The organism is Paraburkholderia sp. SOS3, from assembly GCF_001922345.1.
Lineage (GTDB): Bacteria > Pseudomonadota > Gammaproteobacteria > Burkholderiales > Burkholderiaceae > Paraburkholderia.
The window spans coordinates 2,121,100-2,178,231 of sequence record NZ_CP018812.1; the positions used below are offsets into that span (position 1 = coordinate 2,121,100).

The 57,132-nt window shown below is 63.7% G+C and carries 52 protein-coding genes (2 of these 52 cut by a window edge); 24 read left to right on the forward strand and 28 right to left on the reverse strand.

Translation table 11 applies throughout. The features are described 5' to 3' along the window. Window positions 1–125, forward strand: the final stretch of a protein-coding gene (locus BTO02_RS29585) for a UDP-glucuronic acid decarboxylase family protein (protein ID WP_075160600.1). The gene continues 859 nt to the left of window position 1, outside the view; 125 of the gene's 984 nt are visible here — the last part of the coding sequence; its start codon lies off the left edge, out of view; it ends in the stop codon at window positions 123–125. 6 nt (window positions 126–131) lie between these two features. Here BTO02_RS29585 and BTO02_RS29590 read toward each other — a convergent pair whose 3' ends face one another. The 5 genes from BTO02_RS29590 to BTO02_RS29610 form a co-directional block, all read right to left on the reverse strand. Next, on the reverse strand, window positions 132–629 hold the full coding sequence (locus tag BTO02_RS29590; protein ID WP_075160601.1) for a TPM domain-containing protein: 498 nt from the start codon (window positions 627–629) through the stop codon (window positions 132–134). 2 nt (window positions 630–631) lie between these two features. Further along, the gene (locus BTO02_RS29595; protein ID WP_075160602.1) at window positions 632–1,489 is read right to left on the reverse strand and encodes a TPM domain-containing protein; all 858 of its coding nucleotides are present in this window, start codon (window positions 1,487–1,489) and stop codon (window positions 632–634) included. Next, the gene (locus BTO02_RS29600) at window positions 1,486–2,106 is read right to left on the reverse strand and encodes a LemA family protein (RefSeq protein ID WP_075161503.1); all 621 of its coding nucleotides are present in this window, start codon (window positions 2,104–2,106) and stop codon (window positions 1,486–1,488) included. The genes BTO02_RS29595 and BTO02_RS29600 overlap by 4 nt, the downstream gene beginning before the upstream one ends. A 185-nt stretch (window positions 2,107–2,291) precedes the next feature. Next, entirely contained in the window at window positions 2,292–3,089 is a 798-nt protein-coding gene (locus BTO02_RS29605) for an alpha/beta hydrolase (RefSeq protein WP_075160603.1), read from the reverse strand. Between the two features lie 131 nt (window positions 3,090–3,220). After that, window positions 3,221–3,550 (reverse strand): hypothetical protein, encoded by a 330-nt coding sequence (locus BTO02_RS29610; RefSeq protein WP_156884024.1) that lies wholly within the window; start codon window positions 3,548–3,550, stop codon window positions 3,221–3,223. A 213-nt stretch (window positions 3,551–3,763) separates the two neighbouring features. On the opposite strand from BTO02_RS29610, the gene BTO02_RS29615 reads away from it, so the two are divergent. Continuing rightward, window positions 3,764–4,315, forward strand: a complete 552-nt coding sequence (locus BTO02_RS29615; RefSeq protein WP_075160604.1) for a TIGR00645 family protein — start codon at window positions 3,764–3,766, stop codon at window positions 4,313–4,315. Between the two features lie 87 nt (window positions 4,316–4,402). On the opposite strand, the gene BTO02_RS29620 is transcribed toward BTO02_RS29615, so the two are convergent. Then, entirely contained in the window at window positions 4,403–4,912 is a 510-nt protein-coding gene (locus tag BTO02_RS29620) for a DUF1697 domain-containing protein (protein WP_075160605.1), read from the reverse strand. Between the two features lie 110 nt (window positions 4,913–5,022). Next, window positions 5,023–7,416, reverse strand: a complete 2,394-nt coding sequence (locus BTO02_RS29625; RefSeq protein ID WP_075160606.1) for a DNA polymerase II — start codon at window positions 7,414–7,416, stop codon at window positions 5,023–5,025. A 377-nt stretch (window positions 7,417–7,793) separates the two neighbouring features. On the opposite strand from BTO02_RS29625, the gene BTO02_RS29630 reads away from it, so the two are divergent. From BTO02_RS29630 to BTO02_RS29645, 4 genes are read left to right on the forward strand one after another with little or no spacing between them, the layout of a single operon-like run. Beyond that, complete coding sequence (locus BTO02_RS29630) at window positions 7,794–8,921, forward strand: sugar ABC transporter substrate-binding protein (RefSeq protein WP_075160607.1); 1,128 nt, start codon at window positions 7,794–7,796, stop codon at window positions 8,919–8,921. Window positions 8,922–8,959: 38 nt separating this feature from the next. Next, entirely contained in the window at window positions 8,960–10,534 is a 1,575-nt protein-coding gene (locus tag BTO02_RS29635; protein ID WP_075161505.1) for a sugar ABC transporter ATP-binding protein, read from the forward strand. After that, the gene (locus tag BTO02_RS29640) at window positions 10,531–11,511 is read left to right on the forward strand and encodes an ABC transporter permease (protein WP_075160608.1); all 981 of its coding nucleotides are present in this window, start codon (window positions 10,531–10,533) and stop codon (window positions 11,509–11,511) included. The genes BTO02_RS29635 and BTO02_RS29640 overlap by 4 nt, the downstream gene beginning before the upstream one ends. Beyond that, on the forward strand, window positions 11,508–12,494 hold the full coding sequence (locus BTO02_RS29645; RefSeq protein ID WP_075160609.1) for an ABC transporter permease: 987 nt from the start codon (window positions 11,508–11,510) through the stop codon (window positions 12,492–12,494). The genes BTO02_RS29640 and BTO02_RS29645 overlap by 4 nt, the downstream gene beginning before the upstream one ends. 93 nt (window positions 12,495–12,587) lie before the next feature. Here BTO02_RS29645 and BTO02_RS29650 read toward each other — a convergent pair whose 3' ends face one another. Genes BTO02_RS29650 through BTO02_RS29660 form a run of 3 tightly spaced genes read right to left on the reverse strand, consistent with a single transcriptional unit; the run spans window position 12,588 to window position 14,178 of the window. Then, on the reverse strand, window positions 12,588–13,076 hold the full coding sequence (locus BTO02_RS29650) for an NUDIX domain-containing protein (protein WP_075160610.1): 489 nt from the start codon (window positions 13,074–13,076) through the stop codon (window positions 12,588–12,590). Between the two features lie 12 nt (window positions 13,077–13,088). After that, complete coding sequence (locus tag BTO02_RS29655) at window positions 13,089–13,415, reverse strand: H-NS family nucleoid-associated regulatory protein (protein ID WP_075160611.1); 327 nt, start codon at window positions 13,413–13,415, stop codon at window positions 13,089–13,091. A gap of 25 nt (window positions 13,416–13,440) precedes the next feature. Next, window positions 13,441–14,178, reverse strand: coding sequence for a GntR family transcriptional regulator (locus BTO02_RS29660; RefSeq protein ID WP_075160612.1), 738 nt, complete (start codon window positions 14,176–14,178; stop codon window positions 13,441–13,443). Between the two features lie 311 nt (window positions 14,179–14,489). Here BTO02_RS29660 and BTO02_RS29665 point away from each other — a divergent pair, with 311 nt between their 5' ends. The 3 genes from BTO02_RS29665 to BTO02_RS29675 all read left to right on the forward strand — a co-directional run bounded on the left by BTO02_RS29665 (window position 14,490) and on the right by BTO02_RS29675 (window position 17,909). Further along, complete coding sequence (locus BTO02_RS29665) at window positions 14,490–14,921, forward strand: VOC family protein (protein WP_075160613.1); 432 nt, start codon at window positions 14,490–14,492, stop codon at window positions 14,919–14,921. A 231-nt stretch (window positions 14,922–15,152) separates the two neighbouring features. Continuing rightward, window positions 15,153–16,469: an MFS transporter gene (locus BTO02_RS29670; protein ID WP_075160614.1), complete on the forward strand. Its 1,317-nt coding sequence runs from the start codon at window positions 15,153–15,155 to the stop codon at window positions 16,467–16,469. 3 nt (window positions 16,470–16,472) lie between these two features. Continuing rightward, window positions 16,473–17,909 (forward strand): MmgE/PrpD family protein, encoded by a 1,437-nt coding sequence (locus BTO02_RS29675; RefSeq protein ID WP_075160615.1) that lies wholly within the window; start codon window positions 16,473–16,475, stop codon window positions 17,907–17,909. An 85-nt stretch (window positions 17,910–17,994) separates the two neighbouring features. Here the strand turns inward: BTO02_RS29675 and BTO02_RS29680 are convergent, their stop codons facing one another. Together BTO02_RS29680 and BTO02_RS29685 are read right to left on the reverse strand one after the other, a co-directional pair. Further along, on the reverse strand, window positions 17,995–19,377 hold the full coding sequence (locus tag BTO02_RS29680; RefSeq protein ID WP_075160616.1) for an FAD-binding oxidoreductase: 1,383 nt from the start codon (window positions 19,375–19,377) through the stop codon (window positions 17,995–17,997). Between the two features lie 283 nt (window positions 19,378–19,660). Further along, on the reverse strand, window positions 19,661–20,575 hold the full coding sequence (locus BTO02_RS29685) for a LysR substrate-binding domain-containing protein (RefSeq protein ID WP_075160617.1): 915 nt from the start codon (window positions 20,573–20,575) through the stop codon (window positions 19,661–19,663). A gap of 283 nt (window positions 20,576–20,858) precedes the next feature. On the opposite strand from BTO02_RS29685, the gene BTO02_RS29690 reads away from it, so the two are divergent. The 4 genes from BTO02_RS29690 (at window position 20,859) to BTO02_RS29705 (ending at window position 24,870) form a co-directional block, all read left to right on the forward strand. Beyond that, window positions 20,859–21,473, forward strand: coding sequence for an isochorismatase family protein (locus BTO02_RS29690; RefSeq protein ID WP_198039283.1), 615 nt, complete (start codon window positions 20,859–20,861; stop codon window positions 21,471–21,473). Between the two features lie 104 nt (window positions 21,474–21,577). Further along, on the forward strand, window positions 21,578–22,498 hold the full coding sequence (locus BTO02_RS29695; RefSeq protein WP_075161506.1) for an alpha/beta hydrolase fold domain-containing protein: 921 nt from the start codon (window positions 21,578–21,580) through the stop codon (window positions 22,496–22,498). Window positions 22,499–22,505: 7 nt separating this feature from the next. Next, the gene (locus BTO02_RS29700) at window positions 22,506–23,414 is read left to right on the forward strand and encodes a LysR family transcriptional regulator (RefSeq protein WP_075160619.1); all 909 of its coding nucleotides are present in this window, start codon (window positions 22,506–22,508) and stop codon (window positions 23,412–23,414) included. Between the two features lie 688 nt (window positions 23,415–24,102). After that, window positions 24,103–24,870 (forward strand): response regulator transcription factor, encoded by a 768-nt coding sequence (locus BTO02_RS29705; protein ID WP_075160620.1) that lies wholly within the window; start codon window positions 24,103–24,105, stop codon window positions 24,868–24,870. Window positions 24,871–24,975: 105 nt separating this feature from the next. Here the strand turns inward: BTO02_RS29705 and BTO02_RS29710 are convergent, their stop codons facing one another. Further along, window positions 24,976–25,731: an aldolase gene (locus tag BTO02_RS29710; RefSeq protein WP_075160621.1), complete on the reverse strand. Its 756-nt coding sequence runs from the start codon at window positions 25,729–25,731 to the stop codon at window positions 24,976–24,978. Between the two features lie 459 nt (window positions 25,732–26,190). On the opposite strand from BTO02_RS29710, the gene hpxZ reads away from it, so the two are divergent. Continuing rightward, complete coding sequence (gene hpxZ / locus BTO02_RS29720; RefSeq protein ID WP_075160623.1) at window positions 26,191–26,601, forward strand: oxalurate catabolism protein HpxZ; 411 nt, start codon at window positions 26,191–26,193, stop codon at window positions 26,599–26,601. Window positions 26,602–26,626: 25 nt separating this feature from the next. On the opposite strand, the gene BTO02_RS29725 is transcribed toward hpxZ, so the two are convergent. Beyond that, window positions 26,627–27,409, reverse strand: a complete 783-nt coding sequence (locus tag BTO02_RS29725) for an SDR family oxidoreductase (RefSeq protein ID WP_075160624.1) — start codon at window positions 27,407–27,409, stop codon at window positions 26,627–26,629. Window positions 27,410–27,512: 103 nt separating this feature from the next. On the opposite strand from BTO02_RS29725, the gene BTO02_RS29730 reads away from it, so the two are divergent. The 5 genes from BTO02_RS29730 to BTO02_RS29755 all read left to right on the forward strand — a co-directional run bounded on the left by BTO02_RS29730 (window position 27,513) and on the right by BTO02_RS29755 (window position 32,424). Further along, window positions 27,513–28,433, forward strand: a complete 921-nt coding sequence (locus BTO02_RS29730; RefSeq protein WP_075160625.1) for a LysR family transcriptional regulator — start codon at window positions 27,513–27,515, stop codon at window positions 28,431–28,433. Between the two features lie 268 nt (window positions 28,434–28,701). Further along, window positions 28,702–29,025 (forward strand): DUF4148 domain-containing protein, encoded by a 324-nt coding sequence (locus BTO02_RS29735; protein WP_075161507.1) that lies wholly within the window; start codon window positions 28,702–28,704, stop codon window positions 29,023–29,025. 533 nt (window positions 29,026–29,558) lie between these two features. After that, entirely contained in the window at window positions 29,559–30,497 is a 939-nt protein-coding gene (locus BTO02_RS29745; RefSeq protein ID WP_083615441.1) for a pirin family protein, read from the forward strand. A gap of 75 nt (window positions 30,498–30,572) precedes the next feature. After that, window positions 30,573–31,274, forward strand: a complete 702-nt coding sequence (locus tag BTO02_RS29750) for an HAD-IA family hydrolase (RefSeq protein ID WP_075160627.1) — start codon at window positions 30,573–30,575, stop codon at window positions 31,272–31,274. Between the two features lie 214 nt (window positions 31,275–31,488). Continuing rightward, window positions 31,489–32,424: a LysR family transcriptional regulator gene (locus tag BTO02_RS29755; protein WP_075160628.1), complete on the forward strand. Its 936-nt coding sequence runs from the start codon at window positions 31,489–31,491 to the stop codon at window positions 32,422–32,424. Between the two features lie 108 nt (window positions 32,425–32,532). Here the strand turns inward: BTO02_RS29755 and BTO02_RS29760 are convergent, their stop codons facing one another. From BTO02_RS29760 to BTO02_RS29770, 3 genes are read right to left on the reverse strand one after another with little or no spacing between them, the layout of a single operon-like run. Beyond that, on the reverse strand, window positions 32,533–34,764 hold the full coding sequence (locus BTO02_RS29760) for a xanthine dehydrogenase family protein molybdopterin-binding subunit (protein WP_075160629.1): 2,232 nt from the start codon (window positions 34,762–34,764) through the stop codon (window positions 32,533–32,535). 33 nt (window positions 34,765–34,797) lie between these two features. Next, window positions 34,798–35,781, reverse strand: a complete 984-nt coding sequence (locus BTO02_RS29765; protein ID WP_075161509.1) for an FAD binding domain-containing protein — start codon at window positions 35,779–35,781, stop codon at window positions 34,798–34,800. Continuing rightward, window positions 35,781–36,494, reverse strand: a complete 714-nt coding sequence (locus tag BTO02_RS29770; protein WP_083615442.1) for a (2Fe-2S)-binding protein — start codon at window positions 36,492–36,494, stop codon at window positions 35,781–35,783. Before BTO02_RS29770 ends, BTO02_RS29765 begins: the two co-directional genes overlap by 1 nt. A 182-nt stretch (window positions 36,495–36,676) precedes the next feature. Between BTO02_RS29770 and BTO02_RS29775 the strand changes: the two genes are divergently transcribed. Then, a complete protein-coding gene (locus tag BTO02_RS29775; protein ID WP_075160630.1) occupies window positions 36,677–37,384 on the forward strand; it encodes a glutathione S-transferase family protein in 708 nt (235 codons plus the stop codon). Window positions 37,385–37,387: 3 nt separating this feature from the next. On the opposite strand, the gene BTO02_RS35305 is transcribed toward BTO02_RS29775, so the two are convergent. The 9 genes from BTO02_RS35305 to BTO02_RS29820 all read right to left on the reverse strand — a co-directional run bounded on the left by BTO02_RS35305 (window position 37,388) and on the right by BTO02_RS29820 (window position 47,186). Beyond that, the gene (locus tag BTO02_RS35305) at window positions 37,388–38,458 is read right to left on the reverse strand and encodes a PTS sugar transporter subunit IIA (RefSeq protein ID WP_232243577.1); all 1,071 of its coding nucleotides are present in this window, start codon (window positions 38,456–38,458) and stop codon (window positions 37,388–37,390) included. 155 nt (window positions 38,459–38,613) lie between these two features. Next, a complete protein-coding gene (locus BTO02_RS29785; RefSeq protein ID WP_075160631.1) occupies window positions 38,614–39,030 on the reverse strand; it encodes a universal stress protein in 417 nt (138 codons plus the stop codon). A gap of 127 nt (window positions 39,031–39,157) precedes the next feature. Continuing rightward, window positions 39,158–40,009, reverse strand: a complete 852-nt coding sequence (locus BTO02_RS29790; RefSeq protein WP_075160632.1) for an oxidoreductase — start codon at window positions 40,007–40,009, stop codon at window positions 39,158–39,160. A 266-nt stretch (window positions 40,010–40,275) separates the two neighbouring features. Further along, complete coding sequence (locus tag BTO02_RS29795) at window positions 40,276–41,322, reverse strand: hypothetical protein (protein ID WP_075160633.1); 1,047 nt, start codon at window positions 41,320–41,322, stop codon at window positions 40,276–40,278. 28 nt (window positions 41,323–41,350) lie between these two features. Next, window positions 41,351–41,608: an RNA recognition motif domain-containing protein gene (locus tag BTO02_RS29800; protein WP_075160634.1), complete on the reverse strand. Its 258-nt coding sequence runs from the start codon at window positions 41,606–41,608 to the stop codon at window positions 41,351–41,353. 64 nt (window positions 41,609–41,672) lie between these two features. After that, complete coding sequence (fabI, locus tag BTO02_RS29805; protein ID WP_075160635.1) at window positions 41,673–42,461, reverse strand: enoyl-ACP reductase FabI; 789 nt, start codon at window positions 42,459–42,461, stop codon at window positions 41,673–41,675. A gap of 69 nt (window positions 42,462–42,530) precedes the next feature. After that, window positions 42,531–43,715: an acetate/propionate family kinase gene (locus BTO02_RS29810; RefSeq protein ID WP_075160636.1), complete on the reverse strand. Its 1,185-nt coding sequence runs from the start codon at window positions 43,713–43,715 to the stop codon at window positions 42,531–42,533. A 4-nt stretch (window positions 43,716–43,719) separates the two neighbouring features. Beyond that, window positions 43,720–44,688 carry a phosphate acetyltransferase gene (locus BTO02_RS29815; protein ID WP_269668048.1) on the reverse strand — a complete coding sequence of 323 codons (969 nt, stop codon included), beginning with the start codon at window positions 44,686–44,688 and terminating at the stop codon, window positions 43,720–43,722. A 23-nt stretch (window positions 44,689–44,711) separates the two neighbouring features. Then, window positions 44,712–47,186, reverse strand: coding sequence for a DUF3141 domain-containing protein (locus BTO02_RS29820; RefSeq protein WP_232243578.1), 2,475 nt, complete (start codon window positions 47,184–47,186; stop codon window positions 44,712–44,714). 625 nt (window positions 47,187–47,811) lie between these two features. Here BTO02_RS29820 and aspT point away from each other — a divergent pair. From aspT to BTO02_RS29845, 4 genes are all read left to right on the forward strand, one after another. After that, complete coding sequence (gene aspT / locus BTO02_RS29830; RefSeq protein WP_075160639.1) at window positions 47,812–49,503, forward strand: aspartate-alanine antiporter; 1,692 nt, start codon at window positions 47,812–47,814, stop codon at window positions 49,501–49,503. A 131-nt stretch (window positions 49,504–49,634) separates the two neighbouring features. Next, window positions 49,635–51,014 carry a glutamate decarboxylase gene (locus tag BTO02_RS29835; RefSeq protein ID WP_075160640.1) on the forward strand — a complete coding sequence of 460 codons (1,380 nt, stop codon included), beginning with the start codon at window positions 49,635–49,637 and terminating at the stop codon, window positions 51,012–51,014. Window positions 51,015–51,189: 175 nt separating this feature from the next. Further along, window positions 51,190–52,113, forward strand: coding sequence for a polyphosphate kinase 2 (gene ppk2 / locus BTO02_RS29840; RefSeq protein WP_083615443.1), 924 nt, complete (start codon window positions 51,190–51,192; stop codon window positions 52,111–52,113). A 28-nt stretch (window positions 52,114–52,141) separates the two neighbouring features. Further along, window positions 52,142–53,992: a SulP family inorganic anion transporter gene (locus tag BTO02_RS29845; RefSeq protein WP_232243579.1), complete on the forward strand. Its 1,851-nt coding sequence runs from the start codon at window positions 52,142–52,144 to the stop codon at window positions 53,990–53,992. A 7-nt stretch (window positions 53,993–53,999) separates the two neighbouring features. On the opposite strand, the gene BTO02_RS34890 is transcribed toward BTO02_RS29845, so the two are convergent. Both BTO02_RS34890 and BTO02_RS29855 read right to left on the reverse strand, forming a co-directional pair. Beyond that, window positions 54,000–54,914 (reverse strand): NUDIX domain-containing protein, encoded by a 915-nt coding sequence (locus BTO02_RS34890; RefSeq protein ID WP_198039284.1) that lies wholly within the window; start codon window positions 54,912–54,914, stop codon window positions 54,000–54,002. 38 nt (window positions 54,915–54,952) lie between these two features. Then, window positions 54,953–57,132: the 3' portion of a putative bifunctional diguanylate cyclase/phosphodiesterase gene (locus tag BTO02_RS29855; RefSeq protein WP_083615544.1), read on the reverse strand. 181 nt of this gene lie beyond the right edge of the window; the window shows 2,180 of its 2,361 coding nt (coding positions 182–2,361); the start codon falls outside the window, past its right edge; the stop codon is at window positions 54,953–54,955.

Genomic DNA, 57,132 nt, shown 5'->3' on the forward strand with positions numbered 1-57,132 from the left:
TCGCTACGCGCCTTTTCGGCTGGACGCCGCACACGCCGCTCGAGCAGGGCCTGGGCAAAACGGCCGCTTATTTCGCATCGGTCATCGGCAGCGCGCGCACAGCCACAGCCGAGACGCCCATGTAGTACGAGTTACATCACGACGGGAAAACTTGGCAGATCTTCTCGCGGCGGCGTGCGCGTCGGAAAATGCGTATTGAGAAGTGCCGAGACCTGTTCGATGCCTCGCAATGCTCCCCGTTCATACTGTGCGCGCCGGAAATCGGCTTCCATCATTCGACAGATTGCTTCCCACTCCTCGCCGGACACGCGCGCATCGATTCCGCGGTCCGCGACGATTTCCACATCGCGGTCAGCCAGCATCAAATAGATAAGGATTCCGTTGTTATGTTCGGTGTCCCAAACCCTGAGCTGCGAGAAAACGTCTATCGACCGCTCGCGAGCGGTCAATCCATCGAAGAGATCGGCACTGTCCAACGCACCTTCGACGACGAAGCGGACCTGACCCGCATGGGTCCGGTGGCTTTCCCGGATCGCGCTTTCGATAGCGGACAGCACGCGCGCCGAGAACGCTCTTCTGACCCGCCAGCGCGTCATCAACAGATGTCGAAAGATACGCTTGAGATCCACGGTTACCACCTGCCCGAGGCGCCGCCGCCGCCGAACCCGCCTCCACCGCCGCGAAAGATATCGCGATTCGAACGGCCGCCGAGGCCCCCTGGACCGCCGCCGAGGTATCGGCCGCCGGCGAACGCGCCGATGCCGCTGCCTGCCAGCGTAAACACCAGCGCTATCGCGCCCGCAATGACGGCAAGGACGAGCGCGCCGGAGAACAGCCATGCAATCGCACCGACCACGCCACCGGTCACTATCGCGCCAGGCAGGCGCCCGAACAGCGCGCGTAGCACCCCGCCCGCAACGATCGCTATCACGAGCAATGCCGGCAGCAGGCCCGTAACGCCATCGGCTCCGCCGGGTCGGCGAGACGGCGGCGGCAGCGCTTCGCCGCTTATGACGCTCATCATGCTATCGAGCCCGGCCTTTACGCCGCCATAGAAGTCGCCTTGCTTGAACCGGGGCACGATCGTCTCCTCGATGATGCGGTTGCTGGTCGCGTCATTGAGCGCCCCTTCGAGGCCATATCCGACTTCGATTCGAAGGGTACGGTCATTTTTCGCCACGATCAGCATGGCGCCGTCGTCGACTTTTTTACGCCCGAGCTTCCATTGCTCGACCACGCGTATCGAATACTGCTCGATCGTTTCCGGTTGCGTGGTAGGCACGATCAACACCGCGATCTGGGCGCCCTTGCGTGACTCGAAGTCTTTCAGGGTGGCGTCGATCGACGACCGCTGTTCGGGCGAAAGCGTGCCCGTCTCATCGACGACCCGCGCCGTCAGGGGCGGTATCGATGCGTCGGCGTAGGCGTCAATGGCAATAAACGCCAGGACCAGACAAACGAGCGCGAACAGTATGCGAAAAACCTTCAATTATTCCCTCCAACCGAGGAGGCTGGCGTCCCGCCAAAATCGACGCGCGGCGGTCTTGCGATCTCCGTTTCGTTGGCAACCGAAAAATTCGGCTTCTCCGTGTAGCCGAACATCTTTGCTGTCAGGTTATTCGGAAATGACCGTACCGTTGAGTTGTATTGCTGGACGGCCTGGATGTAACGCGTGCGGGCCACCGTAATCCGGTTTTCTGTGCCTTCGAGCTGCGCCTGCAAATCCCTGAAATTCGCATCCGATTTCAGTTGCGGGTAGTTCTCCGACACGATCAGCAGACGGGAGAGAGACGAGGTGAGCTGGCCTTGCGCAGCCTCGAATCGCGAGAATGCCTGCGGATCGGACGGCGTGTCCGGGCTCACACGAAGGGAGCCGACCTGCGCTCTGGCCTCGGTCACACGAGTCAGGACTTCTTTCTCTTGATTGGCATAACCCTTGACCGTATTCACGAGATTGGGCACGAGGTCCGCACGGCGCTGATATTGGTTAAGCACTTCAGACCAACTTGCCTTGACCTGTTCGTCCTCGCGCTGGATCGTGTTGTAGCCGCACCCGGCGACGGCCAGCGCAGCGATCAGCATGGCAAACCTTCCCGCTGCTCGCATGGGGGCTTCGACAGCGATGATCGACAAGCCGCGCATCGGTTTGCTCCTTCGCATGGGCTGCATCGAGGCAATGGGCGGTGCAAGTTGCCAATATGAACGGGCAGCGTCCAGTAATGGCATTGACCAGATAATGTAATCAAGGTTCTATCCAACGCCACCTGGCGGACTCCGGCATGTCCGCGCAATCAGGCCGGTCGATCGAGCAGGAAGGCGATCACCTCGCGCCACCACGATTCGTCGACGTAGCCGATCCAGTCGTTGTGCCCGGCGTCTTTCACGACAATCAGCCGCTTCGGGCCGGACAGCGCCTCGTAGAGCGCTTCGCCGAAGCGCACGGGGACGATGCTGTCGCGCTGCGCAGTGACGACGACAACGGGACGGTCGAACGAACCCAGTTGCCTCGCGCTGTCGTATCGGTCGCGCAGCAGCCACTTCACAGGCAGCCATGGATAGTGATATGCGGCGACGTGCTCGAGGCAATCCCATGGCGTGACGAGAAGCAGACCCGCGATCCTCTCACGCTCGCGGGATGCAACCGAAGCCGCGACGGCGGCCCCGAGCGACTCGCCGACAATCAGCAGCGGCGCACCGTACAGATCATGCGCAAGCGCGATCGTCTGTTCGGCATCGGCAGCGAGGCGTCGTTCGCCGGGGTCGCCGTCGCGTGGCCCGTAGCCCGGGTATTCGGCAAGAATCACGCGCAGCCCCAGCCGCGTGAGCGCCGCGGCGTACTGCGCACGGTGGCCTGCGTGTCCCGCGTTACCGTGAAAGACGATGGCCGTGCCGCGCGCCGCGCCTCGCGGCTCGGCCACGAGCCCGCGGAACGCCGCGGGTGTCGGCCACGCCCGAAATTCCCCCGAAACGACATCGGGAACGGCAGCTTTCTCGGGAAAGTACAGCAGACGATCCTGCAGCATGGCGCCCCCTGCAAGCGGGGCGAGACACGCGACGATAACGAGCAGTATCCACCCGGAGAATTTCATTGCTGCGAACCCAGGCCATCGAGCCTCTGGCCCGCCCGGCCGGCATACGATCGACGACGCCGCGCATCGGATTCGTTGTGTCGCGCGACAGGTTTTTTGCGAAGCCGCGGCGCCATTTCAATGGGCTCTTCTCAACGGCGATACCTGTAATGATGCCAGCCACGATAGCCGCCGTAGCCATACCCGTAGCCTCGCCAGTACGGTCGCCCCCACCAGGGTCGATAGCCGTACGGGTAACCATAGTAATAACCGGGAGCGCGCCAGTAAACGGCAGGCGGCGAGCGGTACAGGACCGGCGGCGGCCCGTAAATCGCAGGCGGATACGGTCGATAGATAACCGGTGGCGGCCCGACATACACAGGACCACCGACGTAAACGCCGACGCTCCCATGCGCGAACGCGGCATCGCATAGACACGCCAGCGCGACTGCCGCGGCCAGCGAAATGAATGCGCGCTTCATGATGCCTTCCGTTGCCGTTGCAATACGGCGCGATATGCCATTTAAAGCATAGAGCTCGGATTCACGGACTGCCAGCATCGCGGCGGTTCGTTCGGGCACGCATCGTGTTACTCCCCGTCAAGGCCCGCGTGCGCCTCCAAACCGCACGACCGCGCCCGGGCCGAACGGAGTGTTCCGCTACCAGCCAGGCTGGATTTTCCTGAGGAATTCTGAATGAAGCCGACAGATCAAACTAGCGGGCGTGCCCCCGGCATTGGCGAACGCACGCTGGAACAGGGTATTTTCGCAGGCCGCTGGATTCTCGCGCCGATCTATGCAGGTCTCACGCTCAGTCTGCTGATGCTGCTCGTAAAGTTCGGACAAGAGTTCTGGCATATGGCATCGAGCCTCATTTCAAGCGATTCCGACGATGTGATCCTCGGCGTTCTTTCGCTTATCGATCTTTCGCTCATGGCGAATCTGTTGTTGATGATTATCTTCGGCGGTTACCAGAACTTCGTTTCGAAGCTCGATCTGGACGGGCATAAGGACACGCCCGACTGGATCGGCAATGTCGGATTTAGCGACATCAAGCTGAAGCTGATGGCGTCCATCGTGGCGATTTCGGCAATCGAGGTGTTGCAGGGATTCCTGACAATCGAACAGGTCGGCACGCGAACTGTCGCGTGGGGAATGGCGGTGCATATCACGTTTGTCGTTTCGGCATTGTTGCTCGCTGCCATGGATTGGCTCATCGCAAAGTCACGTCGAAGCCGGTCGGTGTGAACCGCGTCATACATCAGGTCATCGGTCCGGCCGAACGAACATTGCCGGACATCTTTGTTGTAGGCGCTAAGCAGTCGGGAATCAAAGCTATCCGGCCGCCCACTCCGCGAGTTTTTCCACTGTGTTCATATTGCGTGAGGTTCCCGTGATCGCAGCCGGAATCTTCAATCGGGAGTGCGCCATTCCGCTGCCGTAGTGCACGAAAATCTCGCGCAACCCGAGCGCGATCTCTTCGTCCTGCTGGCCCCGCACATCAGACAGCGCGTCCGCGGCCGGCGGCGCGTCGAGAAATATGGCAACCGTCCGGTTCGACGGAGCGGTTCTAAAGGGATTTCCGGCAAGAACCGCGGCCATTTCCGCGCCCGTTCGGACCACAACGCCGACCGGCTTGCCGGCATAAATCTCCAGACAATGTTCGAGCCGCGCCTTCACCGCAGTCTCGCCGAGCCTGCTTTCGAACACCACGTTGCCGCTCGCGATATAGGTGCGTACACCGGCAAAGCCAAGCGACTCGCACATGGCCCGCAGTTCGGACATCGGGAGTTTGCCGGTGCCGCCTACATTCACGGCGCGCAGGAGCGCCACGTATCGGGTCATCAGTCCTCCTGTTGCGAGTTGATCTGCATGGCTTCATATTATGAAACCATCCGCGCCGTTTCGCGTGACCCCCTACGAGGCGTGTGCGGCAGCCAGCATCGATTCCCGAGCTAGAAAAGCGTCTGTTGCCCACTGGTCAGCGTCTCGAAGTCATCGCCCAGCAATGGCAATATTGCATCGGCCACCGGCTGCAACTGATTGCTCAGATAGTGTCCGTAATCGAGCCCCGATCGCCACGTTTCGAGCGGCTCCGGGCCGCTGCCCGTCATCACATAGCTGATCCATCCGCCGCTCTGATATTGCAGCGGCCGTCCTTGCCGCATATTGAACTCGTCCGCCATCCGTGCTGCGCGGACGTGCGGCGGCACATTGCGCTCATACGCAGCGAGCGGACGACGCAGCCGCTTGCGGTACACGAGCAGTTCATCGAACTCCCCGCTCAACGTCCGGCGCACGTAATCCCGTACATAATCGCGATACGGCTCCTGCCTGAACACGCGTAGATAAAGCTCCTGCTGGAACCGCTGCGCAAGCGGCGTCCAGTCTGTGCGAACCGTCTCGAGCCCCTTGTAGACCACTTCCTCGCTGCCATCCTCCCGCAGCGTAAGACCCGCATAGCGCTTTTTGCTGCCCTCTTCCGTGCCCCGGATAGTCGGCATGAAAAAGCGCCGGTAGTGGCGCTCGAACTGCAGCTCCAGTGCGCTCTGCAGCCCGAAGCGCTCGCGCAGGTCGCGCTGCCACCAGGCGTTGATATGCGCGACGAGCGTGCGCCCAATGTGCGCCGCTTCCTCTTCCGTGCGCGCGCGATTGAGCCAGACGAAGGTCGAATCCGTATCTCCGTAAATCACCTCGTAGCCCTGCTCCTCGATCAGCTCGCGTGTCTTGCGCATGATCTCGTGACCGCGCATCGTGATCGACGACGCAAGCCGCGGATCGAAAAACCGGCATCCCGTCGAACCGAGCACGCCGTAAAACGAATTCATGATGATCTTCAACGCCTGCGACAACGGCTTGTCGTGATCGCGTTTGGCTGCCTCGCGCGCTTCCCAGATCTGCGCGACGACAGACGGCAGCCCATGCCGCGTACGCGAAAAGCGCGCGCCCAGAAAACCGGCAACCGAGTTCGCATCGTCGGGATTGCGCATGCCTTCCACGAGCCCGACCGGATCGATCAGGAAACTGCGGATAATCGACGGATACAGGCTTTTGTAGTCGAGCACGAGCACCGAGTCGTACAGACCCGGCCGCGAGTTCATCACGAAGCCGCCCGGGCTCGGCGCACCCACGACATCGCCGAGATTCGGTGCGACATAGCCGAGCCGGTGCATGAGCGGCATATAACGATGCGTGAACGCCGCGACCGAGCCTCCGCTGCGGTCCGCCGGCAGGCCCGTCACGGTTGCGCGCTCGAGCAGAAACGCGAGCAGCTCGGTTTTCGCAAAGATGCGCGTCACGAGCTCGCAGTCCTTGAGGTTGTAGCGCGCGAGCGCAGGCTTGTCTTCGTCGAAGCGGCGCTGGATTTCGTCCATGCGCTGGTAGGCGTTATCGATCGCCTTGCCCTCGCCCAGCACCGTCTGCGAAACGGACTCGAGGCTGAACGACGGAAAGCTCCAGGTCGCCGAGCGCAGCGCTTCGATGCCGTCGATGATCAGCCGTCCGGCGGCGCCTGCGAAGAAATGCCCTTGTGTCAGCCCGTGTTCCCGCCATTCCATCGCGCTGCCGTCACGGCCCAGCCGCAACGCAACGCCGTACTGCTGCGCGTGCTGATGAAGAATGCGCAGATCGAACTGCACCACATTCCAGCCGATGATCGCATCGGGGTCGTGCCGGGCCATCCATTGGTTCAGCCGTTCGAGCAGCATCGGCCTGCTCTCGCAGTATTCGAGCGCGAAATCGACTGAACTGCCGTCGCCGATCGCCGGGCCGAGCATATAAACCTGACGCTGCCCGCAGCCTTCGAGTGCGATCGAATACAGCTCTCCTTGGGCACTGGTCTCGATGTCGAGCGATACCACGCGCAGCCGCGGCCGATAGCCGGGTGCGGGCTTCATGTCGCCGTCCAGCAACGCAGGCGTCGCACCGCTTGCATCATTGCCGTCTGACCGCCCGCTGAACCAGACGGGCGCCGTGACGAAGCGCTCCATCATGTACCGGTCGGGCGGAAAGACGTCTGCCTCGTAGACGTCGACGCCGCCCTGCTTCAGACGCTTCTCGAGCCGGGTCAGTTGCCGGTACTGCTCGCTGTACAGCCCCAGCACCGGGCGATGATGGAAGTCGCACAGTTCGAGCGGACGCAATTCGATGCCCGCGAATGACGCTTCGCGATGCAGGATCGATTCGACGCGCTCGCGCTGCGCGGCGGGAACAAACGCAACCGATTCCTGCGGACGCAGGCGAAGCTGGCGCGGCCCGTCGTCCGTCGCCAGCCAGAACACCACCTCCGTGCCAGCCGGCGAGTCTCGCCAGTGACGGGTCAAAATGAAGCCCTGCTTCAGCTCTGTCAAACATCGACTCCAATGCAACGGTATGTTCCGTGAATTTTACCGTCCGCACCGCGTACGCGGCGCTTGCCGATCGCCACGAACGGCGCGGCTTTGCACCCGATCGAGCCGCGCCCGGGCGCACTGGTAAACCACTATCGCGCGCGCATTGGTATGCCAGTGACAATCCGTTTTGTCAGAGGGGAGGTGTTCGCGCATGCGCTCCGTTTCGCTTCGAGGGGCGCCTTTGAAAAGACCGTTTCATTGATCCGGCGAGCCCGATCCCAATCCGCTGCAACCTGTCCGCAAGAATCCCTGCATTACGCACACCGCGTCGGCTATTCGCGACAAGCTGTGTGCGCCGCCAGTCAGTAAGTTCAATCCAACAAAACGGAGACAACATGCTTTCAGGAATCCAGGTGCTTCGAGCGGCGGCGACCGCGGCATTGGCGCTAGGCGCGAGCGCAGCTTTCGCTCAGGCATCGATCGTTCCGGGCCCGGCCAGCGATCCCGCGTGCATGGTGCCGTGGAAGAGCGACACGAAGTTCGTCAAGTATCCGAAGAAGAACGGACCGTACCGGATCGCGCTCGTGAACGGCTATATCGCGAACACCTGGCGTATCCAGATGATCAAGACGGCGAAGGCCTATACGGCGCAGCCCGCCGTTGCTGCGAAGCTCAAGGAATTCAAGGTCGTCTCGACCGGCGAGGACGTGCCGGCGCAAATCTCGGCCGTCAACAATTTCATCGATGCCGGCTACGACGCGATCATCGTCGACGCACAGAATCCCTCCTCGTTCGGACCGGCGATCCGTCGCGCGAAAAAAGCCGGCGTCGTGCTGGTCGCGTTCGACAATACGCTCGACAGCGAAGACGCGATCAACGTGGACGTCGACCAGTACGGGCTCGGCGTGCTGTGGGCCAAGTGGCTCGCAACACACGTGCCGAACGGCGGCAAGGTGCTCGAGGTTCGCGGGGTGGCCGGCACGTCGGTCGACACCGACCGTCACAACGGCTTCCAGAAAACCCTCGACGAGACCGGCAAGAAGTGGAACATCGTCCAGGTTTACGGCAAGTGGGACGACGGCGTCGCACAGAAGGCCGCCGCCGACGCGTTTGCGGTGCAGGGCCATTTCGACGGCATCTCGGCACAAGGCGGCGACACCGGCGTGGTGCGCGCGATGATCGATGCCAGGCATCCATTCGTGCCGTTCGGCGGCGAAACGGAGAACGGCTTTCGCAAGTTCTGCGCACAGTATGGGAGCAAGGGCCTGAAATGCACGTCGGCCGGCAGCGGTCCCGCGCAGGTGGCCGTAGCGATCAAGACGGCGCTCGCCGCGCTCGACGGCCAGACGATTCCCGTGGCCATCAAGCTGCCGCTCGATATCACCGACGATTCGAAGCTGAAAGCGGGCGTCAACTACTTCCCCAACGAATCGGACAACTTCTTCGTCGGCAACTCGTTTCCGACTTGCGGCATCAATTTCTCCGCGCAGGAAATCATGAAGCAGAACCAGGGTAACCAGTAACCGCGCGAGTGGCCCGCGCCGCGACCGGAGACGAAAACATGCCGCAGGACGTGGAACAGCCGATCTTTCAGATGTCGGGCGTGTCGAAAAGCTACGGCGGCGCGGTGGCGCTCGATCACGCGAACCTCGAGGTGCGCGAGGGGCGCATCCACGCGATCCTCGGCGAAAACGGCGCGGGCAAGTCCACGCTGCTGAAGGTGATGTCCGGCGTCGTGCAGCCGGACGAGGGAACCATGCACCTCGACGGCCGCCCGGTTTCGTTCGCGTCGCCTGCCGAAGCGAACGCGTCCGGCATCGTCTGCGTCTATCAGGAGCTGTCGCTGATCCCCGACCTCTGCGTGGCCGACAACATCTTCGCCGCGAACCCGCCGCGCCGCTTCGGCATGATCGACCGCCGCGCGCAGCGCCGCCAGGCCGAGGCGGCGCTGGCCCGCGCCGGTGCGGCCGACATCAATCCGCTCGCGAAAGTCCGCGACCTGCCGTTGTCGCGCCAGCAGATGGTCGAACTCGCGAAGGGACTCGCGCACGAGCCGCGCATCCTGATTCTCGACGAGGCGACCTCGGCCCTGACCGCGGCCGACGTGGCGCGCGTCATCGACGTGCTCAAGCGCCTGCGCGACGAAGGGCTCGCGCTGCTGTTCATCTCGCACCGGATGCACGAGGTCAAGGCGCTCGCCGACGAATGCACGGTTTATCGGAACGGTCGACATGTGATGAGCTTCGAGGCCGGCACGCGCACCGACAACGAGGTTGTCGAAATGATGATCGGCCGGAAATACCAGCATGTATTCCCCGATAAACCGGCCCGCCAACCCGCCGGCGAAGCCGGGCAACCCAGCGCCGCCGCGCCGGTTCTCGCGTGCCGCGATCTCGCGTGGGGCGACACGCTGCAGGGCATCGGCTTTTCGTTGAAGCGCGGCGAAATCCTCGGCCTCGGCGGCCTCGACGGGCAAGGCCAGCGCGAACTGCTGCTCGCGCTGTTCGGCGTGTTGCGCGGTTGCTCCGGCAAGATCGAAATCGACGGCAAGGCCGTGTCGATATCGAGCCCCGTGGCGGCGCGCGCCAACGGCGTCGGCATGGCGCTGATTCCGGAGGACCGCAAGACCGAAGGTCTGATGCTGCCGATGTCGGTGCGCGAAAACCTGTCGTTTGCGGCGCTCGACCGCATGTCCCGCGCGGGCGTGATCGATCGCGACCGCCAGCAGTCGCTGGTCGCCCGCATGATGGAGCTGCTCGCGATCAAGTCGTTCGGCGTCGACGCGGCCGTCGGTTCGCTCTCGGGCGGCAATCAGCAGAAGGTGGTCATCGCGAAATGGCTGATCCGGCAGCCTCGCATCCTGTTGCTCAGCGACCCGACGCGCGGCATCGACGTCGGCACCAAGCAGGAGCTTTACCAGCTGCTCAGGCGTCTGGCCGACGAAGGCGCCGCGATCCTTTTCTACTCGACCGACTACGACGAGCTGATCGGCTGCTGCGACCGCGTGCTCGTGCTGTACGAAGGCAGGATCAAGAAGGAACTGGCCGGGCCGGGGATCACCGAGCAGAACCTGATCGCGAGCGCACTGGACCTGCCCGTCGGTCAGGTTTCGCCTTCCACGGGAGTCGCGCGATGAGCGGGCTGCGTTACTGGTATGCGGAAAATCGCGGAACGATGTTCGCGTTCGCCCTGTTCGTGCTGATGTTCGCGATTTATCTGTTCAACTATCCGTCGACGTTGTCGGCAAACGTGTTTCAGACGGCCGCGAACAAGGCGGTGCTGCTCGCGCTGGTGTCGATGGGCCAGGCGCTCGTCGTGCTGACCTCCGGCATCGACCTGTCGATCGGCATGATGCTCGTGCTGACGAATTGCATCGGATCGTGGATCGTCACGGGCGATGCGCTGCACAGCGCGCTCGGCATCGTCGGCGTGCTCGCGGCCGGTGCGCTATGCGGCGCGCTCAACGGCGTCATCATCATCTACGGCCGCCTGCAGCCGATCGTAACGACGATCGCGACCGGCGCCGTCTATTACGGGCTGGCGCTGCTGCTGCGTCCGGTGCCCGGCGGGTCGATCAACGAAGACCTTGCCGACGCGCTGACCGGCAAGGTCGCCGGCCTCGTGCCGGCGAGTCTGCTGATTCTGCTCGCGGCGGTCGTGTTCGTCTGGGTGCCTTTCAAACGGTCGACGGTCGGGCGTGCGGCGTATGCGACCGGCTCGTCCGAGTCCGCGGCCTTTCTATCGGGCATGCCGATCCGGCGCGCGAAGTTCGCGAGCTATACGTTAGCCGGCCTGCTCGCCGCGATCGGCGGCCTCTTTCTGACATTTTTCACCGACACCGGAGAAGCAAGCCTCGGCAGCGCCAACTCCTATACGCTGTTTTCGATCGCCGCCGTGGTGATCGGCGGCGTCTCGCTGCTCGGTGGCCGGGGCAGCGCGATCGGGGCGATCTTCGGCGCCTTCGCGTTCCGCTCGATCGGCGACCTGCTGTTCGTGTTCAACGTCGATGCACTATGGCAGCCGCTGTTCCAGGGCGTGATTCTCCTGCTCGCTGTCGCGATCGGCGCATGCGGGCTGTTCAGGGTGCGTAACCGGCTGGAGTGGTTCCAATGAGCGGCGTTTCCGCGGGCAGGCCCAACACGTTCGTATCCCGGCTCTCGCGCAGGATCGACCGGCCGATCGTCATTTCGTTCGCGTGCATCGTCGCGCTGCTGCTCGTCGGCGGCATGTTCTCGCGAAACTTCACGTCGCCCGAATACATCCTGCTGCAGCTGAAGGTCGGCGCATTCCTCGGCATTATCGCGACCGGCCTCATGATGGTGATTCTGCTCGGCCATATCGACCTGTCGCTGCCATGGACGATCACGGTCGGCGCGATGATGGCGTGCGCCGTCGCCGGGCACGGCGAAACCGGGCGCATTCTCGCGATTCCGGCCGGCATCGCTTGCGGCATGCTGATCGGCATCGTCAATGGCGTGCTCGTCGCGCTGCTGCGCATTCCGTCGATGATCGCGACGCTCGCGACCAATGCGGTCGCGCAGGGCATCATGATCGTCTACACGGGCGGGTCGTCGCCGCAGGATTCCGCGCCGCACGCGATGCGATGGCTCGCGGCCGGCTGGCTCGTGCCCGGCGTGCCCAATGCGGTCGCGCTGTGGGTGCTGATCGGCGCCGCCACGATGTTCCTGCTGTCGCGCACGACCTTCGGCCGCACGCTGTACGCGATCGGCAACACCGAGCGCGCGGCTTACCTTTCCGGCATCAATACGCGGCTCGTCACCGTGGCCGCGTTTGCCGTGTGCAGCGCGTTCGCGGCGTTCGGCGGCGTGCTGCTCGCGGGTTATGCCTCGAAGGCCGCGCAGTCGATGGGCGATGCCTACCTGTTGCCGGCGATCGCGGCGGTCGTGCTCGGCGGAACGTCGATTCTCGGCGGCCGCGGTTCGTACCTCGGCACCGTGGCCGGCGCGATCCTCATCACGCTGCTGCAATCGATTCTCTCGGTGACCCAGATGCCGGAAGCGGGACGCCAGATCATCTACGGCGTCGTGATCGCGGCAATGCTGCTGCTGTACGGCCGCAGCAAACGGGAAACGTAGCGCCCGCAGACGACGCGGGAATCGACGCTGAATTCAGCCTGGAAGTCAGCCTGGAAGTCAGCCCCGAAGTCAGCCGAGGAGTCAGCCGACGAGTCAGCGCGGCAGTCCGCCGAGATAAGCCGCCACCGCCTCGGTCAACGCCATACCGGGCAACTCGTCCGGCGGCACGAGACGCGCGGCGACAATCTCGCGATTATCGAGCCGCAGTTCGGGCATGCGCTCGAGGTGCAGTTCGAAGAAATGCACCCGGTCCCTGCGCCCGTCCCACACGCCGCTCGCGGTGCCCGCAGGAAGCAGCGCGGTGCCCGAAGACAGTCCGATCTCCTCCTCCATTTCGCGCCGCGCCGCCGCCTCGGGCGTTTCGTCGCGGTGCAGACTGCCGCCGGGAAAATTCCACTCGGCCCGATACGAGGACTTCACGAGCAACACGTCGCGCCCGACGTAGATCGCGACCAGCGCGCCTTCATGGCGAGGCCGCCGGATGTGCCACCAGACGCGAGCGCAACGGAATCCGACGCGCAACACGAGGCGCCAGGCCCAGTCGATAAACGTGGACGACGGCACGCGCTCAAGGCTCGGCATGCGCTCTCCGTGTCACGCGAACAGATCGAGCTGGCGCGCATCGTCGGCGCCCGGTTTCGGCTCGGCGCCGATGACCGGTGCCGGCGCGGCCGGCTTCGCTTCGATGCGGAAGAACGCCGGATCGACGCCCGCGTTTTGCGCTGCGCGCAACCAGCTCGGCATCTCCCCCTGGCCGTTCCATTCGTTGCCGCGTGCATCGCGGTAAAGCGGCGGATAACGGCGATCTTCAGCGATCGAAGCCGCCAGTGCCTCCGTGGTGATGCCGAATTCTTCCATCCGGCGACGCAGCCAGCGGATCAGGCGATCGCGAGCCTCGTCGTCAACAATCCTTGTTTTCATATCTCTCTTGTCTGTATCGATCGCCCTAGTCCTGCAACCCGCGCACATTGCGATACGAAATTTCACTCGAGACAACCCGCACGCGATACTCCACCGGCTTGTCCTTGAACGTAAAGGCGGTGCGCTCGATGCGCAGCACCGGTGCCCCCACGTCGATATTCAATACATCGGCGATTCTCTCGTCAGCGACCGCGCCGCGCAAATCCTCGACCACGCGCACGACCGAGATGCCAAAGTGATCCTGATAGAAGCCATAAATCGACCCACGCCGTGCCACGAACGTCTGTGCATCGAGATTCGGAAAGACATCGAGCGGAAACCACAAATGATCGAGCATCAGCGGCGTATCGTCGCGCAGCCGCAGATTTTCGACGCTCGCGAGCCGTGAGCCGCGTTCGACCTTCAGCCGCTCGGCAAGTTCGGCCGTCGCGCGCTCCTTGCCGAAGCGCAACAGGCGCGCCGACACCGTCACCGCGTTGCCGTTTTCGTCAACAAAGTTGAAGTAGTGGTCGAACTGATGGTTCTCGCCGAAACGCGCGACGATCGTGCCGCGCCCCGCGCGCCGGATCAATAGCCGCTCGGCGACCAGTTCCTCGACCGCGCGCCGGATCGTGCCGATGCCGACGCCGAAGGACTCGGCTAGTTGCGGCTCGGTCGGGATTTTATCGCCCGCTGCCCATTCGCCCGTGCGCAGCCGCTCGAGAATTCCCGCCCGAACGATTTCATAAAGTGGCTGTTCGCCCGCGTTGCGTATGACTGGCATCGGTTGAGAATGAAAGCGGCTGAAAATGGCTGAATGCGACGTTGGGGTCCAGTTTATCGACGCGCTCGGCGCAAAGGCCGGTTGGATCCGTCCGCCGGCGACTTCGGCGCCTTGCCTGCGAATCTGCGAATCTGCGAAGGATACAGGAACGCGCCCTTTTACCACGCAGCCGGCATCCCGTCCAGGTGTTTTCCCGCAAAACGCCGTTATCAATCGAATCATTCGAATGATTCGATTGACGCATCATGACGTGCGTCCTAGACTGCCTCACATCGCGCGCTTCCTGCGCGCCAATTACGAGGAGCGGACCCATGCCCAACTTCATCAAACACATTGCTTTCAAAGTCGAGGACGTCGAGAAGGAACGCGCGTTCTATGAGAACGTATTCGGATACCGGCATGTGAACACGGTGTTGCGCAAGGGCAAAAACGGCGACCACGTCTCGCACCACCTGACCGACGGCTATATGGACCTCACGCTGATCCATTACGAATCGTCGAATGCGGACGAAGCAGACTTCGCGGGTCCCGCACCATGCATCCATCACATCGGCATGGAAGTGGAAGACCTCGACGCCTTTATCGAACAGATCAAGGCGAACGGCGGCGAGATCCTTACCGCGCCCGGTCATTTGCCGGTCAAGTTCCGCTCGCCGAATGGCCCGGTGGCCGAAGTCGTGCCGATGAAGCGCTGGGAAAAAGAAACGCTCGCGGCGGGCGTGCACGGCGCCGTGCTCGAATAAGCGAGGCGCGCCGGCCCGCGCATTTACAACGCGCTCACAGCGCACACACAAGAACGATACGACACAGCCGGCGCCCCTTCGGCCCGCAAAAAATGCGCGGGCACCCAGCGTTGCAGCAACCGATGTCGCGCCGCGGCGTACGCTGCCATGTCAATGGCGCACGCCCGCGAGCGACGGCACAGGCAGTCGCAACCGCGCCGGCTTCGCACGGCGCGCGCATGGAGAGAGACAATGGCATCGGCTCAGCCGCGCAGACGGTTTTCCGCCACCACTGGCGTCCTGATCGTGTTGTGCATCATGTCGTATCTGATGTACGTCGATCGCACGAATATATCCACGGCGGCGCTCGCGATCCGCCACGATCTTCGCCTCAACAATTCGCAGCTCGGCATCGTGTTCGCCGCCTTCGCGCTGACTTACGCAGTCGCGATGATTCCGGGCGGCGTGATCGCCGACCGCCTCGGCTCGCGCAAGATGCTCGCGATCTGCGGCCTGCTGTGGGGCTTCGGCACCTTGCTGACCGGTCTCGCGAGCAGTTTCGCGATGGTGCTGCTCGCGCGCTTTATCGTCGGGCTCGGCGAAAGCCCGATCGTTCCCACGTCCGCGCGCGCCATGACCGCATGGATGAAACCCGAGCAGCGCGGCTTCGCGCAAGGCATCACGCACGCGTGCGCGCGCCTTGGCAATGCATCGACGCCGATCGTGGTCGCCGCGCTGATCACCGCCTTCTCATGGCATATCGCGTTCGTCGTTCTCGGCGTCGCGAGCCTCGCGTGGGTCGTGCTGTGGGTCGGGTACTACCGCGACAATCCGGTCGACCATCCGGACATCACACCGGAAGAACTCGCGCGTCTTCCCGTCAGGACGAGCAAGGTACGCGTGCCGATGCGCTGGGGCCCGCTGTTGCGCGCGCTGTGGCCGGCCACACTCGTGAGCTTCTGCCATGGGTGGATTCTGTGGTTCTTCCTGAACTGGATGCCGTCGTTTTTCGCACAGAACTATCACCTGAACATCAAGCACTCGGCGATGTTCAGCTCGGGCATCTTTCTGAGCGGCGTGGTCGGCACGACGCTCGGCGGCTCGCTCAGCGATCTGCTGCTCAAGCGCACCGGCAATATCCGCCGCGCACGCCAGACGATGATCACGATCGGCTTTCTCGGCCCGATCGTGTTCTTCATTCCGATGTTTCTGCATCCGTCGCCGAATATCGCGGCGCTGTCTCTCGCGGCCGCGCTGTTCCTCTCCGAACTCGTGACAGCGCCGCTCTGGGCCGTGGCGATGGACCTTGCGCCGAATCATGCGGCCACCTCGAGCAGCATCATGAATACGGGCCTCGGCATCGCGGCGTCGGTTTCGCCGCCGATCGTCGGCTGGCTCGTCGATGCGACGCATTCATGGCAACCAGTGTTCGCGCTATCGATCGCGTGTCTGCTGCTCGGCCCGATCGCCGCGAACTGGATAAGGCCGGACCGGCCCTACCTCGGAGAACCGCTCGACGAACGACAGGGTTCGCCTGCCGGGTCGTTCGCCGCGCAAAGGAGCGCATAGCCCATGTCGGAAAGCACTGCACATTCAGACGCCGCTGCACCCGCGGCAGCGACGTATGACGTCACGGCCGAGGCCGCCAGCTTCGTCGCAAGCGTCGCATACGAAGACCTGCCGCCTGAACTGGTGGAACTCGGCAAGATGCACATTCTCGATGCGCTCGGTCTCGCGGTCGCCGGGCAGCGCGCCGAAACCGGCCCCGTGGTTCGGCAGTATCTGGACGAGCTCGGCGTACTGAAGGGAGCGTCGAGCGTGCTCGGCACTCACCTCAAAGCGCCGCCGCGCTTTGCCGCATTCGCGAACGGCGTCGCGATCCACGCCGACGATTTCGACGACACGCAGCTGGCCGTGGCAAAAGACCGCGTCTACGGACTGCTCACGCATCCCACGGTATCAGCCGTGCCGTCGGCGCTCGCGATGGCCGAAGCGCTAGGCCGGTCCGGCCGCGACTTCATGCTCGCGTATCACGTCGGTCTCGAAGTCGAGACCAAGATTTGCGAAGCGATTGCGCCCCGTTCGTACGAGAGCGGCTTTCACTCGACTGGCTTCTGCGGCGTCTTCGCCTCGGCGGCCGCAGCCGGCAAGATGCGCGGGTTCGACGCGCGCACGCTGCGCCATGTGTTCGGCATTGCCGGCGCTCAGGCTTGCGGCCTGCGCGAGAACTTCGGCACGATGACGAAGCCTTTCCAGGCCGGCCACGCGGCCGAATGCGGCGTGACGGCGGCCGACCTCGCCGCATTGGGATGGACAGCCGCGGAGAACATTCTGGAAGCGAAACGCGGCTTTTTTAGCGCATACGGCGGCGGCTGGAATCCTCAGGCAACCGAAGGAAAGTTCGGCAAGCCGTGGTCCCTGCTGACGCCTGGCATATCGATCAAGCCATTTCCGACGGGATCGCTGACGCATCCGGCAATGGATGCGATGCTCACGCTCATCGAAACGCATCGGATCGAGGCCACCGACGTCGCCCAGGTTCGCGTCGGCACGAACCGGCAGATGCTCAACACGCTGATTCATCACCGTCCGAAGACCGGATTACAGGGCAAATTCAGCATGGAGTACTGCATGGCGGTGCTTCTTGTCAGGCGCCGCGCGGGACTCGGCGAATTCACGGACGACGTCGTCAACCACCCCGATCTGCAGCAGATGCTTGGCCGCGTGGACTTCTATAACAACCCGCAAGCCGACGCGGCCGGCGCCGACAGGATGCGCTCATACGTCGAGGTCAAGCTGAAGGATGGACGCCTCTTCTCGGCGCAAAACGATTTTGCCAGGGGCAGCCCGCAAAAGCCGATGTCGTTCGACGATGCCGTGCGAAAGTTTCGCGGCTGCACGGACTTTGCGGGTCTATCCGAAAGCAAGGCCGACCGCATTATTTCTGCCGTTCAGGGCCTCGCGAAAGTGGACAGCATGAGCACGGTTTTCAAAGGGCTATTCGACTGATCCGCGAGCGGGTTGCCGCCCAACGCGCCGTTGGCGGGCGTCGTGGACGCATACCCGTGCATACCCGCAGATACCCGCGCCGCGTTCACGCCTGCGGCTCGATGTTCGGATTGAGCCTGAAGAAGTTCGCCGGATCGTATTTCGCTTTTATCCGGGCCAGCCGCGTATGATTGCTGCCGAATGCCGCTCGAACCTCGGCCGCGCTTTCATCGCTTAGAAAATTCACAAGAAACGTGTTCGCCGAGTGCGGCCGCAGCGCGTTCGCAAAGTCGCGTGCCCAGCCGATATTGCGCTCCGTGTCTCGCTGTTCGATCCATTTCGCTTCGATCGCAACGTTGAAGCCCGCGTCGCGCTGCGAGTATGCGGTGTCCGCGACGCCGATATTGCGCACCGCACCGTCGAATATCTGCAGCAGAACCATACTCAACGGCGACGCGGCCAGATTGCTTTGCTCGACGATCAGCTCGATCGCTGCGTCGCTCAGTTCCTTGATGAACGTCGAACGCCAGTAGTTGTGGATGCCGTCGGGGTTGCCTTGATCGGCAAGTCTCTGCATGTCGGGAAACGGCATCGACTGCACCGCTGCAAAGAGCGGCGTGCCCATTTCGAGCAGCGGCCGCGTGACGCGCTCGCCGTCGCTTTCGGTTCCGCAGTAGCACATCATCAACGCGACCGCGGGTGTCCCGTCCGGCGTCGACATCAGGCCCGCGTAGACGGTCAGTTCGTCGGGCGCGTGCGCCATGAAGTCGCGGTACGAGCGCAGCACTTTCACGGCTTCGTTGCGCGGATACGCGACGAAGCCGCCGTACACCTTTGAAACCGGATGTGCGCGAAAAGTCAGCGACGAGACGATCCCGAAGTTACCGGCGCCGCCCCGAATCGCCCAGAACAGATCCGCATGCTCCGACTGATGTGCGGTCAGCGTCTCCCCTTGCGCCGTAACGATTTCGCACGACAACAAGCTGTCGCACGTCAAACCGTAGCGGCGCGACAGCCAGCCGCATCCGCCGCCGAGCATGAGTCCCGCGACGCCAACCTTCGATACGACGCCCGTCGGCACCGCGAGCCCGAACCGATGCGTGGCGCGATCGAGATCTTCGAGCAAGGCGCCCCCCTGTACCGTCACGGTCGGCGTGTCTTCATCGACGATGACCTGCTTCATCGGCGACAGGTCGATCACGAGTCCGTCGTCGCACAGCGCATGGCCGGCCACATTGTGTCCTCCACCCTTCACCGCCACGACCAGATCGTTTTCTCGCGCGAAATTCACCGCTTGAGCAATCTCGTGAGTCGATGAACACTGCACGATCAGGCCCGGCGATCTGGATATTCTCCTGTTCCAGATGGCGCGTGCCGCTTCATAAGCAGGCGTATCGGGATAAAAGGCCTTTCCACTGAAGCTCTCAATAAATCGACTCAGAATTTCGGAAGTAACGCTCGATCCATCGCGCTTTTTAAGACTTGCCATATGCGTCCTCTCTTTTGCTGAAAGTTGAATGGAAAAAGCATCGCCCGGCAATGCGATAGCCTTGAAAACCTTCGACGATCGTAATTCACGGATTGCATCGGCCCGACACGCAGGGCGAATGCAGCATCGACCAGGCGAAACCGATAAGCCATTCGACTTCCTGTTTCGAACGCGCGAAAAAAGCGTTATTTATATATATGGCAATGCAAATTGGCGACACCTAGTTCTTAGGAACTAGAGAAGCAAAACGTTAAATCTATATTTATTGTCTCTTTAAAGCGGTTTAGCGAACCTGGCCGCCGACAATACGCGGAATTTCCGCAACCAGATAGTCGAGCAGCGCTCGCACCGAAGGTAACTGGTTCTGTCCGTACGGCACCAGCGCCGTCAGGCTCGCGTCGCCCGCCGTCCAGTCGGGCAGCACCCGCACAAGCTGACCTTGCTCGAGTTCGGCGCGGCAGACATATCCGGGCAACGCAACGATGCCGAGGCCGCCGACCGCCGCGTCCTTCAGCGTCAACATGCAGTCGGTCATCAGGACGGGCTCGATGCGCAGCGTCTGAATGTCGCCGTCGCGATGCCGAAGCGACCATTGGAACGGCACGCCCTCGCGAATCATGAACAGGGCCGGCCGGTGCAGCAGATCGTCGGGCCGCTGGATCGGTTCCGCGCTCTCGATGTATTGCGGGCTGCAAAACAGCATCCACGGTGTTGGCGCAAGCGGCCGTTGAATCAGGTTCGAGTCCTGCAACGGCACCGAGTGCGCGCGGACCGCGACGTCGAAGCCCTCGGCCACGATATCGACTTCCGCATCGCATGTACGCTGAAGCAGCCGGATTTGCGGAAACTGCCGGCCGAATTCCGGCAACAGCTTGCTCATGACAAATTGGGACGTGGCAACCGCCACCGAAATGCGCACGAGCCCGCTCGGCACGGTCATGCGCTGGCGCACCGCGCATTCGGCCGCCTGCGCCTGCTGCAGCATCAGGCGCGCGCGGCGGTAAAACTCGGCGCCGATATCCGTCACCGCGAACTGCCGCGAGGTGCGGTTGATCAACCGGGCGCCGAGTTGACCTTCGAGCTGGTTGATCCGATAGCTGATGGTCGATTTGGGCAGCGCGAGCGCGCGAGCGGCCGCGGTAATGCTCTTATGGTCGACAACCTGCACGAAGTAGTACACGTCGTTCAGATCCAACATTGATCGCTTTCCTTAGTGGGCGTCGAGGGAAGCGTCCATCGGGCTGGATGGCGCGTATTTACGATGCATATCTTACATTCCCTTCGATGCTAAATCGTTGTACATACAATTGGACGCTGCGTGCGACAGCTATGCCACAAACGGCCTGCCTCGTTGAAACCGCGCGAAACCGGCGCGATGCCGATCGTCCAGAATCTTGCACGCACCTTCCGGCGCCACAGCCTTGCTTAATGCAGACGGCGCGCCAACCATCCGTGGTTCCACGCAAACAAAGGTGACGACGATGGCTCAATCCCGTACCCGCATGACCCGCGACAATACTGCCGTTCTGCTGATCGACCATCAGGTCGGACTTTTCACGGGCGTGCGCGACATCGGCGTGGGCGAGCTCAAGCACAACGTCGTCGGCCTGGCCAAGGCCGCACGGGCGCTCGATCTACCCGTGATCGCGGTCACGACCGCACGCGACAGCATGTGGGGACCCACCATCCCGGAGCTGCGCGCGGTGCTCGGCGACGATCCGATTCTCGACCGCTCGACCGTCAATGCATGGGACGAGCCGCGTTTCGTCGAAAAGGTAAAGGCCACGGGCCGCGACCATCTGATCATCGCAGGCCTCAGTTTCGAGGTCTGCGCGTCGCTTCCTGCGATTTCGGCGCGCGACGAAGGCTTCCAGCCCGTGGTGGCGCTCGATGCCTGCGGCACCTTCAGCAGCTACAAGCACGAGGCCGGGTTGGCGCGCCTCGTCGCACTGGGCATCGAAGTGTCCGACTACGCGACGACCATGGTCGAGATCATGGGCGACAACGCCGATCCGCAGGCCGCCGCGGTCTACGAGGCGCTCGACATGCCGTTCGCCACGCTCATGGGCCAGGTCGCGCACGGATACGCAAGATAGGCGCTGCATTCGGCATGGTCGGCGCGCCGGTTCGCCGAACCCATCGCCCGTCGAGTATCCGCCGTACCCGCTGTTCCGAGCATCTGCTGCACCGCGAGGCTTCCATGCTACAGACCGACACGGTTCTTCCGATCGAAGTTTTTCCGCTGTCGCAACCGGACAGCGAGGCCAGGCCCGAACTCCATCGCGCGTTCAAGCGAGCGTGGTCTCGTGTGCTGACCGGCATTTCGCCGCGCGTGGTCTACGATGCCTTCTTCGCGATGACGCCGCCGGCACCCGGCGTATCGCTGCATCCGTCCACCGACGCAGCCGTGCCCGGCTGGGTTTGCGTGCCCGAGGACCGCGTCGAGGATCAGGCCCTGCTGTATCTGCACGGCGGCGCGTACACGATGGGCACGGCGCCCGCGTATCGCGGGCTCGTCAGCCAGATCGCCGCCCGTGCGCGACGGACCGCCTTTATCCTCGAATATCCGCTGGCGCCCGAGACCGCCTTGCCCGCGGCCCTCGACCTCGCGAGCGCCGCCGTCGAGCGCCTGTCGTTCTTTTATCGCAAAGTCGGCCTGGTGGGCGACTCGGCCGGCGGCGGGCTCACGCTCGCTACGCTCGCGCAAACCACGAAGCCGTCAGCCGCGGTGGTGTTCTCTCCATGGACGGACCTCAGCCTGAGCGGTCCCAGCATCCGCGACCGCGCGGCCAGGGATCTGCTTCTCGAAGAAAACGCCCTGCGTGCAGCGGCAACCGGATATCTACGGTTCGCCGCCGCAGACGATCCGCGTGCTTCACCGTTGTTCGGCATTCCAGATCGCCTCCCGCCGCTGCTGATTCAGGTCGGTTCCGACGAAATTCTGTACGACGATGCCCTGCGCTACGCGAGACAAGCGCGCGACCGGGGCCATGACGTGACGCTCGAGGAATGGTCGGGCATGCAACATGTCTTTCAGCAAAGCGTCGAGGAACTCGAAGCGGCCCGGCACGCGCTCGATCACGCGGCCGCGTTTCTCGGCAAGCACATGGACAATCGTTGATCGAGCCATGTCCTCCTTGCGCAATCTGACTTTCGAACATCTGCTCGTCTACATTGCCGTGATCGAAACCGGTTCGCTCACGCGAGCGGCAAGGCGTATGTCCGTGTGCAAGTCGGTGGTCAGCAAAAGCATTCAACGACTCGAACTCGAGCTCGGCGTAAGTCTGATCGTCAGAACCACGCGGCGCATCAGTGTCACGGAAGCTGGTGCGTCGTTCTTCGAAGCCTGTCGCGAGATGGCGCGCCTCGCGGACGAAGCCGTGTCCCTCGTCAGTCCTTCGGCTCACGCACTGCACGGCACATTGCGCGTGGCGTCTTCTGTCGAATACAGCGCAGCCGTGCTCGCCCCGGTGCTTGCCCGCCTGCGCAGCGAGCATCCGGACCTGTGCATCGAAATGATGTCGGGCGACCGCTATATCGATCTCGTTGTCGAAGGGGTCGACGTGGCGGTCCGCGTAGGCGAATTGACCGACTCGAGCCATCGCGCGCTGCGTATCGGCGAGGTGTCGAAATGGCTCGTCGCAAGCCCCGATTTCCTGCTGCGCAACACGCTGCCGGTCGAGATTGCCGATGCGGGGAAGGTGCCGTTCGTGGCCCTGTCGGTGCTTGCGCATCAGTCGCGTTGCCACCTCGTTCGCACTGCCGGGCGGGATTCGCTCGAGATCAACTTCGACGCCTGCCTCGTCGCGGACACCATGTACGCATGCCGGGCGGCGGCTGCAAACGGCGCCGGCCTCACGCTGCTGTCCGATTTCACCGTGCATGCGGATATCGACGCAGGGCGGCTCGTGCGCGTCTACGACGACTGGTCGAGCCCCGCCCTGCCCATTCATGTGCTGTTTCCGCCCGGCAAGCACACACCGCTGAAAGTGCGGACCTTCGTGGATACGCTCAAAGCCCACATCGGCGCCTGTTGAGGTCGCTCGCCGGCGTGCAATCGAGGTGTCTTCCGTCGTCGCGCAAAACACCTTCTCCTCTGCTGGGTCTCGACGCCGCAAGCAAATGGCCGTTGCGCAACAGAATGACCGTGGGCATGTGGGCGAACGGCTCGTGCCGCGCACCCGGATGCAAACGCAACCAGCTGCCGGCACAATATCGTTCAACCGCGCTGCGCGTCGACTTCGAGATTGCCACGCAGCACATACAGGTCGTGACGCCAGCCCGCTTCGAGCGTGCAGATTTGCGCTGGCCCGATCTCGACGATGCCGGCCCAACGCGCGTCGGTCGGGCTCGTAAGATGGGGGAATCGCGCCGGCCTTCGGCAGCAATGCGTTCATGTCGGTCCAGCCGCGTTCAATCAGATCGTCTTGCACGATGCCTCCTTCAATCGGGAGCGATTATGCACAAGACAACCCTTCACCGTAAGCGCATGCGGCGGCTATTCACAATCCGCGATTCGCGGACAATCGTTTCGATATGCAGGATTTACACGCTCTCCTCGACGTAAGGAACGCTGAGCGAGTGCCGCCCCGTCTTCCAGATTCGTGTACGCAGCTTCCCGATTCATAGCCTTGCTTTGTCCAATGCCCGGACTAACCATGCGGTCGTCACGGAAGTGACTTCGAAACATCGCTTTGAAACGCGTGGATGCAAGGAGTAGCAAAGATGGACACATGGCTGACAAACGGAAAAGACGAGGGTGCCGACGGCGGATCGCCGACGGTCTTTATCGTGGACGACGACTGCTCGGTGCGCACCGCGCTCGATTGCCTGCTTCGCTCGGTCGGCGTTCAGGTGCGGTCGTTTGGTTCGCCTGATGAATTCCTCAAGTCGAAGATACCGGATGAAGTACCGGGCTGCATCGTTCTCGACGTGCGCTTTCCGGGACAAAGCGGCTTTCACCTGCAAAACGAAATCAACCGGATGGAATTCCCGATTCCTATCGTCTTCCTGACCGGCTACGCCGATACCAGGATGACGGTCAAGGCGATGAAGGCAGGTGCAATCGACTTCCTGAACAAGCCGTTTCGCGAAGAAGACATGCTCGACGCAATCGCGCAAGCGATCAATTGTCATCGCGCACGCCTGAGCACCGCGAAGAACGTCAAACGGGTACGCGCGCGCTACGATCTGTTGACGCCGCGCGAGCGCGAAGTCTTCGCGTATGTGGCGACGGGCATGTTGAACAAGCAGATCGCGGGAGAACTCGACATCAGCGAATACACGGTGAAGATTCACCGCAAGAACGCGATGGAAAAGATGGAGGCCGCGAACATCGTCGATCTGATCCGTCAAGCGACGACGCTTGGACTTGCGGTCCGTGCCGCGCAGCCTGAAGGAACGGCTAAGGGAACCGCTAATGGAGCGTCAAACCGCGACAAGCCGTCGTCCGCGGTCAGCAACGGAACCGAATACGACTGCGCTTTCGAATAGCCACATGCGCCGCCGGCAGCGGGCCGGGCGCCGATCCCCGTCGCACTACGATGAGATTCGATGGGCCGCACGCAACGAGGCGGCGCACCGCTCCCCTTCTCGCGATCACATCCGGTCGGCCTGACGACACCAGTAGTCGAACGTGCCCTTCACGATCGACGGCTTGAGCAGATAGTCGTGCGCCTGCGCCGCGAGGTCATCCGGCACGGACGCGATCGGACCGAACGCGCGCGCGCGCACCTGCATGCGGGCCGCGCGCTCGAGATACACGGCCAGATAAGCGGCTTCCTCGATATAGGCACCCGTCGTCAACTGTCCATGATGCGCGAGCAGAATCGTCCGCTTGTCGCCGAGCGCCTCCGAGATGACCACGCCTTCCTGGTCCGCGATCGGCACGCCGGGCCAATCGGCAAGAAACGCGCAGTCGTTGTGAAGCGGCGTCATATCCATGTGCGCGATCACGAGCGGTTGGCGCGCCGCAACGAGTGCCGATACATACGGCGAATGCGTATGGATGATCGCGTTGGTCCGCGCACGCGCGTCGTACACCCACAGATGAAAACGCGTGGCCGGGTTCGCCATGCCGTTGCCGCCGATCGTATTCAGATCGGCGTCGACTTCGATAAAGTCGTCGGGCGTCGCTTCGTCGAAGCCGACACCGAATCGCAACGTCCAGTAACAGCGCGGATTGTCCGAGCGCGCCGTGATCTGTCCCGCGAGGCCGGCTTCCTGTCCTGTCATCGCGAGAATGCGGCATGCGCACGCCAGCGTTTCCTGGAGCGTGCGCGCCTTCGGCTTCAGGTGGTCGTTCATCTCCTGCGTCGCGCGTTCATCGAAATACTTCTTTTCTCTCAATTGCATCGAACCCCTCCATCTGCGAAAAACAGCAAACCACGCATCGGGCCGCACGCACCGGTAGCCGACGCGACGCCGGCACGCGGCGCCTCACGCGGGAATCGTTGCAGTATTCGCAAAACGGCGCGAGGAAGCCAGCACGCGCCGTTCATACCAGCTATGCATGCGCATCGCACAGTGCTTCCGAGCGCAAACGGATGTGCATGCGGGGAGCGTTGGCGCGAATGCAGATCGCTTCGACACGAAAGACGGGCTTCGGAAATCGGCAAGCAGCTTCGCGTCGCACTGCGGCGTCGGACTGTTCACGCGGCCCGCGATCTGGCCGGCACGATGCCGCGCTGCGCCGCCGATCGGAATAAAGCGTCATCGCCAACTGTCTTCACGAACATCAGCCTGCGCATTGCGCCGGATATGCGGGGCGCAGCCCTACGCGCCCTTTTACACCCGTCTACAGGGACTTTCGTGATGCAACTCAATCTTCCTCATATCGTAGCTGAAGTGTCCGCCGCTTTCGCGGCCTACGAGCGCGCGCTTGCCGACCACGACAACATGACGATCAACATGCTTTTCTGGCAGAGCCCGCACACCGTGCGCTATGGAATCGCCGAGATCCAGCACGGCAGCGACCAGATCCGCGCGTACCGCAAGATCAGCACGCCGGTTCCGAAATCACGGCGGCTGCATCGCACGGTCGTCACGACATTCGGCACCGATTACGCGACGGTCAGCACGGAATTCATCAGCACGGAGACCGATCAGATCGGCCGTCAGATGCAAACATGGGCAAAGGTCGGCCCCGACTCGCAGCCGGAGGCCGGCCTGTATGGCGGATGGCGCATCGTTGCCGCTCATGTGAGCCTGATCGATAAGCCTTGAGGCCGACACCCGCGCGACCTGACGGCTACCCTTGCGTTGCGCGAAGTGCATCGCCGCGCTGCAACGATTCGCGATACAGCCGTGCCATTTCCGCGCGCACACTCGCCGCATCGCGATTGAGCGTTTCGCGCAGGGCGCGGCTGATGTCGTCGCCAAACACCTCGTCGCAGCCCGCCTCGATGCCTGCAAGCGTGCGCGACGCGACTTCCTGCGGCGTCACCTTCGTGTCGCTCACGTGCGCGGCCATATCCGTGTCGATAAATCCGGCGAACACGCCGACAACCTGCGTGCCGCGCGGCGCAAGCTCGGTGCGCAGTCCGTCGGTAACCGCGAGCGCAGCCGCCTTCGACGCGCAATACGCCGGATTGAACGCATAGGTGTACCAGCTCGCCACCGAAAGCATATTGACGATGCATCCGCCTCCGTGCTTCACGAGCACCGGTGCGAATGCACGCGACATCGCCAGCGTGCCGAAGTAATTCACCTCCATCTCCGCTCGCGCGAGCTCGAACGTATCGGGATCGAGCAATGGTTGCATGCGCATCCTTCCCGCATTGTTGACGAGTATGTCGATATCGGCGCATTGCGCGAGCGCCGCATCGATATCGACGGCCGACGTCACGTCGAGCTGCACCGGCGCGACGCGCGGGTCGGTCATGGCACCGCCCGTTGCGCGGCTCATGGCAGCGATATCGCGCGCGCCGGCATAGACCTTCGCTGCTCCCGCCTGCAGAAACGCCTCGACAAACGCCCTTCCTAACCCCCGATTCGCCCCGGTCACCAGCACGCGGCTTCCCTGAATTTTCATCGCACACTCCTTTCGAAAACACGTTGACGGGGTCCATTCTGGCCATCGGCGAGCCATTGCGCGATATCATCGTTGTCATTGCATTCATGACGGAGTGGCATAGATGCCCGGATTCGACGAACGCATGCTGAACGGCATGAGCGTGTTTACGGCCATTGTCGACGCGGGCAGCTTCGCCGCGGCGGGCGAACAGCTCGATATGTCGCAATCGGGCGTGAGCCGCGCAGTCGCGCGGCTCGAGGCGCGGCTCGGCATTCGCCTGCTCGATCGCACGACACGCGTCGTATCGTTGACCGACGAAGGCCGCCGGTTCTACGAACAGGTCACGCCGTTGATCGCCGGCCTCGAAGAAGCGGCCGCCACCGCCTCGGGCGGCGCGACGGTCGTGCGCGGCCGGCTGCGCGTCAATATCGACCCGTTCTTTTCGCGGCTCATCCTCGGCCCGCGCCTCGAATCGTTCATGAACGGCCATCCGGACCTGCTGCTCGAACTGATCACGCGCGACCAGCTGGGCGATATGGTCACCGAAGGTTTCGACCTCGCGGTGCGCTTCGGCGAGCCGCGCGCATCGAGTCTCGTCGCGCGCAAGCTGTTCGATACGCGCATCGTGACCGTCGCCGCGCCGTCATACCTGAAGCGCAATGGCCGCCCGCTCACGCCGCAGGAATTGGGCAAGGGCTTGCATCCATGCATCGAGTTCCGCGATCCGGAAACCGGGCGCCCGTTCGGCTGGGAATTTCATCGCAAACGCAAGAAACTCGAGGTCGAGACCCACGGGCAGCTTGTCGTCAACGACGTCGCAACGATGCTGAGCGTCTGCCTGTCCGGCTATGGCATTGCGCAGGTCATGCAGATCAGCGCGGAACAGCTGCTTGCCGACGGCCGGCTCGTCGATCTGTTTCCCGATTGGCCCGACGAGCGTTTTCCGCTCTACGCGCTCTATCCGTCGCGGCATCACCCGCCGGCGAAAACGCGAGCCTTCCTCGAATTCGTGATGTCGTTGACACCGCATCCATCGGCATAGAGCCGATATAACGCGCGCGCCAATTATTGCGAAATTCAGAAAACAGCCTGATCGGAATACGTAGCAATCTCCAGGTGTTCTGCTAGTCGAACGGACTGTGGAGCCGCATTTCGAGACATGCATTCGCGGCATCAATGCGATGACATCCACGCTATCGATCGACGGGCGGGCGGCCGTTAGTCTGTTCCCCGTACTGTCGCCCGGTACTGCCGCTCGGTACTGCCGCCCGGTACTGCCGCTCAGGCAATTCAACCAGGAGAACATCACGATGAAACACGCTCGCGCAACTACCCTCATTGCCGCTCTGTTTGCACTGGGCGCACCGCTTGCATCGCAAGCTCAAACCGCGAATTCCGCGGTGACACGCGCCGAGGTCAATGCCGATCTCGTGCGTGTCGAGCAGGCGGGCTACGATCCGCATGCGAACACGCAGAACTATCCGGCCGACATCCAGGCCGCTGAACGCCGCGTGAATCCGGTCAATGCCAATGCCGTCAGCGATTACGGCCCGGGCACCGGCGGCACGACCGCAAGCGGCAACCGCGCCATGCCGATTTCCGTGCAAGGCGACGGCATCTATCAGCATCATTGAGCGCGGCTCTTCCGCGCCCGCGCGCGCAAACCGGCCAGCAAGCAGCCGGTTTGCGCCGTTTCCTATTGCGTGGTTGGCATCCCGAAGCAGCCCGTCAGACAAACGGCCCCAATCTGACGAACTCAAACCGCCAGTCTCCTCTTTCTCGCACTTGACTATTCGCGTCAAGGCGTTGTCCCTGAGCATCCTTCTCCTGCCCCTTATCCGACGCATGCATCGCTGTGAGCCTTGCTGAAACGGGTTGCGCGTCGATCGTCGCCAAGGCGCTTCGCCTGGGCGGAAACGCCTTCGTCCACGAGGTCCGCGCCTGTGCACGCGCACCGAGAATGCGTCACGGAAAGCGGATATGCATCGATCCGGCCGCTGAACGTCATTCGACGCATCGGCCGATTTTCATTGCGGCTTTCGCAGAATAGATCGCACGCATCAAGTGTTCTGAATACCAGCAGACTCTCGCTCGAGTCCATCGCACCGCCGATCTCCAATGACATCGAGCGGAACCATCGGTTAAACGTTTCGTATCGGAGGCGCAAATGGGGGCAGCATCGAAAAAAGCCATACCGGATCCACGTTCAGCACCGGCATCGCAGGCACAAACTGAAACGCACGCAGTTCGCCCGATCTTCCTGCGCACGAAAGGCCGCACTGACGGTCCGCTGACGCGCTTTGTCAGTCCGTCGGATATCGGTCAGGCGATCAAGCCGTTCGTCCTGCTCGACCGCTTCGTGCTCGAGTCGCAGGCGGCATTCAATTTTCCGCTTCATCCGCATTCAGGCATTGCCACGCTGACTGCGCTGCTCGACGGCAGCCTGCACATCGTCAACAGCAAAGGCATGCCGCAGACGCTGACGCCCGGCGCCACGGAATGGATGCAGGCGGGCCGCGGCGCATGGCACGGCGGACCGCTCAGCACGTCCGGCGTAGTGCGCGGCTATCAGCTGTGGGTTGCGCTGCCGCCGGAACTCGAGCTCGCCGAACCATTTGAGGCGTATCTGCCTGCCGACCAGATACCGCTCGAAGGTCCCGCTCGCGTCCTGCTCGGGCAGTTCAACGGCGTCGAAAGCCCCTTGCCCGTTTCGATGCCGATGACGTATCTGCACGTCGAGCTCAATGCCGGCGAACACTGGCGCTACGACCCTGCGCCGGGACACGACGTATTGTGGATCGCCGTCTATTCGGGCTCGCTCGATGCGGGCGAACACATCGAAGCCGGCGAACTCGTGGTGTTCAGCGAATCGGAAAGCGGCGTCGACTTCGTCGCGCACGATAACTGCGGCTTTATGCTGGGCTCCGCGCAGCGCAGCCCGTTCGAGGTGGTCGAGGGCTATTACTCGGTCCACACGAACGCTGCCGCGCTGCAATTCGGCGAGCTCGAAATCGCACGCGTGGCGTCGCAACTGCGCACCGAGGGCCGGCTCGATGCCGAACAGGCCGCGAACGTTGCGCGCAAGATGCGTTCGGGCGCATCGTAAAACGGAAAACTCGCGGTGACCGGTCATAATGCGAGGCCTTGCCCTAACGGTTCGATGCGCGGCCCACGCCAAACCATGACGATCCAACTTGCGATTTTCGATTTCGACGGCACGCTGGCCAACACGTTCGCGGTATTCGGCGAGTCGCTCAATACGCTCGCGCTCAAGCACCGGTTCAGGCCCGTCACGCCCGAAGACGAACCGCGCATGCGCTCGATGAGCGCGGCTGAGATTCTGCGCGAATTGCGCCTGCCGATATGGCGCGCGCCCGCGGTGCTGTCCGATTACCGGAAAATGCTGCACAAACGCATCGGCGAAGTGCAACCGTTTCCCGGCATCGCGCCCTCGCTCGAGGCGCTGCTCGATCAGGGCGTGGCGCTCGCGGTGGCCACGTCGAATACAGTCGATAACGTGAAGAGTGTGTTGGGCGACAAGCTCGTCGAGCGTTTCACCGCGCTCGAATGCGGATCGGCGCTGTTCGGCAAATCTCACCGCTTACGCCATATTCTCACGCAGACGTCGATCGACCCCGCGCACGCCATATACATCGGCGACGAATTGCGCGATGCCGAGGCAGCGCGAAGCGTCGGCGTGAAGTTCGGCGCGGTCGCGTGGGGCTATACGCGCTTCGATGCGCTGCTGCTGCAAGATCCGCACATCGCGTTTCGCGTGCCCGCCGACCTCGCGCAGCTCAACGTGGCCGCGTCGGAATGGCCGCCGGTCGAGTCGCCATCCGTCGAACCGGTCGCGCTGCTGCGCCGGAACGACGCGCGTTGAGCAGGCCGATCCGATCCGGGTAGCCGCGCCGGCGATTCGAACCGCCTCCTGCAGCGCCCACGCCGTCAACCCTCCGTCAACCCTACGTCGGCCACGCGTGGCCAGCTGCGCGCCCAGCCGGCAAACATATGTCCGGGTATGATCCGTGCTGGGCAGCACGCGCGCCGGATCCACGCCGCGAAGCCTGCCGCGTAAGGTCTGGAGGAATCACCGTTTGCGTCAGGATCAACTCGACGGCATCGTCACGTTCATCATCGTCGCGGAAGAGCAAGGCTTCTCCGCAGCCGCCGTACGTCTGGGCGTCTCGCCGTCGGCGGTCAGCCAGACGATCCGCAATCTCGAGGCGCGCATCGGGCTCGCCCTGTTCAACCGCAATACGCGCGGCGTGAGCCTCACCGAAGCCGGCGCGACCTACTTCGACCGTGTGCTGCCGGCCGTGCGCGAATTGACCTCGGCGTCCGAGGAACTCGGCGCGGCACTCGACAGACCGGCCGGCGTGCTGCGCATCAGCGTGGCGCGCGCCGGCTATCTGACGACGCTGCAGCCAATCATGCGCCGCTTTCTCGACCGTTTTCCGGACATCCGGCTCGATATCTCGATCGAGCCGGGCCTCATCGATATTGTCGGGCAGCGCTACGACGCGGGCATCCGCTTCGGCGACATGGTCGAACGCGACATGGTCGCCGTCAACGTCGGGCCGCCGGTGTTCGCGCATATCGTCGCCTCGCCCGACTATCTCGCCATGCATGGCGTGCCGCGCCACCCGCGCGATCTGCTGTCGCATGCATGCGTGTGTTTCCGGCGCACGACGAGCGGACAGATCGAGCGCTGGCTGCTGTCCAAAGGCGGCGAAACGCTCGAACTCGCCGTGAATGGCCGGCTCATCGTCAACGACTCGGCCGCTGCCGTGCAGGCGGCGCTCGACGGCATCGGCATCGTTTATATGATCAATGGCTTTATCGATCCGCTGCTCGAGTCCGGCCGCCTCGTGCGTGTGCTGACCGACTGGAGCCCGCCCTTGCCCGGCTTCGCGCTCTACTACACCGACCGCCGCCGCGTGCCGCCGAAGCTGCGCGCGCTGATCGACTTCCTGAAGGAAGAGCAGTCGGCCGGCATGCCCGCGCCGCGCATCGAGGCGATCTTCCGGTAAGACACCTCGCGCGCGAGACGCCACGAAAACGCGCAGAAAAACGCGCCGGGAACGGCGGCCGCAGCCGCCCTTCGCGCGTCCCGGCACCTTGCTGCACGTCGCCGCACATCACGCATTGAACGGCGATGACTGATTCATCAACTTGTCCATCGTGATCGGCAATTCGCGCACGCGTTTGCCGGTCGCGTGATACGTTGCGTTCGCAACGGCCGCCGCGAGCCCCGTGATACCGATTTCGCCGATTCCCCGCGCGCCGAACTCGTTCAATTCATAGTCCGGATAGTCGAGCAGAATCACGTCGATCTGCGGCTGATCCGCATGCACCGGCACCACATATTCGGCGTAATTGTTGTTCGACGGCAGGCCCGTGCGCGCGTCGTATTCCGTGCCTTCGAACAGCGCCATGCCGACGCCCATCACGATCGCGCCTTCCACCTGGTTGCGCGCCGTCAGCGGATTCACCACGCGGCCCACGTCGATTGCGCTGACCACACGCGCAACGCGCAGATGCGAGATGCCCGGGTCCCAGCGCACTTCGACGTAATGCACGCCGAACGAGCGGAACGAATACTTGCCCGACGGTGCGCCGCCCGTTTGCGCCGCGCCTTCGGCGCTCGCGAGGCGCTGCGATTTCAGCACCGTCGCAAAGTCGACGGACCGGTCGCCGTTCGCGAGCCTGCCGTTCTCGAACTTCAGCGCCTCGGGCTTCGCGCCGTCGAAAAACGCGCCGTTCTGCGTCGCGAACGTCTTCAACTGCGCGATCGCGCCGCGCGTGGCCTCGGCAATGGCCGGCATCACGCTCGCGGTCGCCCACGAGCCGCCCGACACCGGCGCAGACGGAAACGACGAATCGCCGAGCTTCACGTCGATGCGCTCGACCGGCACGCCGGTCAGGCTGCTGACCGTCTGTGCGGCGATCGTGTAGGTGCCGGTGCCGATATCCTGCACCGCGCAGATCACACAGGCGGTACCGTCGCTGCGCAGTTCGACGCGCGCCTGCGCGGGCGTGCGGTACGCGTCCCAGTTGCACGCGGCCATGCCGTAACCGACGATCTCATGACCGTCGCGCATCGAGCCGACGCCCGGCGTGCGCTTCTGCCAGCCGAAGCGGTCGCCGGCCTGCACGATCGCCTCGCGCAGATGATTGCTCGACCACGGCAGGTTCACGCTTTCGTCCTGCGCCGAAATATTGAGCAGACGGAATTCGCGCGGATCCTGGTTCGCCTGCAGCGCGAGTTCGTCGATCGCCGATTCGAGCGCGAAGAGGCCCGGTGCGGCGCCCGGTGCACGCATCGATGTCGGCGACCCCTGGTTTACGCGCGTGACCGCATGGCTCACGAGCACGTTCGGGCACGAGTAAAGACTCTTCGATACGCCGCCGCAGTTTTCGACGTACTGGTCCGTCAACGACGTCGTATTGACCGATTCGTGCCGCAGCGACAGCAGCTTGCCGTTCGCATCGGCCGCCAGCCGCAGATGTTGCTGCGTCTCGGGCCGGTGGCCGGTGGTCGTGAACATCTGGGCGCGCGGCACGACGAGCTTGACGGGCCGGCTGACCGCGCGCGAAGCAGCGCTTGCCGCAACCGAATGCGGCCACATCCACAGCTTGCTGCCGAAGCCCGAGCCGATAAACGGCGCTTCGACCGTCACCTGATCGGGCGACAGCCCGAACACGCGCGCGATCGTATTACGGTGCACGGTCACGCCTTGCGATGCTTCGAACAGATGCAGTTCGTCGCCTTCCCAGTGCGCGACCGTGGCGTGCATTTCCATCGGGTTATGCGTTTCGACCGGCGTGCGGTAAACGGCATCGACGCGGTGCGGCGCGCTATCGAATGCCGACGCCGCGTCGCCGCGCGCATGTCCGCGCCCGCCGTCGCGCGTGCCGCCCGCTGCGACGCCCTGTGCGAGGCTCGTCACCGGTTTGTTCGTCGCATAGGTCACGTTGACCTTGTACGCGGCCTCGCGCGCATGCTCGAACGTGTCGGCCACGACGAGCGCGACGAACTGGCCCGCGTAGTTGACGGTCGCGTCTTCGAACGGCAAACGGCGCTCGTCGGTGACCGACGCCGTCAGAACGTCGTTGAACGAACTGAATGTGCGCGGCGCGCGATACAGGCGTGGAAACTGCTCGTGGCTGAAAATTTCGATCACGCCGGGTGTGCGGCGCGCGTCGGCCGTATCGATGCGCAACACGCGGCCGCTCGAAATCGTGCTGAATACGCCGTACGCGTAGACCATGCCGGGCAGGTTCTGGTCCGCCGCGTAGTGCGCGGCGCCCGTCACCTTGAGGCGCCCGTCCACCCGGCGCATCGAGTCGCCGATGATGTCGTTGTTCATGTATTCCCCATAATCACGTAGACGAGCCGCGCTTTATGCGACGACGCTGCTCAGATTGCGGACGATGGCCTGCTGGCCGAGCGCGATCTTGAAGCCGTTCTGCCCATACGAGCGCGCGCCTTGCATGGCGACGGCAGCCGCATGCTGGAATGTCGCCTGCGTCGCGGGCTGGCCTTGCAATGCGGCTTCGGCATTCTTCGCCCGCCACGGCCTCGTGCCGACGCCGCCCAGCGCAACGCGCGCATCGCGAATCGTCTGGCCGTCGAGCACGACGATCACCGCGCTCGATGCGAGCGCGAACTGATACGACGCGCGGTCGCGCAGCTTCAGGTAGGCAGAACGGCTGTGCGGCAGCGGTGCATCGAGCGTGACGTGCGTGATCATTTCGCCGTCGTTCAAGGCGTGCTCCTTCCACGGCGTATCGCCGGGCAGCAGATGAAAGTCGAGGAAGTCGATATCGCGCGCGCCGTTCGGCCCTTGCACGTGCACCGTCGCGCCGATCGCGGCCATCGCCACGCACATGTCCGACGGATGCGCGGCGATGCACTTCTCGCTGCCGCCGAGCACCGCGTGCACGTTGCGGTTCTGGCCGTCGATCGCCGCGCAGCCCGAGCCCGGCTCGCGCTTGTTGCAGGCCGAGACGCCGTCGCGGAAGTAGCCGCAGCGCACGCGCTGCATGACGTTGCCGGCGGTCGTCGCCTTGTTGCGCAGTTGCGTGCTCGCGCCGGACAGCAGCGCCTGCGACAGCACCGGATAGCGCGTGCGAATCGCCTCATGGCGCGCAAGGTCGGTGTTGCTGACCATGGCGCCGACGCGCACGCGGCCGTCGTCGAGCACGTCGACTTGCGTGAGCGCGAGCTTGTGGATATCGACGACGCGTGCCGGGCGCATCACATCGAGCTTCATCAGATCGAGCAGCGTAGTGCCGCCGGCCAGGAACACCGTGCCGGACCCTTGCGCGTGCGCGGCGATCGCTGCGTCGACGCTCGACGCGCGGTTGTAGTCGAATGAGCGCATCATGCCCTCCGCAGCTTGCCGCGCGCGTCCTGAATCGCGGCGACGATATTCTTGTAGGCGCCGCAGCGGCAGATATTGCCGCTCATCGCTTCGCGCAGCGAGTGGTCGTCGGCGGGAATGCGCGCGTCGTGCAGAACGGCGACCGCGCTCATCAGCTGGCCCGAGGTGCAGTAGCCGCACTGATAAGCGTCGTGCTCCCAGAACGCCTGCTGCACCGGATGCAGCTTGCCGTTTTTCGCGAGGCCCTCGACGGTCGTGATCTGGTCGCCATCGTGCATGAGCGCAAGCGACAGGCACGAATTGACCGATACGCCGTTCACGTGCACCGTGCATGCGCCGCATTGGCCGTGGTCGCAGCCCTTCTTCGTGCCGGTCAATTGCAGGCGGTCGCGCAGCACGTCGAGCAACACCGCGTTCGGTTCGACATCGAGCTTGTGCGCGACACCGTTCACGCTGAACTGCACGGTGTACGGGCCGCTCCCGCCCGCCGCGGCCGGCGCCTTCGCGGCCTCGGGCGCTTCGTCGGCGAGCGCCGCGGCCGACATCATCGTCGTGCCCGCGGCAGCGATGCCCGATGCGCCGACCGATTTGAGAAAACCGCGGCGCGTGACGCCGGATCGGGCGCACTCGCCCGCGCAGCTCGCCGCATCGTCGGCGGGCGTGCCGCCGGGCGTGCTGCACGGAGGGTCGGTGAAATCCTTAAACGCTGTCATTTTGCATGCCCCGGTTGCTGGTGGATCAGAGATTCAGGTTCGGTAAGGACTCGACAAGCGAATCGATAGCGTATCGAATCGCATCATGAACCGGGACATTGCCATGGCATATTGGACGTGACCATCGGTTCGCGCTTCATACTGCTTGAACGAAAACTGAATAATCCTCACGGAGAAGACCGATGATCACGCTGTATTCGTATCCCGAGCTATACGGCCTCGAAGACAACAATCCGTATGGTCTGAAGGTGTTTGCGTTCCTGCGGCTGTGCGGCCTGTCGTTCGAACATCGGCACGTGCTCGATACGAAGGCGGCGCCGCGCGGGCAATTGCCGTATTTAGTCGATGACGAACAAACAATCGGCGATAGCGACGCGATTCTGTCTTATCTGAAACGCCAATACGCGCTGACGATCGATGCAGCGCTGACCGATGCGCAGCGCGACCTCGACCTCATGCTACGTCGGACGCTCGACGATCTTTACTGGGTGATGTCGTATTCGCGCTGGCGCGACGATCGCTTCTGGCCCACGTTTCGCGCGGCGCTGCTGGCGCAGCACGCGGACCTCGCGGCCGACTCGCTCGAAGCGGCGCGCGAGTACAACTTCAACCGCTATCACTATCAGGGCATCGGACGCTACGAGCCCGAGCAGGTCTATGCGCGCGGCATCGCCGACCTGCAGGTGATCGCGAACCTGATCCACGACGAGGGCTGTCTGTTCGGCGACGAGCCGGTCAGTATCGATGCGGCCGTCTATGGATTCGTCGCGAATATCTATTTCTACGACATCGATACGCCGCTCAAGCAGTTCGTCGTGTCGCAGCCGCAGCTCGTGCGCTATTGCGTGGCAATGCGGCAGGCGGTGGCACGAGGCGGTGCGCTGCGCTGAAACTCAGAGCAGCGGCCGGCCGCCGCGCGCGGCATGTTCCAACGTCTCGCGGCCGTCGAAGAGCCGGCACACGGCGGCGGCATCCTCGCACTCGTGCAGCCGCTCGCGGAAATGATGGTCGCAGAAGCATTGCGCGACCTCGGCCAGCAGATGCAGATGCGCACTGTCGGCCCACTGCGGAACGAGCAGCGCCACGATATCGCCGACCGGTTGCGCATCGGGTGCATCGAACGCGATCGGTTCGGCCAGACGCGCATAGATCGCGACGGGCTGGGCGAGGTTCTCGATATGCCCGTGCGGCACCGCGACGCCGCGCCCGAGTCCGGTCGACCCGAGCGCCTCGCGCGCCGTCAGACCGGCCGTGACGACCTCGGCCGGCACATGGCACAGCGTTTCGAACGACCGGCTCAACTGCGCGAACAGTTGCTCTCGGTCCGCGACGGGCAAGCCGAGCAGTACATGGCTCGCGGGCAGCAGTTGCGCGAGGCTCGGCTGGGTGGGCATGATGTTTTCGACGGCCGCGTCGGCGGCTTCTTCGGCGATTTTCCGGGCCGCGCTGTCGGCTGCATGGTCGGCCGCACGGCCGGCTGCGCTGCGCGCGATCTGCTCGCCTGCACGATGTGTGCCGTTTCCGCGATGCGAGCGCGCGCCGGCGTGGCGCAGGTTCGCGGGTCGCGGCACATCGCCTTGCGCGTTCGCGTGAATCAGGCTGCGCCACGCATCGCTTGGCGTGTCGGGAATCTCGACGACCTGTCCGACTTCGGCGTCCGGCGTCAGTTGCGAAAGCCGCCGGATTGCGTCGCCGACATCGGCTTTCGGCAGATACAACGACAGCCGCACGCGCCCGCTGTCCCGCAGAGGCGCGACGCGCAACGTCCATTGCTGGTTGCCGCAATCGCGAATCAGTGCTTCCCGAAACGGCGTCGTATGCTGCGCGTCGACCGTCACGTGCAGCATGACGTTGCGCCCCGGCTCGCGATGCGTTCGCGCGCCGTGTTCCGCGCCGTCTTCGGCACTGTGCGCCGCTCTGGTTCGCCTCAGCAGCGCTCGCAAACCCGCCAATGGGTGCGCCATGTCGCCCTCACGATTTATTGCGTATTGAAAGCATATCCGACAGCGCGCAAAAGCCGCGTAAAAGCCGCTTTCGTCGATATAAAAACGACCTCGCGGCGTACCCTGCTCGGGCAACTTCCGCGGGTAACTCCCGCGGGTAACTCCATCGAATCGCGCTAGTGCAGCATCGTGACCGGAGCCTTCGTGAGCCGCCAGAGTCTTGCGATGATCCACCAGCGCGTCAGAAAACCGAGTTGACTTGCGTCGACGATGACCGCGTCGGACTGCTGCAATGCCGCATGCGCGGCGATTGTTTCGGCGACGGGGCCGCAGGCGCGGCTCCAGCGGTAAGGCACGCCGGCGTCGTCGAGAATCGCCCGCGTACTCATCATCGGGCTGAACAGCGCGCGCCTTTCGAAAAGCTGCAGCGCGCCGTGCGAATGGAAAGCCGCGGCGCGGCCCCATTCGAGCGGCTCGACCACTTCGACGATTTCGACTTCGGACACGCAGCGCTCCGCGTGCAGAAATGCGGCATGGCGCGCCGCTTGCAGCGCGCCTTCGTGATGGATCACGGGAATCAGCAGCCGTAGCATCGGAACGTTCGTTCAACGGTGAGAAGCACGACTGTATTGAAGCAAGCGGCGCATCAATGCACGGCAAAATATCGGCCGCGCGGCATAAAAAAGTTGTCTACGCGCCCTTATGTGCTCTTACGTGCCCTTACGTGCCCGCCGGAAAATCCGCCGCGAGACTCGTGTCGCGCCATTTTTCGATATCGTCGAGCAAGGCGCGCAGCCGTTTCGTGCCGCCATCGAGCGCGGCCGCTCCGAGCATCAGATTGCGCGGCGGATCGCTGACTTCGGTGATGTTCAGCATCGTCTGCGCAGCGCGGATCGGGTCGCCCTGCTGCGTGCCGCTGCTTTGCGCGGTGTTCTGCATGCGCTTGCCCGCGGTGTCCGCATAATCGGCGATGCGGTTCGGCGTCTGCTTCAGCGACCGCCCTGCCCAGTCGGTGCGGAACGGACCCGGCTCGACGCAGATCACCTTGATGCCAAGCGGCTCGACTTCGATCGCAAGCGAATCGGACCAGCCCTCGACCGCGTGCTTGCTGGCGGCGTAGTAGCCCGAGCCCGCGTAGCCGGCCAGCCCCGCCAGCGACGTAATGTTCAGCACATGGCCCCTGCGGCGTGCGCGCATGGACGGCAAGACCGCACGCGTCATGGCAAAGAGACCGAATACATTGACGTCGAACTGCGCGCGGATCTCGGCTTCGACGCCTTCTTCGATCGCCGTCTGATAGCCGTAGCCCGCATTGTTGACGAGTACGTCAATCGAGCCGAAGCGTTTCAAGGTTGCTTCGACGGTCGAAGCAATCTGCTTCTGATCGGTCACGTCGAGATCGAGCGTGAGCAGCCGGTCGCTCGCACCGTCGGCGAGATCGGCCAGCGAAGCCTTGTTGCGCGCCGTCGCGACGCAGCGCCAGCCGCGCGCGAGTACCGCGCGCGCCAGCTCGCGGCCCAAGCCTGTCGAACAGCCGGTGATGAACCAGACGGGCGTCGTGGATGAACTCATGGTGGTCTCCTCCGGGGAATAAACGGTCAGTTCGTACGATAAGCATGCGATATTACATAAGAGACCGCGAAGACCTCAAATCGTAAGCTTATGCGCAACGTATAGCGAAAGACGTTTGCGGACACGCGTGACGCGTATCGTATTCGAACGACTGATATTCCACGAATCGACGCGGCTCCGCTTGCGGCGAGGGCGTCGCGACGATGGCGATCGGCATCACACCGGGTGCGGCCGTCGTCGCGTCGGGCGTAGCGCACGCCAGGGCGCTAGACGATGATGCGGCTCATATCGCCGAACAGGCTGCCGGCCGGCGGCAGATCGGCGCGCCTGAATCGCACGATCGCGAATGCACGCATTTCGGACGGGTTCGCGGGAATGCGCGCAATACGCAATTCGATATCGGCCGCGGGCTGCGTCGCCGTTCCATCGACAACCACATTCATTCTGTCGAGCCGCAGCGGTCTGACCGTCACATAGGTTTGCGCAGCCGGGTCCGCATAGATGCGCTGCACGATGTCGAACTGGCGTTCGATCGCTTCGGTCTTGAAGCCAAGTTCGCCGAGGTGGCGTTCGTTCTCTTCGATCTGCCGCTGCAGCCGGGCCACTTCGGCGAGATCGGCAGGGGCGGCGCCGGACACCATCGCATGCATACCGGCTCCCTGCCGTTCCAGCAATTGCAGCCGCGCCTTCAGCAACGCGCGCTCCTGTTCGAGCGCATCGCGGCGCGATTTGTCACCGGCGATCTGCTCGAGCGCTTCGAGCGCAAGCTGATCGACGATGCGCCGCACGATCTCGTCATGCAGATCGGCTTCGGTACGGCCGAAAATGCGCACGCGATGGTCGCTAAAGCTCACTGTGGTCTGCCGCACGTCGGTGCGCGTTCTGCCCTCCTGCTGCGCGACGCCGAGCACGCTGCGTTCGGCCATATCCATGCCGAGCACTGCGTAGACCTCGCCGCAGTCGATATGCTCGTCGAACCACTCGCGTAATTCGTGCGAGCGTCCGAACGCATGTTCGACGTCGTCGCATGTCGCAAAAAACGCGTGAATATACGGGTCGCTCGACCACGCGTTTGCATCGGCATCGCGCGGCGCAGGCAGCGCGGCGACGATTTCGCGTGCATAGTCGAGCGTCGCGCGGATCGCCGGCGCGAGACGCGTGTCGTATTGCCGCGCAAGTTTCAGCTGCGGAATCGTGCTTGCGATACGCGCGATGGTCTGCCCGATTTCTTCTGCGCTATGCGCCGAATCGCGCCCGTCCGATGCGCCGGCGCGATGCGCGTCGCGGCCGAATAGCCGGCTCAGCAAGCCCATGGCCGCAGCTCCGTGCATGCATCCACTGTCACTCCTCGCTGCGTTCCTGCAGGACCACGACATTGAGCCTGCGATTTTTCCAGAACAGGTTATGAATGCGCGGCTGCAGCATCCGCAGCGCGGCAGCTTCCGTGCCATTGAAGCTCAACAGCACGGCAGGCCGCGAACCGACGCCGGGCACGTGCTGGATCGCGTCGTAAACGGGAAAACCATATTTGGAGAGCAGCGCCTGAATCTCTTCCTCCGACGTGCCGTCTTCGATATTGCCAATCATCATGTCAGCCATTGCCGTTCTCCTCAACCCAACTTCTGCCGCACACCCACCCACGCACCTGGAACCGCGATCCGTACTAGCCCATGATGTGCACACCGCCATCGACATACAGCGTCTCGCCCGACAAACGCCGTGCATAGGGCGTCGCGAGAAACGCGCAGGTGAAGCCGACGTCCATGATGTCGACGAGTTCGCCGAGCGGCGCACGCTCTGCCGCCTCGGTCAGCAGCAGATCGAAATCCTTGAGCCCCGAGGCCGCGCGCGTTTTCAGCGGCCCGGGCGAAATTGCATGCACGCGAATCCGCCGTGGCCCGAGTTCGTACGCGAGATAGCGCGCGCTCGCTTCGAGCGCGGCTTTTACCGGGCCCATCACGTTGTAGTTCGGCACGACCTTGTTCGCGCCGTAATAGCTCATCGTGAACATCGCGCCGCCGTCCTTCATCAGCGGCGCTGCGAGGCGCGCCATTTTGATGAACGAATGGCACGAGATATCCATGGCGGCCGCAAAGCCCTGTGCCGAGCAATTGAGCAAGCCGCCTTGCAAGTCGTCCTTCGGCGCCCACGCAATCGAATGGACGAGGATGTCGAGCTTGCCCCATGTGCTGCCGATACGCGCAAACACTGCTTCGAAATCGTCGGGATTCGATGCGTTGAGCGGCATGAAAACCGCTGCTTCCAGTTCGCGCGCGAGCGGCTCGACATAGGGCTTCGCCTTGTCGTCCGCGTAGGTGATCGCGACTTCGGCGCCGAGTTCGCGAAACGCCTTCGCGCAGCCATAGGCAATCGAATGTTCGTTGGCAATGCCGGTCACGAGCGCGTTCATGCCGTGCAGAACCCTGCGGGCTTCTTCGTGCGTCTGCGTCATGGTCGAACTCCTTGCGTTGTCGCGCGCGAATTCGTTGCATCGACGCGCGTCACTGCGTGTTGCTACGTGTTACTGCGCATCGACGACTTCACGCGTGTGGCGCGCGATCATCAGTTCTTCGTCGGTTGGAATCGTCCACACTTCGACCTTGCTCGACGGCGTGCTGATGCGCGGTCCGCCGGACGCGTTCGCAGCGTCGTCGAGTTCGATGCCGAGCCACGCCGCGTGCCGCGCTGCGCGCTTGCGGATTTCCGCGGAGTTCTCGCCGATGCCGGCCGTAAACACGAGCGCGTCGAGCCCCTGCAATGCGGCCGCGAGCGAACCGGTTTCGCGGCTGATCCGGTACGCGTACAGGTCGACCGCAAAGCGCGCGCGCGGCGCATCGCTCTCGAGCAGCTTGCGCATATCGCCGGAAATGCCGGACACGCCGAGCAGACCCGATTGCTTGTAAATCAGGTCTTCGATCGCATGCGTATCCATCTTGAGCTCCTCCAGCAGATACAGCAGCACGCCCGGGTCGAGGCTGCCGCAGCGCGTGCCCATCGGCAAACCGTCGACGGCGGTAAAGCCCATCGTGCTCGCCACGCTGCGTCCTTTTTCGAGCGCGCACATGCTCGCGCCGTTGCCGAGGTGCGCGACGATCGTGCGTCCGTTCGCCGCGCGCTGCGAAAACCGGGGCAGCGCCTGCGCGATGTACTCGTACGAGAGCCCGTGAAATCCGTAGCGCCGCACGCCGCGCGAAGTAATCGATTCCGGCAGTGCGAACGCCTGCGCAAGCTCCGTCTGCGAGCGATGAAAGGCGGTATCGAAGCACGCGACCTGCGGCAGATGCGGACGCGTTGCCGCGATTATCCGGATCGGCTTCAGGTTGTGCGGCTGATGCAGCGGCGCGAGCGGCGTGAGCCGGTCGAGTTCGTCAACCACGTCCGGTGTGGCAAGCACCGACTTCGCAAATTTCTCGCCGCCGTGCACGACGCGATGGCCGACCGCCACGAGGCGATTGTCGCCGCGGTGGCTCGTCAGAAATTCGGAGATGTACTGGATGCCGTCTTCGTGCGAAAGACTTGCGCCGTCGCCCCAACGCTTTTCGCCGACCTGTTCGTCGTTCCGGTCATGCGCGATGAAATGCGGCGAACCGAAAAGGCCTTCTATCTGGCCATGCAACCCGAGTCCCAGTTCGCTGCCCTCAATGTAATAAGCGCGAAACTTGATGCTCGACGAGCCTGCGTTCAGCACGAGAATCACATCGGTCATTGCATTACCCCTCCACTTTCGTCGTTCGGGTGCGCGCCTGCGCGACGAGCGCCGCCACCGCACACGACGCAAGCCGCGTCATCACCGAATCGGCGCGGCTCGTCAGAATGATCGGCACGCGCGCGCCGAGCACGACGCCGGCGGCATCGGCGCCCGCCAGAAACGACAGGCTCTTCGCCAGCATATTGCCCGCTTCGAGATCGGGCACCATCAACACATTCGCGCGGCCCGCCACAGGCGAATCGATCTTCTTGATGCGCGCGGCTTCCGGGTCGATTGCGTTATCGAGCGCGAGCGGCCCGTCGACGAGCGCGCCCGTGATCTGATGACGGTCGACCATCTTGCACAGCGCGGCGGCTTCGATGGTCGACGGCACTTTCGGGTTGACCGTTTCCATCGCCGACAGAATCGCGACGCGCACTTCTTCCATTTTCAGCGCGTGCCCGAGATCGATCGCGTTTTGCAGAATATCGACCTTTTCATCGAGCGTCGGTGCGATATTGACCGCCGCATCGGTGATGATCAGCGCATTCGCGTGACCGGGCACGTCCATCACGAAGCAATGACTGACGCGCCGCGCCGTGCGCAGGCCCGATTCGCGGTTCACCACGGCGCTCATCAGTTCGTCGGTATGCAGGCTGCCTTTCATCAGCGCCTGCGCGCGGCCTTCGCGCACCAGTTGCACGGCCGCCTCGGCCGACGCGTGGCTAAACGGCGCATCGACAATGGGATACGGCGAGATGTCGATTCCATACTGCTTCGCGATCGCGGCGATGCGCTCGGCCGGGCCGACCAGGATAGGCGCGATCAGTCCCATTCGCGCCGCCTCGATCGCGCCTTGCAGCGAACTCTGGTCGCACGGATGCACGACGGCTGTCGGCGTGGGCGGCATCGAGCGGCAAATTTCGATCAGACGCCGGTATTTCTCATGCTGATGTTCCATGAACCTGTCCTTGAAATCGGCCCGCGCGATGCCGGCCGTCTGGAGAGTGGGCGTCAGTGAACGGACGGCGTGGACGATTGCGTCGCGCGCGGCGTGCGACCCGGCTTGAGCGGCAGCAGCGCACGGATCCGCTCGACCATCTGCAGCTGTGCTGCGGTCGGCGCCATCCCCTGGATGCGTTCGTCTCCGGCGAGTTTATCGAGCAGCGTCAAAAAACGCTTGCGGTCGCCCGAATCGGCGAGCAGCGCAGGCAGCGACGCAAGCGCGCGTTCCGGCTCGTAGCGGACCACGATCTCCTGCTCGCCGCGCATGCGCCGCCATACGTCGTATTCGAGTTCGGGCAGATACTCCGCGTATTCGGCGACGAGTTCGTTGCGCATCGTGAGCAGCGAGAGCGGCAGCGGTTCGCCGTGGCGCGCCAGCAGACACGCGACGCGCGCAATGGCCGCCGTGTAGCCGCCGTCGCCGATCGACGCCAGCGCTTCCCTGACGAACGGCATATCGCGAGGGTCCGCGACGGGCGTCGCGACCGGTCCGTCGAGATCGAACTTATCGGATGAACGCGCGGCAAAAAGGTTGCCGTAGATGCTGAAAAACAGGCCTTCGGTCGCCGCGTCGCGCAGCGCACGGTAATAGTCGAGCGACGCGCTGATCAGTTCGGCACCGCGCCGTTCCGCCTGGCGCAGCGGGTTCGGCCCCTCCGCATCGCTCTTCAGGCGGTTCGCCTTGACTGCCTGCGCCGCCGGGGCAAGCCATGCGAGCCACGGATTCAGATCGGAAAACATCCATCGTTGCGCGCGCAACGGATGGAACTGACGCAGCAGGCCCGCCGTCGCCTCATTCGACACCGCCTGCACGAACGGTTGCGCGAACAGCTCGTACGCTCGCTGGTTGAACTCGGACACCTTCTCGACGGCCTTGAACGGCAATTCGTCGATACGTTTGAAACGGTTGAGTTTCGCCGCAACGTCTTCGAGCCGGTGCTCGTGCAGACTGACCTCGTATGCGAGCTTGCCGTCCGCATCCTTCTGCCCGGAAATCTCCATGCCGTATAGCCCGGGCGGACACGCTTCGATCGCTTCGAGTACGGAAACGATCTGCGTATGTTCCTTCTTCGCGACCTTGCCCGACACGAAAATCCCGAGATGCCCGATGTTCTGATGCATGAGTCCGATGATCACCTGGCCGCGCGCCTTGATCTCGTCGGTGCTGCCGTAGATATCCGCCACCCAGTTGAACGCCTGCTGCGGCGGCGTGATGTTGTCGCCGAGCGACGCGAACAGTACGATCGGCGACCTGATGTCGCGCAGATCGAACGCGGCGCCACCCGTACCGCGCACCTCGCCGGCCCACAGCTTGTTGCCGACGAACAGGTTACGCGTGATCCACTCGATCTCCTCGCGGTTCATCAGGTAGTAGCCGCCCCACCAACGCTCGAAATCGAGGAAGCGCGGCGGTTCGGTATCGGCGTTGTCGAACACGTGGTAATACTTGTCCCAGAGGCTGTTCGCGGGGTTCAGGTTCTCGAAATTCTGCACGAGATGCGCGCCGTCGAACTTGCCGTTGCCAAGATCCGCGGTTAGCGACGCAAGCCACGTGCCGCCGAGCATGCCGCCCGCGTAGCGCATCGGATTGTCGCCCTCGCCTTCGCTCCACGCGCCGCTCCAGTAAGACATCGGCGCGCCGTTGATCACGATCGGGCCCGTATCGTCGGGGTTGGACGTGGCGAGCATCATCGCGGCCCAGCCGCCCTGGCAATTGCCCACAATGGCAGGCTTCGGGCTGTGCGGATGCAGTTCACGCACCTTCTTTACGAAGCGCTGCTCGGCCGCGCAGACGTCGAGCATCGTCTGGCCCGGTTCGGGATCGCGGAAAAACACCACGAAATACACGGGGCTGCCCGCACGCAACGCGACGCCGACCTGCGAATCGTCCTTGAATCCGCCGATACCGGGACCGTGCCCCGCGCGCGGATCGATGATCACATAGGGGCGCTTGTCCGCATCGATCGTCACGCCTTCGGGTGGACGGATGCGCAACAGTGCATAGTTGACCGGACGTTCGAACCTGCGGCCGTCGAGCACCGTTTCATAATCGAAGTGCAGCACCGGCTTCAAACCTTGCGCGGTCTGGTCGACGAACTGATTGCCGCGCTGGCGCAAGGTGTCCCAGAACAGCACGGCGCGCTGCGTCGCGTCGATCGCGTAGCGCCAGGCGGAGAACGGATCGAATGCCGCATTGAAAGCGCTCGTGAAAGGCGCGGTCAATGCAGCGACACCCGACGTGGCAGAAGCAAACGGTGCGGCGAATCCGGGAGCCGCGAATGGAGCCGCGAATGAGGCCGGAAGCGGCGCGGACAATGGCGTATTCGACGCGTCCGCTGCGGCTGCGTTGCCCGCCTGCGTATCGAGTGCGTCATGCATGCGCTCGTTGAACTGCTGCTGCGCGATCTGCGCGCGCTTCTGAAATACCCGGGCGACCCTTGCGCCAATCTGCTGACTGTGCGCGAACTGCGTACCTGCGTTCATCACGTGTACCTCGTGGTCGAAGGACGGCGTAGCCGTGGGCGACAGGCACCGGGCTCGTGACCCGGGGCATCGTGCTCGAAACACAATGAACCGCGCATATCAACGTATAAGACGCGGGTGTCGTTGCGATGTCAACCGGGAAACGATCGGGAAACAGCGTGAACCCGGCCGCGCAAGCGCTCGCGCAACAATCGGCAACGCTTTCGACGCCCGCGCGCAGCCGGTGCAAGGCGCCTGTCGGGTGTCCGGTCATTCTCGGTACCGCTCGTCGCGCGGGTCAATTGGACCAAGGTCTCATGCCTGCGTGCACGATGTAAGCGGTACAGGAAGCAGACACCGAAATATCGACGCACGCTTTGACGTACATCAGTCGAACTAAACGTCGTACTTTGACAATGGAATAATCGATTTCCATTGCCTATACTGCCCTTCGATTATCGAATCCGCCAAGAAACCGGGGACTTCCCCGCTCGTCGAGGCTTTATCGACACCTGTCCGATACGTCATGCGCCGACAGCCGGCCCTTTGCATGACGTCGCTGCACCCATCGCGCACGCCGCGCGTCGCCCACGGCATCGCCATTTCAGTTACATGTCTGTCCAACGCCCGATCACAAGGAGCGAGCATGACCTGGCTAGCGCAAACACTTCGGCAATACCCGGAGATCGCCGTATTTCTTTCGCTCGGCATCGGTTACTGGGTCGGCGGCAAAAGCTATAAGGGGTTCAGCCTCGGCGCGGTGACCGCGACGCTGCTTGCCGCAATCGCGATCGGTCAACTCGGCATCACGATTTCCGCGAATGTGAAATCGGTGTTCTTCCTGCTGTTTCTGTTCGCGGTCGGTTACGGCGTCGGCCCGCAGTTCGTGCGCGGCATCGCGAAAGACGGCATTGCGCAAGCGATCTTCTCCGTCGTGCAATGCGCGCTGTGTCTTGCCGCGCCTGTGATCGCCGCGAAAATCGCTGGCTATGACGTCGCCTCGGCCGCAGGGCTGTTCGCGGGCTCGCAGACCATTTCCGCTTCGATGGGGCTCGCGACCGATGCGATCAACCGCCTCGGCTTACCTGCAGACGAAACGAAAGCGCTGCTCGATGCGATGCCGACCGCATATGCGGTGACGTATATCTTCGGCACGATCGGCTCGGCGCTGATACTCGCCACGCTCGGACCGAAGCTGCTCGGCATCGATCTGGTTTCGGCGTGCAAGGAATATGAGGCGAGCCTTGGCGGCGCGAAGGACCTGGGCGGCGCGGGTCAGGCGTGGCACCGCTACGAACTGCGTGCGTATCGCATCCCGCAGGACGGGCGCGCGGTGGGCCTCACGGTGAGCCAGGCCGAAGCGCTGGCACCCGACGGCGCGCGCCTTTACATCGAGCGTGTCCGCCATGACGGCAAGATCGAGGAAGCGCGCATCGACACGCTGCTGCAACCGGGCGACGTCGTCGCGATCGTGGGTCCGCGCGAGCAGCTCGTCTCGGTGCTCGGTCCATTGCATACGGAAGTCGACGACCCGGAACTGCTGGCCGTGCCCGCCGAAGGCGTCGACGTCTACGTGACGAACAAGGCCGTCGAAAACAAGACCCTCGACGAACTCGGCAAGCTGCCGAACGCACGCGGCGTCTATATTCGCCGCATCAGACGCGGCGCAACCGAAACGCCGGTTCCGGTGCTGCCGAATACGAAGCTGCACCGCGGCGATACGGTGATGCTGGTCGGCCGCACGCAGGACACGACCGCGGCCGCGAAGGTGCTCGGCACGAGCGACCGCCCGTCCGCCGCGGCCGACGTCGCCTTTATCGGCTTTGCGATCACGCTCGGCGCGCTGATCGGCGCGATCGTCGTCAAGGCCGGTGCCGTGCCGCTGACGCTCTCGACAGCCGGCGGCGCGCTGATTGCCGGCATCGTGTTCGGCTGGCTGCGCGCGATCCACCCGACCTTCGGTCGCATTCCCGAATCGACGCTGTGGTTCATGAATTCGGTAGGCCTGAACGTATTTATCGCGGTGGTCGGCATCACCGCGGGTCCGGGTTTCGTCGCGGGGCTCGCGCAACTCGGCATCAGCCTCTTTCTTTGGGGCATCTTCGCGACTGCCGCGCCGCTGATTCTCGGCATGTTTATCGCGAAGTACGTGTTTCGCTTCCACCCGGCGATCCTGCTCGGCGTCTGCGCCGGCGCGCGCACCACGACGGCCGCGCTCGGCATGATCTGCGACGCCGCGAAAAGTCAGGTGCCGGGCCTCGGCTATACGGTGACGTACGCGGTCGGCAATACGCTGCTGACCATCTGGGGAATGGTCGTCGTGATGCTGCTCACCTAGCCGCGCCGGCCGGCGACGCTCGCCGGATGGCCCGGATTAGCCGGATTTGCCCGCGTCTGCTTTTCGTTGCGCCGGGCAGGCCTCGCCGCCCGGCGGCCCCTGCTGGTTCTTGATATGGGAAGGAGCGACACATGCAGACCTCGACTGAAAAACGCACGCCGTACGACGAGTTCAATTGCGAAGTGCCCGGGCACGAATTTCCGAAAAGCGGCATGTCGGCGCGGGCCGCCGCGGCGATCGTGATCAGCGACGAGTGGACCGATACGAACCCGATGCTCAATATGTCATCGTTCGTCACGACCTTCGCTGAACCGGAAGCGGCCGAAACCGCGCGCCGCAACATCTTCAAGAACTACATCGACCACGACATGTATCCGCAACTGTTCGCGATGGAGACGCGGATGGTCCAGTGGCTGCATCAGCTGTGGAACGGTCCGCAAGGCGTCGACGTCTACGGCACCGCGACGGTCGGCTCTTCGGAAGCGTGCATGCTCGCGGGGCTCGCGCATAAGTGGAACTGGCGGCAAAAGCGCGAGCGCGAAGGCAAGGACGCGAGCCGGCCGAACATGGTGACGGGCGGCAACGTGCAGATCGTCTGGAAGAAGTTTCTGCGCTATTTCGACGTCGAGCCGCGCATCGTGCCGCTCAAGCCCGGCAACTACCGCCTCACCGCGGAACAGCTCGACCGGTACGTCGATGAAAACACCATCGCGGTCGTGGCGATCGCCGGACAGACTTTCACCGGCGAAGACGACGACATCGAGCAGATCCACGACTGGCTCGACGACTACGAGAAGCGCACCGGCATTTCGATTCCGATGCATATCGACGGCGCATCCGGCGGTTTCGTGAACCCGTTCCTGTACCCCGACTACAAGTGGGATTTCCGCCTGCCGCGCGTGCAGTCGATCAACGCGTCGGGCCACAAATACGGACTCACGCCGCCGGGGCTTGGCTGGGTGATCTTCCGTGAGCGCAAGGTGTTCAACGAAGACCTCGTGTTCTATGTGAACTATCTGGGCGGCGAAATGCCGACCGCGACGCTGAATTTCAGCCGCAACGGCTTTCAGATCGCCGCGCAGTACTACCAGTTTCTGCGCCTCGGTTTCGACGGCTATCAGCGCGTCATGCAGCACACGCTGAATAACGCGATCACATTGCGCAAGCTGCTGGTGGACAGTGGCTATTTCACGATCATGAACGAGACGCAGCGCATTCCCGTCGTGGCCGTCACGCTCGACAGCAAGGTGAAGAATTTCAACGAGTTCGACGTATCGAACAAGGTGCGCGAAAAAGGCTGGGTGCTGTCTGCCTACTCGATGCCGCCCAATGCGCAGACAGTGATGAGCCTGCGCGTGGTGGTGCGGCCGCATATCAACCACAACGTCGCGTGCCTGCTCGGGCGCGATATCGTCAGCGCGTGCCAGTACCTCGAAAAGCATGGCGGCAGCGCGACGCCGCCCGAACTACACGCGCATGCGGACGAAAAAACCTCGCCGGCCAAGTGCTGATCGCGCGCGGACGCAGCGACGCATCGACAGCTCCAGGCATAGCGGGATCCGACTACCGCCGGGGCGCTCGCATTGGACCAAAGTCCTGTTGCGGCGGCGCCGGCGCGCGACCATACTCGATATGGAACTGTCGTCGCACAGGTCCGCATCCGTATGACTGTTCGAGGAGTCCATCATGGCTCACACCCGAAAGGCCACCAAAGACATCGCCAGGAACAACGGTAAGCACAGCGCCAGAGAAGCTCACCAGGCGATCGTCGCCGAGGCGGTCAAAAACAGCGCGAAGGCGGACCGCGTCAACGGCGCGAACGGCGCCGCCACATCCGGCAAGCTGTCGAACAAGGCATACGAAAAAGAGCTCGCCCGTCTGCACGCGGAACTCGTCAAGCTGCAGGAATGGGTCGTGCAAACGGGCGCGAAAATCTGCATCGTGTTCGAAGGACGCGACGGCGCCGGTAAAGGCGGCACGATCAAGGCCATCACCGAACGGGTGAGCCCGCGCATCTTTCGTGTCATTGCACTGCCCGCGCCGACCGAACGCGAGAAATCGCAGATGTACGTGCAGCGCTATTTGCCGCATTTGCCCGCTGCCGGCGAAATCGTGCTGTTCGACCGCAGCTGGTACAACCGCGCAGGCGTCGAACGCGTGATGGGCTTTTGCAGCGACGAGCAGGCACGGCAATTCCTCAAAGGCGTGCCGCTCGTCGAGCGCGCGATCATCGGTTCCGGTGTGATCCTGCTCAAGTACTGGCTCGAAGTCAGCGAAGAAGAGCAGACGCGCCGGCTCGAATCGCGCATCCACGACCCACGCAAAGTCTGGAAGCTCTCGCCGATGGATTTGCGCTCGTACACGCGCTGGTACGACTACTCGCGCGCCCGCGACGAAATGTTCGTCGAAACCGACACCGGCATTGCACCGTGGCATGTGGTCGTATCGAACGACAAGAAACGCGCGCGCCTGAACCTCATCACGCATCTGCTCGGCAGCATTCCATACAAGGCGATGCCGCGTGCGAAAATCACGCTGCCGAAACGGCAGAAGCGCGGCGACTATCGCGAGCCGGACTATCCGTTCAAGTACGTGCCGGAAAAGTTCTGAGCGAGCGCCGCACGCTGCATGTTCCGGCATGGACGCCGCGCGCGCAGTGCGCGGCGGTTTTGTGCGGCGCTTGCCGCATTTCGCGTTTTCCGCCATGCCGCCTTCCGATCCGCCTTCCGACGCACCGTCGGCTTCGCCGTCCTCCAGCGCCCCAGCGGGCCGGCTTAGACAGCACCAGCCACGAAGCAGGCTCCCGCTGCCCGAGTGGCTGCTCAACTATCGCCCGCACTGGATCAAGGGCGATCTGATCGCCGGCCTGACCACTGCGGCCGTCGTGATTCCGAATGCGCTCGCTTACGCGACGCTTGCGGGCTTGCCGGTCGAAGCGGGTCTCTATACCGCGTTCATCCCGATGCTCGTCTACGCGCTGACGGGCACTTCGCGCGTGCTGAGCGTCAGCACGACGACCACGCTATCGATTCTCACCACATCGGCCCTCGCCCATGTCGCGCCCGGCGGCAGTCATGCGCAACTGCTCGCCGCCGCGGCAACGCTCGGCGTGCTGGTCGGCCTGATCCTGATGGCCGCGTCGCTGCTGCGGCTCGGCTTCGTGGCGAACTTCATCTCGGAGCCCGTGCTGGTTGGCTTCAAGGCCGGCATCGCGGTCGTGATCCTTATCGACCAGTTGCCGAAGCTGCTCGGTATTCACTTCGAGAAGGGCGAGTTCTTCGAGAACGTGCTGAGGATTGTCGAAGGCCTGCCGCGCACGTCGGTCACGACGGCCGTCGTCGCGGCACTCGCGCTGGTCGCGCTGATCGTGTTGCGGCGCTTCGTGCCACGCCTGCCTGCGCCGCTGGTCGTGGTCGCATGCGCGACCGTCGCGTCGAGGCTGCTGGACCTGCACGCGCACGGCATCGAAACGGTCGGCGCGGTGCCTGGCGGGTTGCCGGCGCCGACGCTGCCGGTCTTCGCGCTCGCACATACGCTATGGCCGATCGCGCTTGGCATGGCACTGATGAGCTTCACCGAAACGACGGCGGCGGGCCGCGCGTTCGCGCATCACGGCGAACCCGCGCCGCGCGCGAACCGCGAACTGTTCGCCACCGGCCTCGCGAACCTGGCCGGCGCGCTGTTCGGCGCGATGCCGGGCGGCGGCGGCACGACGCAAACCGCCGTCAACCGCCGCGCCGGCGCGCGCAGTCAGGCCGCCTCGCTCGTGACCGCCGCCGTTGCGCTCGCGGCCATGCTGCTGCTGTCCCCGCTGATCGGCTTGATCCCGCAGGCCGTGCTGGCCGCCGTCGTGATCGTCTATTCGATCGGCCTGTTCGATCCGATCGAATTTCGCGCGATTGCGCGCGTGCGGCGCATGGAGTTCGTCTGGGCCGTCGTCGCGCTTGCCGGCGTCGTGATTGTCGGCACGTTGCAGGGCATACTCGTCGCGATCGTCGTGTCGCTCGCGGCGCTCGCGCACCAGCTGTCGGACCCGCCCGTCTACGTGCTTGCGCGCAAGCGCAACACGAACGTATTCCGCCCCGTGTCGCATCTGCATCCCGACGACGAAACGTGGCCGGGCCTCCTGCTGCTAATGCCGGAAGGGCGTATCTACTTCGCCAATGTGCAGCACATCGGCGAGAAAATGCTGAAGCTGATCGCAGCGGCCGCGCCGCATACGGTCATCGTCGATATGAGCGGCGTATTCGACATCGAGTACACGGCGCTCAAGATGTTCGCCGACGCCGAGCAGCGGCTGCGTTCGCGCGGCGTCACGCTCTGGCTCGCGGCGCTGAATCCGGAAGTGCTGATGCTCGTGCAGCGTTCGCCGATCGGCGAGGCGCTTGGCCGCGAGCGGATGTTCCACAATCTCGAGCAGGCCGTCGAGCGTTACCGGACTACCGTGCCCGGCGAAACCGCCCGGCTAGCGAGCCCCGCGACGCGGTAGTCCTGGCTCATCGAATAAACACGACGCGCTTCGACCGCCACGCGAGCACGTCCTGCACGCGTCTTGTCTGGGCGTCGACCATCGGAAAGCGGGCCAGCGCTGCGAGCTCGACCCATTGAACATCGGTCGATTCGTCGTCGTGCGCAAGGTGTTCGCTGGTCGCGGTAGCAGCGAGAAGAATGGAGAATTCACGGCGCACTTCCCCATCCGAATACGCGATGATCGCCGCCGGATCGGTATAGGTGCCGATCATGCCTGCAATCGCGATTTCAATACCGGTTTCCTCGCGCACCTCGCGGCGCGCGCAGCCTTCGAGCGAATCGGTCAGTTCCATCGTGCCGCCGGGCATGGCCCAGTAGCCGCTATCGCGGCGCTTGACGAGCAGCAGGCGCTGCGCCGCGTCGAATACCGCCACCGCGACGGCGGGCTTCAGCGAATTCGCGCGGGGCACCGCGGTCGCAGCGCCATCGCCATCTTCGCGTGCCTGCAGATCGATACGCGTCACGCGCAACGTTTCGCGCGCCCATGCATCGACGGCTTCCGTCATCGGCACGATCTGCTTGTCGTTGCCCGCGGGGTATTTGATAAAGAGAATGCGCGTGTCGCGCTTGATACGCTGCACGTAAGCCGTGCCCGCATAGATCACGTAGAAGTCGCCAGTGCGAAAGCGATGCACGTCGCCCGTATCGAGATCCTGGTACTCCGTCATGCCGCGCAGCACGTAGTGGTACTCCTTCGCGCGCGCGTGGCGATGCGCGGCCTCGAAGCCGCTTTTTACGTAGTCGGAGATGCCGACTTCGATATCGGTGTCGTGAACGTGCGCGAGCGGCTGCGGCTGTTTGAGCGCGCCGGCCAGGTACTGACGGGTGTGGCCGCCAAGCGATGCTTCGATCGCGGCGGCTTCGAGCGATTTGAACGGCATCCGTATCCCGCTTCAGTGTAAGTCGAACGGTACAGATGTTACGACAGCCGGGGCGAGGCAGACCTTGTGCCGGCGCCCGTCGTGGCGACTTCCGCGAGCAACTGCGTGTATTCACCGGGCGCGACTGGCCGCCCGAACAGATAGCCCTGCTGCCGGTCGCAACCGATCGAACGCAAGTACGCGGACTGCGCCGACGTCTCGACGCCTTCGGCCGTCACATTCATACCGAGCGAATGCGCCATCGCGACCACCGCATGCGTGATCGCGACCGCGTCGCGATGATCGGGCAGCCCCGCGACAAACGAGCGGTCGACCTTCAGGTTATGCAGCGGAAAGCGCTTCAGATACGACAGCGACGAATAACCGGTCCCGAAGTCGTCGACCGAAATACGCACGCCCATTCTCGACAGCGAGGTCAGCATCGGCATCACTGGCGCGCGCTCGCTCATCAGCAGCCCCTCGGTAATCTCGAGTTCGAGCGCGGTCGGGTCGAGCCCGGCGGCGGCAAGACACTGCGCGACCTCCTGCACGAGGCCGTCGTTGAACTGCCGCGGCGACAGGTTCACTGCGATCATCAGGTCCGGCGCGAGCGTCTTGCGCCATTCGGCCGCCTGCGCACAGGCGCGCTCGAGCAGCCACTTGCCGAGCGTTACGATGAGGCCGGTGTCTTCGGCCACTGGAATGAACTCGATCGGCGACACATCGCCCAGCTCTTCGTTATGCCAGCGCATCAGCGCTTCGGCGCCGACCGTGCGGCCGCTCGCGCCATCGACGATCGGCTGGTACACGAGCCGCAACTCGTCGGCGGCGAGCGCGCGCCGCAACGACTGCTCGATCGCGAAGCGGCGCTGCAATTGCCGGCTCAGCTCCTTCGTGAAGAATTCGAAGCCGTTGCGGCCGCGCTGCTTGGCCTGGTACATCGCCGAATCGGCATTGCGCATCAGCGTCGCCGCATCGCGGCCGTCTTCGGGACACACGCTGATGCCGATCGATGCCCCCAGGTAGTATTCGTTGTCGGCCACCGCGAACGGCATCGCGACCGTCTCGAGCACCTCGCGCGCGAGCGCGGTCAGATGCGCGGCGCTTTCATAACCGCTCACGACGATCACGAACTCGTCGCCGCCGACGCGCGCGAGCGTGTCGCCCTTATGCACGCAGGCCGCAAGCCGCCGTGCGACGCTGCACAGCAGCGCGTCGCCGGCTTCGTGGCCGGCGGAATCGTTGACCTTCTTGAAGCCGTCGAGGTCGACGAACAGCACGGCGACGCGCGGCGCCGCGCCGTCGCGGCCCGGCTGTTCGAGCAGATCGCGCATGCGGTCCGACAGATACGCGCGGTTGTAGAGACCCGTGAGCGGATCGCGCGTCGCCAGATATTTGAGCTGGCGCTGCGCGGCGCGCACCGGGCCGATGTCGCTGAACGAAATCAGTACCGCGCTCGGCTCCGGCGCGCCCGGTTTGATGATCGGCACGAAGTTCGCCGTGATCCAGACAGTCTCGCCGATCGCGAGTTCGACCGACATCGTGACGCCAAGCACGGGCATGCCTGTCGCGAACACCTTCAGGGTCGGCCGGTCCGGCGTTTCGATCACCGAACCGTCTTCGCGCCGCGCATGCAGCATCACGGAAAGAATGTTGGCGCCGATCACGTCCGGTGTCGTGCGCAGCATGCGCATCGCACTCGGATTGCACGCGAGCACTTCGCCGCACTTCGACTGCACGAGGATGCCTTCATTCAGGTGGTCGACCACGAGCCGGTGATGCTCCTCGCTTTGCGCGAGGCGCTGACGGATGCGGTCATGATGAATTGCAAGACCGACACTGCGTCCGATATCGCGCAGGATCGTTTCCTCGACGTCGGTCGGCCGGCGCGGCGTGCGGTAATACACGGCGAATGCGCCGAGCACGCAACCCGATGCATCTTCGAACGGGATCGACCAGCATGCGTGCAGGCCGTGCGGCAATGCGAGGTGCTTGTATTCGGCCCACAGCGGATCGGTTTCGATATCTTCGGCCACCACGAGGCGGCGCTCGAACATCGCGGTGCCGCACGAGCCGGCGTGCGGACCGATCTCGAACGCGGCAAGCGCTTCGCAATACGCGGGCGGCAGCGATGGCGCGGCGCCGACGTGCGCATGTTTGCCATCCGTGTCGAGCACGAGCACCGAGCATGCGGCGCCTTCGCCGAGCAAGGCCTCGGCGCGGCAGCACACTTCCGCCA

Excerpts from the sequence above, each read along its gene's own strand:
- BTO02_RS29615 (WP_075160604.1), top strand. The coding sequence starts at position 3,764 with ATGAAGCCGACAGATCAAACTAGCGGGCGTGCCCCCGGCATTGGCGAA.
- BTO02_RS29640 (WP_075160608.1), top strand. The coding sequence starts at position 10,531 with ATGAGCGGGCTGCGTTACTGGTATGCGGAAAATCGCGGAACGATGTTC.
- BTO02_RS29800 (WP_075160634.1), bottom strand. The coding sequence starts at position 41,608 with ATGGCTGACATGATGATTGGCAATATCGAAGACGGCACGTCGGAGGAA.
- BTO02_RS29775 (WP_075160630.1), top strand. The coding sequence starts at position 36,677 with ATGATCACGCTGTATTCGTATCCCGAGCTATACGGCCTCGAAGACAAC.
- BTO02_RS29770 (WP_083615442.1), bottom strand. The coding sequence starts at position 36,494 with ATGACAGCGTTTAAGGATTTCACCGACCCTCCGTGCAGCACGCCCGGC.
- BTO02_RS29810 (WP_075160636.1), bottom strand. The coding sequence starts at position 43,715 with ATGACCGATGTGATTCTCGTGCTGAACGCAGGCTCGTCGAGCATCAAG.
- BTO02_RS29630 (WP_075160607.1), top strand. The coding sequence starts at position 7,794 with ATGCTTTCAGGAATCCAGGTGCTTCGAGCGGCGGCGACCGCGGCATTG.
- BTO02_RS29760 (WP_075160629.1), bottom strand. The coding sequence starts at position 34,764 with ATGAACAACGACATCATCGGCGACTCGATGCGCCGGGTGGACGGGCGC.
- BTO02_RS29655 (WP_075160611.1), bottom strand. The coding sequence starts at position 13,415 with ATGAAAACAAGGATTGTTGACGACGAGGCTCGCGATCGCCTGATCCGC.
- BTO02_RS29845 (WP_232243579.1), top strand. The coding sequence starts at position 52,142 with ATGGACGCCGCGCGCGCAGTGCGCGGCGGTTTTGTGCGGCGCTTGCCG.
- BTO02_RS29695 (WP_075161506.1), top strand. The coding sequence starts at position 21,578 with ATGCTACAGACCGACACGGTTCTTCCGATCGAAGTTTTTCCGCTGTCG.
- BTO02_RS29735 (WP_075161507.1), top strand. The coding sequence starts at position 28,702 with ATGAAACACGCTCGCGCAACTACCCTCATTGCCGCTCTGTTTGCACTG.
- BTO02_RS29725 (WP_075160624.1), bottom strand. The coding sequence starts at position 27,409 with ATGAAAATTCAGGGAAGCCGCGTGCTGGTGACCGGGGCGAATCGGGGG.
- BTO02_RS29745 (WP_083615441.1), top strand. The coding sequence starts at position 29,559 with ATGGGGGCAGCATCGAAAAAAGCCATACCGGATCCACGTTCAGCACCG.
- BTO02_RS29605 (WP_075160603.1), bottom strand. The coding sequence starts at position 3,089 with ATGAAATTCTCCGGGTGGATACTGCTCGTTATCGTCGCGTGTCTCGCC.
- BTO02_RS29600 (WP_075161503.1), bottom strand. The coding sequence starts at position 2,106 with ATGCGAGCAGCGGGAAGGTTTGCCATGCTGATCGCTGCGCTGGCCGTC.
- BTO02_RS29690 (WP_198039283.1), top strand. The coding sequence starts at position 20,859 with ATGGCTCAATCCCGTACCCGCATGACCCGCGACAATACTGCCGTTCTG.
- BTO02_RS29790 (WP_075160632.1), bottom strand. The coding sequence starts at position 40,009 with ATGAGTTCATCCACGACGCCCGTCTGGTTCATCACCGGCTGTTCGACA.
- BTO02_RS29670 (WP_075160614.1), top strand. The coding sequence starts at position 15,153 with ATGGCATCGGCTCAGCCGCGCAGACGGTTTTCCGCCACCACTGGCGTC.
- BTO02_RS29675 (WP_075160615.1), top strand. The coding sequence starts at position 16,473 with ATGTCGGAAAGCACTGCACATTCAGACGCCGCTGCACCCGCGGCAGCG.
- aspT (WP_075160639.1), top strand. The coding sequence starts at position 47,812 with ATGACCTGGCTAGCGCAAACACTTCGGCAATACCCGGAGATCGCCGTA.
- BTO02_RS29820 (WP_232243578.1), bottom strand. The coding sequence starts at position 47,186 with ATGAACGCAGGTACGCAGTTCGCGCACAGTCAGCAGATTGGCGCAAGG.
- BTO02_RS35305 (WP_232243577.1), bottom strand. The coding sequence starts at position 38,458 with ATGGCGCACCCATTGGCGGGTTTGCGAGCGCTGCTGAGGCGAACCAGA.
- BTO02_RS29785 (WP_075160631.1), bottom strand. The coding sequence starts at position 39,030 with ATGCTACGGCTGCTGATTCCCGTGATCCATCACGAAGGCGCGCTGCAA.
- fabI (WP_075160635.1), bottom strand. The coding sequence starts at position 42,461 with ATGACGCAGACGCACGAAGAAGCCCGCAGGGTTCTGCACGGCATGAAC.
- hpxZ (WP_075160623.1), top strand. The coding sequence starts at position 26,191 with ATGCAACTCAATCTTCCTCATATCGTAGCTGAAGTGTCCGCCGCTTTC.
- BTO02_RS29645 (WP_075160609.1), top strand. The coding sequence starts at position 11,508 with ATGAGCGGCGTTTCCGCGGGCAGGCCCAACACGTTCGTATCCCGGCTC.
- BTO02_RS29795 (WP_075160633.1), bottom strand. The coding sequence starts at position 41,322 with ATGGGCTTGCTGAGCCGGCTATTCGGCCGCGACGCGCATCGCGCCGGC.
- BTO02_RS29620 (WP_075160605.1), bottom strand. The coding sequence starts at position 4,912 with ATGACCCGATACGTGGCGCTCCTGCGCGCCGTGAATGTAGGCGGCACC.
- BTO02_RS29710 (WP_075160621.1), bottom strand. The coding sequence starts at position 25,731 with ATGCAATTGAGAGAAAAGAAGTATTTCGATGAACGCGCGACGCAGGAG.
- BTO02_RS29700 (WP_075160619.1), top strand. The coding sequence starts at position 22,506 with ATGTCCTCCTTGCGCAATCTGACTTTCGAACATCTGCTCGTCTACATT.
- BTO02_RS29635 (WP_075161505.1), top strand. The coding sequence starts at position 8,960 with ATGCCGCAGGACGTGGAACAGCCGATCTTTCAGATGTCGGGCGTGTCG.
- BTO02_RS29680 (WP_075160616.1), bottom strand. The coding sequence starts at position 19,377 with ATGGCAAGTCTTAAAAAGCGCGATGGATCGAGCGTTACTTCCGAAATT.
- BTO02_RS29835 (WP_075160640.1), top strand. The coding sequence starts at position 49,635 with ATGCAGACCTCGACTGAAAAACGCACGCCGTACGACGAGTTCAATTGC.
- BTO02_RS29610 (WP_156884024.1), bottom strand. The coding sequence starts at position 3,550 with ATGAAGCGCGCATTCATTTCGCTGGCCGCGGCAGTCGCGCTGGCGTGT.
- BTO02_RS29750 (WP_075160627.1), top strand. The coding sequence starts at position 30,573 with ATGACGATCCAACTTGCGATTTTCGATTTCGACGGCACGCTGGCCAAC.
- BTO02_RS29705 (WP_075160620.1), top strand. The coding sequence starts at position 24,103 with ATGGACACATGGCTGACAAACGGAAAAGACGAGGGTGCCGACGGCGGA.
- ppk2 (WP_083615443.1), top strand. The coding sequence starts at position 51,190 with ATGGCTCACACCCGAAAGGCCACCAAAGACATCGCCAGGAACAACGGT.
- BTO02_RS29685 (WP_075160617.1), bottom strand. The coding sequence starts at position 20,575 with ATGTTGGATCTGAACGACGTGTACTACTTCGTGCAGGTTGTCGACCAT.
- BTO02_RS29665 (WP_075160613.1), top strand. The coding sequence starts at position 14,490 with ATGCCCAACTTCATCAAACACATTGCTTTCAAAGTCGAGGACGTCGAG.
- BTO02_RS34890 (WP_198039284.1), bottom strand. The coding sequence starts at position 54,914 with ATGCCGTTCAAATCGCTCGAAGCCGCCGCGATCGAAGCATCGCTTGGC.
- BTO02_RS29660 (WP_075160612.1), bottom strand. The coding sequence starts at position 14,178 with ATGCCAGTCATACGCAACGCGGGCGAACAGCCACTTTATGAAATCGTT.
- BTO02_RS29765 (WP_075161509.1), bottom strand. The coding sequence starts at position 35,781 with ATGCGCTCATTCGACTACAACCGCGCGTCGAGCGTCGACGCAGCGATC.
- BTO02_RS29730 (WP_075160625.1), top strand. The coding sequence starts at position 27,513 with ATGCCCGGATTCGACGAACGCATGCTGAACGGCATGAGCGTGTTTACG.
- BTO02_RS29650 (WP_075160610.1), bottom strand. The coding sequence starts at position 13,076 with ATGCCGAGCCTTGAGCGCGTGCCGTCGTCCACGTTTATCGACTGGGCC.